Below are 57,671 nucleotides of genomic sequence, written 5' to 3'. Positions count from 1 at the left end.
CACGTCGGCCGGACGGTTCACGGCGAACTCGCGACGCAGGACGGGCACGACCTCGCTGCCGAGGATGTCGAGCTGTTCGAGGACGGTCTTGAGGGGCAGGCCGGCGTGGTCCATCAGGAAGAGCTGGCGCTGGTAGTCGCCGACGTAGTCGCGGAAGCCGAGCGTGCGGTCGATGACCTCCTGCGGGCTGCCGACGGTGAGCGGGGTCTGGCTCGTGAAGTCCTCCATCGACGGGCCGTGGCCGTAGACCGGGGCGTTGTCGAAGTAGGGGCGGAAGGTGCGCTTGGCGTCCTGCGAATTCTTCGCGAGGAAGACCTGACCGCCGAGACCGACGATCGCCTGGTCGGCACGCCCGTGCCCGTGGTGCTCGAAGCGGTTGCGGTAGAGCTCGACCATCTGCTTCGTGTGCGAGGCCGGCCAGAAGATGTGGTTGGCGAAGAAGCCGTCGCCGTAGTACGCGGCCTGCTCGGCGATCTCGGGGCTGCGGATCGAGCCGTGCCAGACGAAGGGCGCGACGCCGTCGAGCGGACGCGGGGTCGCCGTGAAGCCCTGGAGCGGGGTGCGGAAGTGACCCTTCCAGTCGACGACGTCCTCACGCCAGAGGCGGTGCAGCAGGGCGTAGTTCTCGATCGCCAGGTTGATGCCCTGGCGGATGTCCTTGCCGAACCAGGGGTAGACCGGGCCCGTGTTGCCGCGACCGAGCGTGAGGTCGACCCGACCGCCGGCGAGGTGCTGCAGCAGCGCGAAGTCCTCGGCGATCTTGACCGGGTCGTTCGTGGTGATGAGGGTCGTGGCCGTGCTGAGCACGATGCGCTCGGTCTGCGCGGCGATGTAGGCGAGGAGGGTCGTCGGGCTCGAGTTCACGAAGGGCGGGTTGTGGTGCTCGCCCGCGGCGTAGACGTCGAGGCCGACCTCTTCCGCCTTCTTCGCGATGGTGACCATCGCCTTGAGGCGCTCGCCCTCGGTCGGGGTGACGCCGGTGGTGGGGTCGGTCGTGATGTCGCCGACGCTGAAGATTCCGAACTGCATTGCTCCACCTTAGAACATCTGCATGCGTTTGCATGCACTTTGGTGAACCGGAGGGTGGGGCGTGGCATTCCCGGACGTGCGACTGCCGTCGGGAACGTGCCGCTGCCGACGCCGGCCTCGGCCCCGGCCTCGGCCTCGCCTCGCCTCGACCTCGGTGTGCGGCGTTCGCCGTGTCGGCAACTCCGGACTGGTGCTGCACCGCCGAAGCCCAGGCCCGGAAACACGGGACCCACGGCGACCGGTGCTGCACGAGGCAGGAGTTACCGGCCCGTGTCGGCAACTCCGGACGGGTGCTGAACCGCCGATGCCCAGTCTTGGAAACGCGGGACCCACGCCGGCCGGTGCTGCACGAGCCAGGAATTACCCACACGCGTCGGCAACTCCGGACGGTTGCTGCACCGCCGATGCCCGGGCCAAGAAACACGAGGCCCGCGCCGATCGGTGCAACAGGAGCCAGGAGTTGCCCGCACCGCGCCGGGACACTCGGGGCGCGGTGGAGAAGGGAAGGTGCGGTTGCGGATGGATCGGGACGGGTGCGGGCGGGATCGGGACGGGTGCAGTCGAGTCGATTCCCCGCATCACGACCGGCCCGCGTCGGCAACTCCGGACTGGTGCTGCACCGCCGATGCCCGGGCCGGGAAACACGGCGCCCTCGGCGACCGCTGCTGCAGGAGACAGGAGTTGCCGACCACGCGACGGGGTCCGAAGCGGGATGGGCCGGAGGGGCTGGGGTGGGCGGGAGGGGAGGTCGTGTGGGTAGCACGGGTGAGACTGGCGCGGGGCGGGAGGTCATGCGGGAAGTGCGGGCCGGGCGGAGCGGAGGGCGGTCCGGCGGTGCGGGGGTGCGGGGGTCCGACGGCGCGGGGGTCCCACGGTGCGGGGGTGCGGGGGGGGGGCCGGCGGCGCGGGGGTCCGGCGGTGCGGAGGCGCGGGGGTGCGGGGTCCGACGGTGCGGGGGTCCGGGGGCCGGCGGTTCGGGGTGCGGGGTCCGACGGCGCAGGGGTGCGGCGGGGGCGGGGTTCAGGCGAGGGGGGCGAGGCGCAGCCAGCGCTCGGCGACCTGCGCCTGCGAGACGGGTCCGTCGCCGTCGCGGTCGATCTGGGGCGAGTCGAACTCGACCCACCATGTGCGGGCCGAGCCGCCGATCGCCGACACGCCCTGCCAGGCACTGCCGCCGGCCCGGACCACGATGCCGGTCGGGCCGTACGGGAACGGCGTCGCCGGGTCCTCGTCGGAGTCGAGAACGTACACCTGCGCGCCCACCCCCATGCGCGCCGGACCGGAGCGCCCGACGTCGTCGGAGGAGGAGGAGGAATCGCCGCCCCAGGCGTCGGGTTCGGGTTCCGGCCGTCGGGGCCGTCTGGTGAACATGGACGACATCGTGCCATGCGCGACGGGCACCACGCGACGACACGGCCGCGCTCACAGCAGGCCCGTAGGCCGGATCAGCCCCTGCTGGCGGCAGGGCACGACCGAACGCGACGAGTAGGGCGGACGGGACTTGAACCCGTGACCGATCGATTATGAGTCGACTGCTCTAACCGGCTGAGCTACCGCCCCTCGCGTCGGCCCACCGGTGCGAGCCGGGGCCGGCCGGGGTGGTGCCGCGGTCGACCGTCAGTGCGCGCGGTCGGACGCCGCGTCGGTGGAGGGGACCACCGGCTGACCACGATACAGGCTCTCGAACACGCTGAGCGTGCGCTCGATGTCGTGCCCCTCGATCATCTTCAGGCTGGCCCGGCGCATGGCGAGATACTCGTCGTCGGGTGCGGTCAGCACCGTCGTGAGCTTGTCGGCGAGGTCGCGGCTGTCGCCCGGACGGAACAGGTAGCCGTTCTCGCCCTCGTCGACCAGGTGGGGCAGGGCCATCGCGTCGGCCACGACGATCGGCAGGCCCGAGGCCATGGCCTCGAGGCTGGCGATGCTCTGCAGCTCGGCGATCGACGGCATGGCGAACACGGTCGACTCGGTGAGCGTGCGGCGCAACTCGTCGTCGGACAGGTAGCCCGCGAAGGTGACCACGTCGGCGAGCCCCAGGTCGCGACTGGTCGTCTGGAGCTGCTTGAACAGGTCCCCCCCGCCCACGATCGTCAGTGTGGCGCCGAGGGCGGGGTCGAGCAGGGTCATCGCCTTGAGCAGCACGTCGATCTGCTTCTCGGCCGTCACCCGGCCGACGAACACGATGCGGTTCTGCTCGGGACGGGTGTCGAGGGCGGTGTAGTGGGCGGCCTCGATGCCGCACGAGACGGCCAGCACGCCGGTGACCGCGACCGACTTCTCGAGGAACGTCGCCGCTTTCTGCGTGGGAGTCGTGATCGCCGCGGCCTTGTGGAACGTCTTGCTCGCGTCGTTCCACGCCATCTGGGTCGCCTTCGCCCGCAGCCCCTTGGGCAGGCCGGTGTGCTCGAGCAGGTTCTCGGGCATGAAGTGGTTCGTCGCGACGATGCGCACGCCCCGACGCTCGGCGACCTGCGCCACGCCCCGGCCCATCACGATGTGCGACTGGATGTGCACGACATCGGGGTGGATCTCGTCGAAGATCTTCTCGGCGTGCTCTTGCACGCGCCACGGGGTCGCGAAGCGCAGCCAGTCGTGCAGGGGCCAGCGGGTCGAGTAGAGCCGGTGGACGGTGAGCGTCACGCCGCCGTGCTGCTCGAGGAAGGTGCCGTGGTGGCGGCTGGCCGCCGGCACCATGAGGTGGACGTCGTGCCCACGCTGGGCCAGGCCCACGGCGAGCCGCTCGGTGAAGTTGGCGGCGCCGTTGACGTCGGGCGGGAACGTGTCGCCCGCGATCAGGACGGTCAGCCGGTCCGACGACCCCGAGGAGGCGCGGGTCGCGGCGGCAGCCGACGTCGCGTCGTCGGGTCGGCCGGGTTCCGAGGGCGTCGGGGCAGGTGTCACGGGTCGTGGCGTCCTTCTCGTGCTCGGTGAGGTGTGCGTCGTGTCAGGCATCCGCAGGGTCGTGGGACCGACGGACGAGACGACCCCACGGTAGCTCAGGCTCGGGTCTGGGGATGGTATTTGGCGAGTTGGAACACGCCGTACACGGCGATCGCGGCCGCGACGACGAAGAAGACCCCGGCGATCGCGGGGGCGTTCTGCGCCTCGCCCAGCACCACGATGCCGATGCCGACCGCGATGAGCGGGTCGACGACGGTGAGGCCGGCGATGACGAGGTCGGGCGGACCGGACGAGTAGGCGTTCTGCACGAAGTACCCGCCGAGCAGGCCCGCGGCGAGCAGGAAGACGATGCAGACGATCGTCAACCAGTCGAAGTTGCCGGCGAAGACCCGGTTGAGGACGACCTTGGCGAGGGTCGCGACGAAACCGTAGAGCACGCCCGCCGCGATGATGTAGAACAGCGCGCTGCGACGGCGACGCAGCAGCGCGAAGGCGACGCCCAGCACGGCTCCGACGACGGCGAGGATGACGAGCACGGTGACGAGCTGTCGGGTCGTGATCTCGGGTTCGATGGCCGTGAAGGCCGCCACGGTGACGAAGAGCCCGACCCCGCCGACGCAGAAGAGGATCGCCCGCTTGGCGCGACGGTCGAGCCGTCGCCCGGTGGACCGGGAGTTCAGGACCGCCGTGATGACGAGCGCGACCGCTCCGAGCGGCTGCACGACGAGCAACGGGGCGATGCGCAGGCTGGTCAGCTGGAACAGGATCGCGAGGCCGAGCATCAGCGTGCCCAGCACCCACGAGGGGCGGCCGACCAGGGCGAGCACCTGGCGGACGTTCATGCCGCTCTTGGCCGCACCGATCCGCCGCTCGACCTTGGCGACGCCCTGGTGTTGCAGCTGCGCGCCGATCGAGAGGAACACCGCTCCGATCAGGGCGATGGGGATGCCGAGCGCCTGGTAGGGGGTCAGGGATACCTGCTGGGTGAGCTCCCCGATGTCCGTCGTCACGGCGTCCACGCTAGCGCCGTGGCGCTGGATAGTCTGGACGAATGGCCGTTCGACCCATTTCCATCACGGGTGACCCCGTGCTCCACTCCCCCGCCTCCGAGGTGACCGTCGTCGACGACGAGCTGCGCACGCTCGTCGCCGACATGTTCGAGACGATGGACGCCGCCCCGGGCGTCGGCCTCGCGGGCCCGCAGGTGGGCGTCGGCAAGCGCCTGTTCGTCTATTCGTGGACCGACGACGACGGCGAGCTGTGGCGGGGCGTCGCGATCAACCCGACGCTCTGGCAGAGCCCGCTCTCGATCGAGCCGCTCGACGACGACTCCGAGTCCGAGGGCTGCCTGTCGGTGCCGGGCGAGAGGTTCCCGCTGCGCCGCGCCGACGGCGTCGTGCTGCGGGCCACCGACCTCGACGGCGACGAGGTCGAGATCGAGGCCTGGGGCTGGCTCGCCCGCATCTTCCAACACGAGTACGACCACCTCGACGGCATCCTCTACGCGGACCGGCTCGAGCACCCGTTCCACAAGGCGGCCGCCAAGGCCGTCCGCAAGAAGGGCTGGGGCCAGCCGGGCAGCACCTGGCTGCCGGGAGTCGACCACCTCGAGGACTGACCTCGAACCGAGCCGACCCGAGACGAAGGAGGCGCGTCCTGCGAACCGCAGGACGCGCCTCCTTCGCGTTCGGCCCTGGGACGGAACGGGCGAGAGAAAAAGCCTGCGACGGAACGGGCAAGAGAAAAGGCCCAGAGGGTGGAGCCTCTGGGCCTTCGCTCCCCGAGTTGGACTCGAACCAACAACCTGCCGGTTAACAGCCGGCTGCTCTGCCAATTGAGCTATCGAGGAATGGCAACCGCCCCGGATTTTCGTCCGTGACAGCGGAGACAACTCTAGCAAAGATCTGAGGCCCCCACGGACCACGGTGGTGACGCGGCGCGTCGGACGACTGCGGCCCCGGCGTCAGTACCCGTCGTGCGGGTCGACGACCCCGACGAACTCGCCGTCGCCGAGGAACGCCCGCACGTTGTGCCGGATGCGTTCGGCCAGCAACGGGGCCGTCATCTCGGGGGTGTCCGCCTGGTGCGGTGTGACGATGACGCGCGGCTCGCCGAAGAGCGGGTGACCGTCGGGGAGCGGCTCGGGCGTCGTGACGTCGACCCCGGCTCCCCAGAGACGCTCCGAGCGGACCGCGTCGACGAGGGCGTCCGTGTCGACCAGGCTGCCCCGCGCGACGTTCACGAGCACGGCCGTCTGGGGCAGCAGGGCGAGCCGACGGGCGTCGAGGAGGCCCGACGTGCCGGGCGTGGCCGCAGCGGCGAGGACGAGGACGTCGGCGGTGGGCAGCACCTCGTCCAGGCGTTCGACGGGGAGCGTGCGGTCGGCCCCGGGCACGGGTTCGCTCGACCGGCGCACGATCGTCACGCGGACGTCGAACGGGGCCAGGAGGCGCATCAGCTCGATCGCGATGCCGCCGGCGCCGACGATGACGACGTGCCGACCGTAGAGCGAGCGGCCCTGCTGTTCGGTGGCCCAGGACCTCGCGCGCACACGCTGGGGCACGACCCTCAGCAACGACAGCACCAGCATGAGGGCGTGTTCGGCCACGGGCTCGGCGAACGCCCCCTTCGCGCTGGTCCAGAGCGGCAGCGCGCGGTCGGCACGTGCGGCGATGACCTCGGCGAAGGCGTCGACCCCGGCGTAGGGCAGCTGCACCCACTCGACGCCCGGGTTCTCGTCCAGGGCCCGCGCGAGGCCGTCGGGGTCGCGGTAGGAGAGCCAGACCAGGCCGCGGGTGTCCGGGCCGAGCGGGACGACCTCCGCTCCCCCGGCACGCACGGCGTCGACGAAGACCGGGGTCGGACGGGGGGCCACCGAGACGGCCCCCGGGGTCGGGCGGCGCCCCGGCGCGAGGACGGGGCCCGGGGTGACGACCGCGCGGTGGCCGCGCGCGCCTCCTGGGCTCGTTGCGACGGTGTCGTCCGCCGAGGCGAGGGCGGCGTCCGACGCCGGCTCGGTGGTCACGGTGCCTGATCGCCGCGGGGTTCGACGTCGGGGTCGAGCGGACGCCCGGCCTCGCGTTCTTCGGGGCGGATGATGTCGATCGGCGTGGTCTGCGAGAGCACCTTGACGTACGGGTCGATGCCGGTCCGGAGCACGTCGTCGATGTCGCCCAGCCCGACGAGACGACCGCCCCGCATGACGGCGACGCGGTCGGTGATCGCCCGCGCCTCGGCCACCGACGAGGTGACGACGAGCGCCGAGAACTGGCGTCCCTCGTGCAGGTTCTTGATCACGTCGAGGACGGCTTGCCGGACGAGCACGTCGACACCGCGAGCGGGCTCGTCGGCGATCAGCAGGGGCGGTTCGAGGACGAGGCTGCGAGCCAGGGCGACCCGCTGGCGCTGACCCGAGCTGAGCTCCCAGGTCTGCTTGAGCATGGTGCCGAGCGGCAGGTGCACGCCGTCGACGAGCGTGGCGACGATGCGCCCGGCCTCGGTGCGGTCGAACTTCCGGTCGCGCTGGTAGATCGGCTCGGCGATGGCCTCGCCGACGGTCAGGTCGGGGCTCAGCCGCTCGCCGTCGTCCTGCGCCAGGTAGCCGACCATGGCCGAGAGCCGGTCGCGTCGTCGGCCCGAGAGCTTGCCGACGTCCTGGCCGAAGACGCGCGCGGTGCCGCCGACCAGACGGGGTCGACCCTCGTCGACGCGTCCCGTCCCGGTCAGCCCGGCCAAGGCCATCGCGAGCGTCGACTTGCCCGAGCCGCTCTCGCCGAGCACCGCGACGATCTCGCCCGGCGCGACCCGCAGGGTGACCCCGTCGACGGCCCGCACGGCCGGGTGGCCCGCCCGCGCGGGGTAGAGCAGCGACAGGTCGTCGGTGACGACCGGCTGGTCGAGGTCGAGCTCGCGACCCGGCACCGTCAGGCCGCCCCGTCGGTGGCGGTGCCGAGGGCGGCGTCGTCCGCCGCCCGGCGGTCCAGGGCGGCCAACCGCTCACGACGAGACGCCTGCTCGATCGGATCGGGCACCGGCAACGACGCCAGCAGGCGCTGCGTGTAGGGGTGCTCGGGTGCGCCGAGGACCTGGTCGTTCGGACCGCTCTCGATCAGGTCGCCGTGGAACAGCACGCCGATCCGGTCGGCCAGCATGTTGACGACGGCGAGGTCGTGGCTGATGAACAGCGCGGCGAAGCCCAGTTGTGCCTGCAGCTCGGTGAAGAGCTCGAGCACGCGGGCCTGCACCGACACGTCGAGGGCGCTGGTGGGCTCGTCCGCGATCAGCAACGTCGGGTCGAGGGCGAGCGACCGGGCGAGGCTCGCCCGCTGGCGCTGCCCGCCACTCAGCTCGTGGGGGTAACGGTCGGCGAACGACTTCGGCAGCTGGACCGCCTCGAGCAGTTCGTCGACGCGAGGGCGGGCGGCCCGCGCGTCCTTCGCGCGGCCGTGCACGATGAGCGGCTCGGCCACGCACTCGGCGATCGTCAGCAGGGGGTTGAAGCTCGACGCGGGGTCCTGGAAGACGAAGCCGATGTCGGCGCGCTTCGGCTTGAAGTCACGCTCGTGCACCCCGTTCATCTCGACGCCGAGCACCTCGAGCGACCCGCCCGTGACCTTCGTCAGCCCGGCGATGGCCCGCCCGATCGTGGTCTTGCCCGAACCGCTCTCGCCGACCAGGCCGAGCACCTCGCCGCGGGCGATCGTGAAGTCGACGCCCTTGACGGCCCGGAAGCCGCCGCGGCCGAGGCGACCCGGGTACTCGATCTCGAGTCCGCGGGCGCGCACGACGACCTCGCTGTCGGCGGGCTGCTCTTGCTGCGTGTGACCGCGGGCCTCGAGCTTCGGCACCGAGCCGAGGAGGCGCTTGGTGTAGTCGTCCTGCGGGTTCGCGAACAGCTCGACGGCCGGGGCCTGCTCGACGACCTTGCCGAGGTACATGACCGCGACCCGGTCGGCGAGGTCGGCGACGACGCCCATGTTGTGCGTGATCAGGACGATGGCCGTGCCGAACTCGTCGCGGCAGCGGCGCAGCAGGTCGAGGATCTCGGCCTGCACCGTCACGTCGAGGGCCGTGGTCGGCTCGTCGGCGACGATCACCGACGGGTCGAGGACGAGCGCCATCGCGATCACCACGCGCTGCTTCTGCCCGCCCGAGAACTGGTGCGGGTAGTAGTCGACGCGGGTCTCGGGGTCGGGGATGCCCACGCGACGCAGGATGTCGATCGCCTTGACCCGCGCCTCCTTGCGTCCGACCTTGCCGTGGGCCCGCAGGCCCTCGGCGATCTGCCAGCCCACCGTGTAGACGGGGTTGAGCGCGGTCGACGGCTCTTGGAAAACCATGGCGACGTCGGTGCCGCGCAGCTCGCGGACCTTCTTCGGGCCGACCTCGAGGACGTTCTGCCCCGAGAGCAGCACCGCACCGGTGGCGACCGCCGTCTCGGGCAACAGGCCCAGGATCGTCTTGGCGGTCACGGTCTTTCCGCTGCCCGACTCGCCGACGATCGCCAGCACCTCGCCGGCGCGGACGTCGAGCGTCACGCCCTGCACGGCGGCGACGTCACCGCCGTCCGTCGCGAAGGTCACCTCGAGGTCGGTGATGCCGACGGCGACGGGGCGCTCGTCGCGCGGGGCCGCCGGTCGGCCGGTCGTGGTCGTGTCGGCGGTCATGCGGTCACCTCGTCGTTCGTCGTGGTCGGCGCCTGCTCGGCACCGCGGGTGCCCTTCGTCTTGCGCTTCGCGCGACGTCGGGTCCGGAGGCGCGGGTCGGCCAGGTCGTTCAGGCTCTCGCCCATCAGCGTGATGCCGAGCACCATCAGCACGATCGCCGCGCCGGGGAACACGCCGGTCCACCAGATGCCGCTGGCCGTGTCGGACAGGGCGCGGTTCAGGTCGTAGCCCCACTCGGCCGCCGCGGTCGGGCCGATGCCGAAGCCCAGGAAGCCGAGGGCCGCCAGGGTCAGGATCGCCTCGGACGCGTTCAGCGTGAGGATCAGGGGCAGGCTGCGTGTGGCGTTGCGCAGGACGTGCTTGAACATGATGCGGCCCGTGCTGCTGCCGTTCACCTTGGCCGACTCGACGAACGCCTCGGCCTTGAGCCTCGTGGCCTCGGCGCGGACGACCCGGAAGTACTGCGGGACGTAGACCACGGTGATCGAGATGCCCGCCGAGACGATGCCACCCCACAGGCTGGACTGGCCCCCGCTGATGACGATCGAGACGACGATGGCGAGCAGCAGCGACGGGAACGCGTAGACCGCGTCGGCGATGACGACGAGCACCCGGTCGAGCCAGCCGCCCAGGTAGCCCGAGATCAGGCCGAGCGTCACGCCGATCGTGATCGACAGCACGACGGCCACGATGACCACGGCCACGGCGGTGCGGGTGCCCCACATGACGCGGCTGAACACGTCGTAGCCGCCGACCGTGGTGCCCCACAGGTGCTCGGCCGAGGGCGGCGCCTGGCGCGGGAAGGCCTCGGTGGCACCGCGCAGCTGGCCGAAGCCGTAGGGCGCGATGAGCGGGGCGAAGATCGCCAGCAGCACGAACACGGCGACGATGACGACGCCGGTCAGCAGCATGCCGCGCTGCAGTCCCACCGAGCGGCGGATCTGGGCGACGACGGGGAGGCGCTTGTAGAGGGGTTCGCGGCGGTCGGCCGCGACGGCTGCATCGGTCATGGTCAGTACCTCACGCGGGGGTCGATCAGGGCGGCGATCACGTCGACCACGAAGTTGGTCACGGCCACGATGACGGCGAGCACGGCGACGATGCCCTGCACGGCGATGAAGTCGCGGGCCGACAGGTACTGCTGCAGCTGGAAGCCGAGCCCCCGCCAGCCGAAGGTCGTCTCGGTCAGCACCGAGCCGCCGAGCAGCATCGCGATCTGGAGGCCCATGACGGTGATGATCGGGATGAGGGCGGGCTTGAGCGCGTGCGCCCGGACGAGCCGGAACTCGCTGACGCCCCGCGAGCGGGCCGCGTCGACGTACTCGGACCCGAGCGTGCCGATCACGTTGGTGCGCACGAGGCGCAGGAAGATGCCGGCGGTCAGGACGCCGAGCGCCAGGGCGGGCAGCACGGCGTGCGACAGGACGTCGACGATGATCGTCGAGTTGCCGGTGCGCAGGGCGTCGACGATGTAGATGCCCGTGGGGTTGTCGATGCGACCCAGGGCGATCGCGACGCGGGTGCTGGCACGACCGCCGAGGGGCAGCCAGCCGAGCCAGACCGAGAAGGTGAGCTTGAGCAGCAGGCCGGCGAAGAAGACCGGGGTCGCGTAGGCGAGGATCGCGAGCACGCGCAGGATGGCGTCGGGCCAGCGGTCACGGACGTAGGCGGCGAGCATGCCGAGCGGGATGCCCAGCACGAGCGCGACGATCAGCGCGTAGAAGACGAGCTCGATGGTGGCGCTGCCGTACTGGAGCAGGATGCCGCTGATCTCGCGGTTGTCGGTCGCGGTGGTGCCGAAGTCGCCCCGGACGATCTGGCCGAGGTACTCGAGGTACTGGACGATAACGGGGCGGTCGTAGCCGGCGGCGGCGAGACGCTCCTGCAGCTGGGCCTCGGTGAGACGGCCGCCGACGGAGGCGGTGATCGGGTTGCCGACCACGCGCATCAGGAAGAACACGAGCGTGACGAGGATGAACACGGTGGGCACGATCAGGATCGCGCGGATCACGATGTAGCGTCCGAGGCCGCCGCCCCCGGAACTTCGGGACTTCCCGGGGCTGGATGTGGGCGGCGCCGTGAGGGAGCCGTCGGTGATCAGGGTCACGTCGTTGGGCCTTTCGATGGTGTGGTGCCGGTCGCAGGCCGGAGGGGGCGCCCCGCGGTGTCGCGGGTCGCCCCCTCGGCGTACGGCCGTGGTGCGGAGTCCCCCGGCCCCCGAGACCGGCCGGCGGACCGGCGGGACTCAGGAGACGGGGAGGCGCGTCAGCGGCTCAGCGCACCGTAACGGAACTTGAACGACGCGTCGAGCGTGTCGTCCACGCCCTTCACGTCGGACTGCGAGACGACGACCTGCGTGCCCTGCAACAGCGGCAGCGTCGGCAGGTCGGCCGCGACGGCGTCCTGGATCTGACCGATGGTCGCCTCACGGGCCGAGGCGTCCTGCTCGCCGATCTCCTGCGTCAGCAGACCCTGGACGGTCGGGCTGTCGTAGTGGTTGCCGACGAAGTTGTCCGCGCTGAAGAACGGCGTCAGGTAGTTGTCGGCGTCCGAGAAGTCGGGGAACCAACCCAGCTGGTACACGGGGTAGGCGTCCTCGCGGCGCTCGGTGCTGTAGGTGTCCCACAGGGTGGACTGCAGGTTCACGGTGAACAGGCCGCTCGCCTCGAGCTGCGACTTGATCAGCGCGTACTCTTCGTCGCTCGACGCGCCGTAGTGGTCGGGGCTGTACTGCAGGTCGATCGACACCGGGGTGCTGACGCCGGCGGCCGACAGGGCCGCGGCGGCCTTGTCGACGTCCGGGCCGCCCTGGCCGTCGCCGTAGAGGCTCTCGAGGGGCTTGGTCGCACCGGTCAGGCCGTCGGGGACGACAGAGTAGAGCGGCGTGTAGGTGTCGTTGTAGACGTCCTTGGCGAGGGCGGCACGGTCGACCGTGTCGGCCACCGACTGACGCACGGCCAGGGCCTTGGCCGGGTCGGCGTCGGGCTGCGTGGCGCCGTAGGGCATGGTGTTGAAGTTGAAGACCAGGTAGCGGATCTCGCCGCCGGGGCCGTTGTGCACGGTGAGTGCGTCGTCCTTGGCCAGGTCGGCCAGGTCGGTCGGGCTCAGGCTGCGGTTCGCGACGTCGACGTCGCCGTTCTGGACGGCGAGCTTCAGGTCGGTCTCTTCGGTGTAGTACGTCGCCGTGACCGAGTCGGTCTTCGGAGCACCGAGCACGCCGTCGTAGGCGTCGTTCGCCGCGTAGGCGATCGTCTCGTTCTGCGAGTAGTCGGTGATCGTGTACTGGCCCGAGAAGGCGTTGCCCTTGACGATGTCGTCGGCGTCGGTCAACCCGGTGGCCGAGAAGACGTCCTCGTCGACGATCGGGCCGGCGGGGCTCGAGAGCACCTGAGGCCAGGTCTGGTCGGCCGACTTCAGCGTGAAGACGACGGTCGTGTCGTCCGGCGCGTCGGTGCTCGCCAGGTTGCCGAGCAACGACGACGGGCCGTTGGGGTCGGCGATGGCCAGCTGGCGGTCGAAGCTGAACTTGACGTCGCTCGAGGTGAGCGCGTTGCCGTTCGCGAAGGTCAGTCCGTCCTTCAGCTTGACCGTGAACTCGGTCGGGCTGGTGAAGTCGGCGGACTCGGCCAGGTCGGGCTCGACGTCGGGGCTGCCGTACGGGGCGTTCGTCAGGAAGCCGAACACCTGGTTCTGGACGGCGAACGAGCCGTTGTCGTACGAACCGGCCGGGTCGAGCGACGTGATGACGTCGGTCGTGCCGATGCTGAGACCGTCGAGGGCGTCGGTCGCGTCACCACCGGAGGCGCAGCCCGAGAGGACGAGTGCGGTGGCAGCGGCGCCACCGACGACGGCGAGAGCGCGTCGGGCGAGCGTGGAGTCGGATGTCATATCCGGTTACCTCTTTCTCTGTGTGCAAGGGGCCCCGGGCCGTGCTGTGGACGCGGCCGTTTCAGGGAACGTCCATTGGTAACACACCCGTGAGCCTGATACGGACTCATCGCGCAACTGTTTACAGGCCCGCAACGAACCCTTGCCAACTGGTCCGGTCGGGCCGGACGGCTGATGCACGCGATGTATGCGCGTTCAGACACGAGGACCCTCGACACGACCGAGAGCGTCACTCTTGGCGGACGGACCGGCGCTCGGCCTCGACGGCGGCGATGCGCACCTGGATCTCGCGCCAGCGATCGGGCTCGGACTTCATGTCGGTGCGGAACGACTGACCGAGCAGTTCGGATTTCTCACGGATCAGGTCGCGTTCGACGATCGAGACGACTATGCCGCGACAGTAGGTCGTGATCTCGCGTCCCTCGCGTTCGGGGATGGGGGCGACCGCGAGCTCTTTGGCGAGGGCGTCGAACGGCGACGGGGTCTGGCCGAGGACGACGTCGAGCCAGTCCGCCGAGTCGAAGCGGTCGAGGCTCGCCCCGATCGCGTCGCGGACGACCGCCAGGGCACTGTTCTCGATGCGTGCTCGGGCCGCCCGCTGCATGAGCTCGAAGCCGACCGTCGCCGGGTGCTGGAGCATCGCCATGAGCGCGTCGCGCTCGGTCCGGGTGGTCAGGTCTCCCGGCAGCGTCAGCAGGCTCGGGCCGGCCGGCTCGTCGGGTACCGGGGGCAGGCTCGTGATCGACTGCCGGCCGTCGGTCACGCTCTTGGGCTGCGACCGCTCGAGCGCGTTCTGGGCCGAGGAGGCGCGACTCGCGTCGTCGACGGATCGCGCAACGTCGGCCGGGTCGAGCCCCAGCCATCCCGCCAGCGATCGCACGTAGCCCTGCGTCATCGACCGGTCACGGATGCCCGCCACCACCGGAGAGGCCGCCCGGAGCGCCGACACGCGACCCTCGACCGTCTCGAGGTCGTGCCCGTCGATGAGCCGACGGATCATGAACTCGAACATCGGACGTTTCGTCGAGATGAGACGGCGCACGGCGTCGTCGCCACGGTTGAGCCTGAGGTCGCACGGGTCGAGCCCGTCGGGAGCGACGGCGACGAAGGTCTGTGCGGCGAACCGCTGTTCTTCCGCGAACGCTCGGGACGCCGCCTTCTGGCCCGCCTCGTCGGGGTCGAAGGTGAACACGACCTCGCCGCCGGTCGACGTGTCGGCCCCGCTGACATCACCGAGCATGGGACGCAACAGCTTGATGTGGTCGACGCCGAACGACGTGCCGCAGGTCGCCACGGCCGTCGTGACCCCTGCCAGGTGGCACGCCATGACGTCGGTGTAGCCCTCGACGATGACGACCTGCTTGCCCTTCGAGATGTCACGACGGGCCAGGTCGAGCCCGTAGAGCACCTGGGACTTGTGGTAGATCGGCGTCTCGGGGGTGTTGAGGTACTTCGGGCCCTTGTCGTCCTCGAGCAGTCGACGGGCGCCGAACCCGATGGTCGACCCCGTGACGTCGCGGATCGGCCACACGAGCCGCCCCCGGAAGCGGTCGTAGGGGCTGCGGTCGCCCTGGCTCAGCAGCCCCGCGGTGACGAGTTCTTCGTCGCGGTAGCCGAGCCCCTTGAGGTGGGACCGCAGGGCGTCGAACGACTTCGGCGCGAAGCCGACGCCGAACCTCTCGGCCGCGGCCGGGTCGAAACCCCGTTCGCCGAGGAAGCGCCGGGCGGGCTCGGCGTCGGCGGCCGTCAGGTGGTCCACGAAGAACTCTCGGGCGGCCTCGTTCGCCGAGATCAGTCGCGCCCGGTTGCCGTGGTCGCTGGCCTGACCGCCGTCTTCGTAGTGCAGCTCGAAGCCGATGCGGGCCGCCATGCGCTCGACCGCCTCTTGGAAGGTCGTGTGGTCGGTCTTCATCACGAAGCTGAAGACGTCGCCGTCCTCACCGCAGCCGAAGCAGTGGTAGCGACCCACCTGGGGTCGCACGTGGAAGCTCGGGCTGCGCTCGTCGTGGAACGGACAGAGGCCCTTGAGCGACCCCACACCGGCACCCTTGAGCGTGACGTGGTCGCCGACGATGTCGGCGATGTTGGTGCGCGACCGGACCTCGTCGATGTCGTTGCGTTTGATCAGGCCGGGCACGTGTCGATTCTAGATCGCGCCACCGACGGCGCCGACCCGGTGGGCCGACCGCGGGAGGACGAGGAGGCGCGGTGGGGCTGGGGAGGACCCGCGCCTCCTCGGGGGGCTCAGCGGCCGGCGGTCAGCCGGTCGTGCCAGGCCATGGCGCTCTGGTCGGTCAGCGAGGCGACCTGGTCGACGACGACCCGACGCCTCGCGGCGTCGTCGTCGGCCGAGGCCCAGTCGGCCGCGAAGCCCCGGTCGAGTTCGGAAGGGCCCGCCTGCCAGAGGGCGTCGGCGAGGCCGGTGAGCACCTCGCGCTGCCGCAGGTAGACCGGCTGCCGGTCGTCACTCGTCATGACGAAGGCCGCGACGATGCCCTTGAGCACGGCGATCTCGCCGATCACGTCGGGGGCGACGACGACCGAGGCGCCGAAGCGCATCAGGGCGTCACCGGGATACGAGTCGCGGGTCGCCTGCGTGGCCGAGCCGGCGAACCGGCCGATCAGCTGACTCGTGAGGTTCTTGAGGCGGGCCTGCGCGAACCGGCTGCCGTCGTACGACTCGAGCCAGAACGGCAGCGCCTGCAACCGGTCGAAGGCCTCGGTCAGCTCGTCGCGGCTGAGCTCGCCGCCGACCCACGCGTGCATGGCCGTGACGAGCGAGTCGTGGTCGACCCGGGCCCCCAGGGCCGCGACGTCGACGTACCCGTTGACCACGGCGTCCTCGAAGTCGTGGACGGAGTACGCGATGTCGTCGCTGAGGTCCATCACCTGGGCCTCGACGCACCGTCGCCGACGCGGAGCACCCCGGCGCAGCCACTCGAAGGCGGCCGTGTCGTCGTCGTAGAAGCCGAACTTCATCCGACCGCCCGGGTCGGGGATGCCCTGGGCCGCCGGCCAAGGGTACTTGCAACTGGCGTCGAGGCTCGCGCGGGTCAGGTTCAGCCCGAAGCTCCGCCCGGTCGCGTCGATCACCTTCGGTTCGATGCGGGTCAGCAGCCGGAGGGTCTGCGCGTTGCCCTCGAAGCCGCCGATGTCGGACGACCACTCGTTCAGGGCCCGCTCGCCGTTGTGCCCGAACGGTGGGTGGCCGAGATCGTGCGCGAGACAGGCCGTGTCGACGACGTCGGGGTCGAGGCCCAGGCTCGTCGCGAGCTCACGGCCGACCTGCGCGACCTCGAGCGAGTGCGTGAGCCGGTTGCGGGCGAAGTCGAGGCCGGCGGTCGGGCTCAGCACCTGCGTCTTCGCCGCCAGACGACGCAGCGCGCTCGAGTGCAGCAGACGTGCCCGATCGCGGGCGAAGTCGCTGCGCCGGTTGGAGTGCTGCTCGGGCAACCAGCGCTCGGAGTCGGCGGGGTCGTACCCGGGGGCAGCACTCGGCAGGGCTTCGGTGGACACCGGGGCCTCTCGGTCGGGACGGGAAGGGATGTCGCTGACGGGCGTGCCTAGCCGCCGCTGTGGTGCAGTTCGGCGGCGGCGAGCTCGGCCTTGAAGGCCTCGTCGAGGTCGCGGCTCTCGAGCCACCGGTCGGGCAGGGCGGGTCGCTTGGGGCTGCCGGCACGACCCCGCGGCCCCTCGGCCGCCTCGCCGGGGTACTGCTCGTCGGGGTCCATCGTGGCGAGCAGGTCGTCGATCTGCTGCAGCGAGTCGGCCAGGGCGAGAGCCGCCCGTACCTCACCGCCCACGGGGTAGCCCTTGAAGTACCAGGCGACGTGCTTGCGCATGTCTCGGCAGGCCCGCCCCTCGTCGCCCGACCAGAACTCGACCATGAGCTCGGCGTGACGGCGGAAGGCGCGGCCCACCTCGCCGAGGGTCGGCTCGGCCTTGAGGTCTTCACCGCGGAAGGCCGCGGCGAGGTCACCGAACAACCACGGTCGGCCGAGGCAGCCCCGGCCGACGACCACGCCGTCGCAGCCGGTCTCGTCGACCATGCGCAGCGCGTCGGCCGCCGACCAGATGTCGCCGTTGCCGAGGACCGGCACGTCGGTGATCGTCTGTTTCAGGGTCGCGATGGCCGACCAGTCGGCGGTGCCCGAGTAGAAGTCGGCCGCGGTGCGCGCGTGCAACGCGATGCTGGCCACGCCTGCGCCCTGCGCGGCGCGACCGGCCTCGAGGTAGGTGAGGTGGTCGTCGTCGATGCCCTTGCGCATCTTGACGGTCACCGGGATGTCACCCGCGGCCGCGACCGCACCCTCGACGATCTCGCGGAAGAGGCCGATCTTCCAGGGGAGGGCCGAACCGCCACCCTTGCGGGTGACTTTGGGGACCGGGCAGCCGAAGTTGAGGTCGATGTGGTCGGCGCGGTCCTCGGCGACGAGCATGGTGACCGCCTCGGCCACCGTGTTGGGCTCGACGCCGTAGAGCTGGATGCTGCGGGGGGTCTCGGACTCGTGGTGCTGGATGAGGCGCATCGACTCGGGCGTGCGCTCGACCAGAGCCCGACTCGTGATCATCTCGCTGACGTAGAGGCCGGCGCCGTACTCGCGACAGAGGCGACGGTAGGCCGTGTTGGTGATGCCGGCCATGGGGGCGAGCACGACCGGCGAGGCCACGTCGATCGGACCGATCGAGAGACCGCGCGAGGGCAGGGTGGTGGTGGACATCGTTACGATTCTCCCATGAGCGACGGCGGGCTGACGAGTGGTGTGGACGACGCGGACGTCGGGGGCGACCCGGGGCGGGTCGACGGCACGGGGCGGGTGCGCACGGACGCCGCCGCACACGGTCTCGCGGTCGAGATCGTGGCGCGTCCGGCGGCCGACTCGCTCGAGGCCGCCGCCGCGCTGCTCGGACTGCAGCCCTCCGACATCGTGAAGAGCCTGGTGGTCAAACGCCACGACGGGTCGTTCCTGTTCGCGCTCGTCCCGGGCGACCGGCAGATCTCGTGGGCGAAGCTCCGAGCGGTCGTCGGCGTCAACAAGCTGTCCATGCCGAGCGCGGACGTCGCCCTCGAGGTCACCGGGTACGAACGGGGCACGATCACTCCCCTGGGCAGCTCGACCGCGTGGCCGGTGGTCGCGGACTCCCGCATCGTCGGGAGGCGCGTCGCCCTGGGTGCCGGAGCCCACGGCTTCAGCGCCTTCGTCGAGGCCGACGACCTGATCGCCGGGTACGACGCGACCGTGGCCGACATCAGCGACTGACGCCGCGCCTCCCGGGCTCGTCGTCCGTGACCCCGTCGGATGACCCACCGGCGGTGCTCGGCAGGACGACGAGGCAGGAGTCCCCCTCGCAGGCGGCTGCGTCCGGTGCGCCGAGCATGGTGAAGGGCACGGACGGCTTCTCGACCTCGACGGGCTCGGTCATCGGGCCACCTCGGAGGCGACCTGCTCGAGGGCCTGCACGAAGGTCTCGGGAGCTTGTGCGCCCGAGATGCCGTACTTGCCGTCGAGGACGAAGAACGGGACTCCGGTGATGCCGAAGGCCTGCGCCTGGGCCTGGTCGGCCCGCACGTCGTCGAGGTGACGTCCGGTCTCGAGTGCCTCGCGCGCCTCCTGCTCGTCGAGGCCGACCTCGCCGGCCAGCGCGACGAGATCGTCCACGCGGCCCACGTGGCGGCCCTCCTCGAAGTAGGCGTGGAGGAGGCGTTCCTTCATCTCGGTCTGACGACCGTTCGCCTTGGCGAAGTGCAGCAGCTCGTGCGCCTTGACCGTGTTGGTGTGCTGCAGGTGCTCGAAGTCGTAGGCGAGGCCGACCTCGGACGCGATGCCGGCGACGGTGTCGAGCATGCCGCGGACCTGGTCGGCGGGCATGCCCTTGTGCTTCGAGAGGAAGTCGACCTCGTCGCCCTCGAAGTCGACCGGGGTGTCGGGAGACAGCTCGAACGAGTGGTACTCGACCTCGACGGGGCCGCCGAAACGTCGCACGGCCTCCTCGAACTTGCGCTTGCCGATGAAGCACCACGGGCAGGCGATGTCGGACCAGATGTCGACCTTGACGGTCGCGGACGGGGTGGCGGAGTCTGCGGTCACGGCAGGCCCAACTCGCGCCCGGGCCTTCCCATTCCCGGCGCCCCCTCACGCGTCGCCCCATCGCCCCGTCGCCCCGTCGCCCCGTCACCCCATCGCCCCGTCGCCCCATCGCCCCATCGCCCCGTCGCCCCGTCGCGCTTCGCCCCGTCGCTCCGTCGCGCTTCGCCCTCACCCGCCTTCCCCTGTCGGCAACTCCTGCCTCCCGCGTCGGCCCGGTGCGGCGAGCCGCCAATTCCTGCGGCCCCGCGGCCCGAGCACACGCGGCAGGCAGGAGTTGCCGACACGTGACTCCGGTCTCGGGCCGCCCGCCGTGGTGACCAGGGCCTCGATCGCGGTCGAGGTGCGGCCCCACAGGTCACGGACCATGGTCGTCCCCGCCCGGAAGGGCACACGCCCGTCGAGGGCGATGTCTGCGTCCTTGAGACGGTCCCGGTCGAACCGTCTCTCGTGGTGCTCGCGACCGTCGGTCTCGAGACCGACGATCCCGTCGACGAGCATGTCGAGGATCTTGCCCGTGTCTCCGACGGGCACCTGTCTCACGACATGGTGCCCGGCCTGCCGGAGCCGCGTCCCGGCCGCCGACTCGAGGATGCTCTCGGCTCCCCCGTCGCTCCAGGCCACCAGCCCCGCGGCGTCGGCACGTTTCCGGGCCAGGACCTCGGTGGCGTCCTCGTCGTCGGTCACGATGCCGACCCTGCGGGCCCAGTCGACCAGGATGACCGCGTCCTCGAGGGACCGCGTCTCGACCACCGCGCGGGCGAGGGCGTCTCGCGGGTCCACGGCCCAGGTCGAGCCACGGGCCCCCAGCTCGACAGGGTCCCAGACCACCCGGACACCGCGTCGCCGTCGGAGCCGTGACGCGGTCTCGGGCACGGAGACCGTGATCGGCGGACGTCGCCACGACCAGGCCCCGAGCTGGTGCAGGGCGGAGGCCCCGGTGAGTCGGCCTCCCACCGCGACGGCGACGAACCGCGGGTCGTGCCGCGGCCACGTCGAGTACCAGCCGCGTCGGGGTCGACTGACCGAACGGGAGCGGACGGCGGCGGTCAGGTGGCGGTCCGTGGCACCCCACGCGACGAGATCGCGTTTGTGCAGGAGTCCACCCGCGTCGGAGACGAGTTCGGCAATCGTTGTCATGTCCCGCAGCGTGCCGGACGGTGCCCCTCTACCGCGGGCAGCGCGGGCGGCCTGGGGACGACAGCCTCACGCGGGGATCTTGGGGGCGAGCCCTCGTCGCACTGAGCGCCGGTCCGGCGTGGACAACTCCTGCCTCCTGCGTCGTCGCCGGATGACACGCCGCGTGCTCGGCCCCGGGCGCAGCAGGAGGCAGGAGTTGCCGACGGACCGGGCGGGCGGACCGGCTGCGACCTGGTGCGTGGGCACCGGGGGCGGGCGCGCGCGCGGGGGGCGGTCGGGAACTCCTGCCCCGTGCGCTTCGGGCACACGACACGCCGGGTGTTCGAAGCGCGGGGGCGCAGGGGGCAGGAGTTGCCGACGCACGACGGGGCGACGTGGGGCGGGTGCAGGACGACGGACGAAACGACGTGGGGCGGGTGCACGACGCGGGACGGGGCGACGTGCAGCAGGTGCGCGACGCGGGGTGGGCGACGCCGGGCGGGCCCGCGGGGCGGGGCGGGGCGGGTGCACGACGCAGGACGGGCCCTCGACGTGCAGGGGGTGCACGACGAGGGCCCGGCGGGGGCGCCGACCCAGACAGCTACGCGCCGAGCAGCTGCTCGGCCAGGTAGGCCCGCAGCCCGGCCAGCGGGATGCGCTGCTGGGCCATGGTGTCGCGCTCACGCACGGTCACGGCGTCGTCCTCGAGTGAGTCGAAGTCGACGGTGACGCAGAATGGCGTGCCGATCTCGTCCTGGCGGCGGTAGCGGCGGCCGATGGCCCCGGCGTCGTCGAAGTCGATGTTCCAGTACTTGCGGAGGTCCGCGGCGAGCCCCCGGGCCATGGGCGACAGCTGCTCGTTGCGGCTGAGCGGCAGGACGGCGACCTTGATCGGAGCCAGGCGCCGGTCGAGCTTCAGCACGGTGCGCTTGTCGACCCCGCCCTTCGCGTTCGGCGCCTCGTCTTCGGTGTACGCGTCGACGAGGAACGCCATGAGCGAGCGGGTCAGGCCGGCCGCGGGCTCGATGACGAAGGGCGTCCATCGCTCGTTCTTGGCCTGGTCGAAGTAGGTCAGGTCTTTGCCCGAGGCGGCGGCGTGGGTCTTGAGGTCGTAGTCGGTGCGGTTCGCGATGCCCTCGAGCTCGCCGAACTCGCCGCCGGCGAAGCGGAAACGGTACTCGATGTCGACGGTGCGCTTCGAGTAGTGCGAGAGCTTCTCGGCGGCGTGCTCGTAGAGGCGCAGGTTCTCGGGGTCGATGCCGAGGTCGACGTACCACTGGAACCGCTGGTCGATCCAGTACTGGTGCCACTCTTCGTCGGTGCCGGGCTCGACGAAGAACTCCATCTCCATCTGCTCGAACTCGCGCGTGCGGAAGATGAAGTTGCCGGGCGTGATCTCGTTGCGGAAGCTCTTGCCGATCTGGCCGATGCCGAACGGCGGCTTGATGCGTGACGACTGCAGGATGTTGTCGAAGTTGGTGAAGATGCCCTGCGCGGTCTCGGGTCGCAGGTAGGCCATGCCCTGCTCGTTGTCGACCGGGCCGAGGAAGGTCTTGAGCAGGCCCGAGAAGTTCTGCGGTTCGGTCCACGAGCCGGGCTGCCCGGTGTCGGGGTCGCGGACGTCGGCCAGGCCGTTCTCGGGCGGGTGGCCGTGCTTGGCCTCGTACGCCTCGAGCAGGTGGTCCGCGCGGTAACGCTTGTGGGTGTGCAGCGACTCGACCAGCGGGTCGCTGAAGACCTCGACGTGGCCCGAGGCCTCCCACACCTGACGCGGCAGGATGACCGCCGAGTCGAGGCCGACGACGTCGTCGCGGCCCTGCACCATGGTCTGCCACCACTGGCGCTTGATGTTCTCCTTCAGCGCGACGCCGAGGGGCCCGTAGTCCCAGGCCGAGCGCGAACCGCCGTAGATCTCTCCCGACTGGAAGACGAAGCCGCGGCGCTTGGCCAGGGCGATGACGGAATCGAGACGGTTGGGTGCTGCCACGTGTGATGCTCCGATGAGTTGAGGCCCGAGCTGGGTGCCCGGTCGGTCGAGGTACCCGGCAACTCTAGCGGCGGCGCGTCACCGGCCGAGCGCGACGGCGACGGCCTCGACGTCGCTCTCGTCGTTCCAGAGGTGGAACGCCACGCGGACGCGACCGGCGCGCCCCGAGACCACGAGACCGGCGTCGCCGAGGAGGCGCTGGTCGCGTCCGTCGGGATCGGCCCAGGTCACGATCGCGCGGCCCTGCGCCTCGATCCCGAGCCGCGAGCAGAGCGCGTCGCCCGTCCCGGCGGCGTGGGCCCAGGTCTCGTCGGCGTCGAGCCCGGCGAACGTGCGGAGCGCGGGCAGGGCCCCGGCCCAGGCCTGCCAGGCGGGCGAGACGTCGAACGCCCGGGCGTCCGCGGCGAGCCGCATCTCGGGGCCGTAGCACGAGCCCCAGACGTCGTCGCCCGCGTACCAACCGGCCTGCGCCGGCACCATGACGCGCTGCAGCCGCTCCCCCAGGGTGAGGAACGCCACCCCGCGCGGGCAGCACAACCACTTGTAGGCGTGCGTGACGCTGGCGTCGTACCGCGAGGCGTCGACGGGTCGCACGCCGGCGGCCTGGGTCAGGTCGCACAGCGTCAGCGCCCCGTGACGGGCCGCCGCGGCGACGATGGCCGCGTCGTCGGCGACCTCGCCCGTGGCGGACTGGACGGCCGACCAGGCCACGAGGTGCGTGTCGGGCCCGACCGAGCCGGCCACCTCGTCGAGCGGGACGCTCCGCACCCGGACGCCCCGCGCCTCCTGCACCACGAAGGGGTAGACGATCGAGCTGAAGTCGCCCGTGGGCACGAGCACCTCGGCGCCGTCCGGGACCGAGGCCGCGATCACCGCGACCATCGCCGACGTCTGGGACGCGATGGCGACGCGGCCGACGTCGACCCGGGCCAGCCGGGCGAAGGCCGCGCGCGCCTCCTCGACGACGGCGCCGTAGGCGACGGGCCCGGCCCGACCGGACGACCACCGGTCGAGGTCGGTTCGCAGCGCCTCGACCGTCGACCGCATCGGCAGGCCCATGGTGCAGGCCGCGAGGTACCCCGGAGCAGGGGCGAAGAGGTCGGGACGGGACTCGGTCATGCCCTCAGGCTCCTCCCGCCGAGATCGCGGGACAACCGCCAGTGTCTGAGGTCATCCATCACCCCGGCTTATGATTCGAGCATGACCGACGATCTCGATCTCGCGTCGCTGCGCGTCGTCCGCGCCGTCGCGGACACCGGCACGATCACGGCGGCCGCCGCCCTGCTCGGCTACAGCCAACCCGCCGTCAGCCAGCAGCTCCGGCGGGCCGAACGCCAGGTCGGTCAGCCGCTCGTGCTGCGTGCGGGACGCGGCGTCGCCCTCACCGAGGCCGGTCAGAGGCTCGCGGCCCACGCCGTGCACGTGCAGGCGGCCCTCGACGCCGCGCGGCAGGACCTCGACGCCCTGGGCGGCGTCGCCACGGGCCGCGTCACACTGGCCGGCTTCCCCAGCGCGTCGTCCACGATCGTCCCCGACGTGCTGTCACGGCTACGCGACCGCCACCCCGGCCTGACGGTCGACTACGTCGAGGCGGAACCCCCGGAGGCGCTGGCACGACTGCGGGACGGCTCGGCGGACGTCGCGGTCACCTTCCGCCACGGCGGCGACACCGGGGGCGAACGCGACCTCGACGGGCTGCTGCACCGCGCCTCCTTCGTCGACCGCACGGTGCTGGTCCTGCCGACGGCGCACCCGTTCGCAGGCGGCGACGACTTCGCCGGCCTGGCGGACGAGAGGTGGATCGGCGGATGCCCCCGCTGCCGGGGCCACCTGCTCGCCACCTGCGCCGCGTCCGGGTTCGAGCCCGAGATCGTGCTCGAGACGGACAACGCCCTGGCCGTGCTCGGTCTCGTCGCGGCGGGGCTCGGCGTCGCGCTGCTGCCGGGGCTGTCGTTGGTGTCCGCCGCCGTGCCTGCCGGGGTGCGCGTGGTCGGCCTGGACGAGGGCCTCGCCCGGGTGGTGCACGTCGTCCACGGGCGGGGCGGCGACCGCGTGCCGAGCGTGCGCGCGGTCCTGGACGCCTTCGAGCAGGTGGACGGCGACGCGCTGGGCCTCGTGCCGGTCCGACGGGGCGAGCCGTCGGTGGCGCCGGGTTAGGCTGGTCCGACGAACCAGGAGAGGTGCAGGTCGTGCGCAGAAGACTGACCGTCGGCATCGCCGTCTCGGTGCTGGCCCTCGTCGGGCTGACCGGCTGCTTCCCGAGCCTGGACGACCTCACGCCCGTCGGCGCGGACGGGTCGGCGGCGACCTCGGGCCCGGGTGCCAGCGGGGCGCCGCAGCCCCAGGTGACCGGCGCCCCCGGCACCGGCGGCGGCACGGGGTCGCAACCCGACGCCCTCGCCCCCGGCGGCACGCTGCTCGGCCAGGTCAACTACAAGGACCTCACCATCTACGTCTACGGCGTCGGCGAGCTGACGACCTCGGCACCCTCGATCTACGCCCGCCCCGACGGCACCGACCCCTACCCGGCGGGCACCGACGTCGAGGTCACGGCCTACGTCCTGACGAACAACTCGCAGCGTCGGCTCGACCTGACCGACCTGAGCGCCGACTACTCGTCGTACGGCAACGACCTCGCGACGCAGGACGTCTTCGCCGGGCAGGACCTGTTGACCCAGATGGGTTACGAGACCTCGCTCGAGTCGAAGTTCCCGGCCGACAGCGCCAACTGGTACCTGCTGCCCGGCGAGTCCACGGTCTTCGCCAACGCCTGGTTCCACAGGGCGAGCGACGGACCGTTGACCCTGCAGTTCCTGTGGCCGGCCGAGCGGATCTTCCTGGGCGCGAACATCCAGTTCTGACGGACGTCCGGTCAGGCCGGGGTCGGGGTGTCCACCGCTCCCCCGAACCGACGGGTGCGCGAGGCGTAGGTGTCGACGGCCTGCCACAGGTCGGTACGGGTGAAGTCGGGCCACAGCCGATCGAGGAACACCATCTCGGCGTAGGCGGACTGCCAGAGCATGAAGTTGCTCGTGCGCTGCTCGCCCGAGCTGCGCACGAACAGGTCGACGTCGGGCAGTTCGGGAGCGTACAACCGCTTCTGGATCAGCTTCTCGCCCACGGCCGAGGGCTTGATCCGGCCGGCCGCGACGTCGTCGGCGATCGAGCGCACCGCGTCGGCGATCTCGGTCCGCCCGCCGTAGTTGACGCACATCGTCAACGTCAGGACGTCGTTGCCCTTCGTCAGCTCTTCGGCGAACTGCAGTTCTTTGATCACCGACCCCCACAGCCGCGGTTTCCGTCCGGCCCAGCGGACCCGCACCCCCCAGGCGTTCAGCTGGTCGCGGCGGCGGTGCAGCACGTCGCGGTTGAAGCCCATCAGGAAACGCACCTCGTCGGGCGAACGCTTCCAGTTCTCGGTCGAGAACGCGTAGACGCTCAGGTGCTTCACGCCGATCTGGATCGCCCCGGCGACCACGTCGAGCAGCGACATCTCGCCCGCCTTGTGCCCCTCGACGCGCGTGAGGCCGCGCCCGTTGGCCCAGCGCCCGTTGCCGTCCATGACGATCGCGACGTGCTCGGGCACGGCGCTCCTCGGCATCGCCGGCGGGTGGACGCCGGTCCAGTCGAGCGGGCGGAAGTCGGCGGCGTCGCGGTGGGTCTTCTTCACGGTCTCTCTCTTCCGGGCACCCGGTCGACGTGCTGCAGCGATCGCAGTCCCCGTTCGAGGTGCCACTGCGTGTAGGCGGCGACGACGCCGCTCGCCTGGTTGCGGGTCGCGTCGGGCGAGTCCTCGGCGTGGCCCCAGTCCCCCGTGAGCAGCGCGCCCAACAGGGCCAGCGCCTCCTGCGTCAAGCGCGGAGCGCCGGGAGGCGCGTGCGAGTCGGCCACCACGCCACCCAGCTGCACGACGAAGGCCGAGTGCGGCCCGGGTTCACCGGTGACGGCGCAGTCGCCGAAGCTCGGCGACCAGCCCGCGATGCTGAGCGCACGCAGGAGGTACGAGTCGAGCGTGAGCTGGGGAGCGTGCTCGTGACGCGCGAGCGAGCGGAGGGCCCCGACGAGCAGGAGGTACTGCTGCAGACCCGCCTCGGCCTCGGTCAGCTTGTCGGCCGTCTCGACCATCACGCTGCCGGCCGTGTAGCTCTCGTAGTCGGCCGCGATCACGGCACCGTACGAACCGAGCGACTCGGCCTGCTGCACGATGTCGAGCGAACGGCCCTCGTAGAGCTGGAGGTCGGCGACCATCATCGGCTCGAGCCGCGCGCCGAACTTCGAGGCCGTCCGCCGGACGCCCTTGGCCACGGCCCGGATCTTGCCGTGGTTGCGGCTGAGCATCGTGAGGATGCGGTCGGCCTCACCCAGCTTATGGGTGCGCAAGACGACGCATTCATCACGGTAGACGGGCACCGACCAAGCATCGCACGCGTGGTACAAACGACAGGTGCACGCCACAGTCTTCGCCGTACCCCTGTGGGTGGACCTCCTCGCCGTCGGCATCGGCAGCCTGCAGGGGGCGATGTTCGCCTCCGAGTACAAGGACCGGCGTCTCGACCTGCTCGGCATCGCCATCATCGGCATCGCCACCGGTCTCGGCGGCGGCGTGCTGCGCGACGTCCTGCTCGGCGAGGTGCCCCGGGCCATGACGAGCAACTGGTACCTGCTCGTCGCCGTCGCGGCCGCGATCGTCGGCATGGCGCTGCAGCGGGTGTTCACCCGGCTGGCGGGGGTCATCACCGTGCTCGACGCCCTCACGATCGGCCTGCTCGGCGCGATCGGGTCGACCAAGGCGCTCTCGCTCGGACTGCCCGAGATCCCGGCCGTGTTCGTCGGGGTCATCGCGGCCGTCGGCGGCTCGGTGCTGCGCGACCTGCTGATGAACCTCACCATCGCGATGATGCACGTGGGGTCGCTCTACGCCGTGGCGGCGGCCGGCGGCACCGTCGTGCTGGTCGTGGCCGTGTCGCTCGGGGCACCCGTGGCCGTCTCCGCCATCGCGGGCACGTCGATCACGCTGGTCATCCGCATGCTGGCGGTCCGGTTCGGGTGGACCCTGCCCGAACAGCGCGCCCTCAGCCGGCTCCCCCGCTGGCGCCGGCCCCGCTGACCCCGGGCCCCGGGCGTCGGGCCCGCTGACTTCGGGCGCCCGTGAACGGCAGCTGCCCCCGCACCCCGCTGGCCCCGCACCGCGTGTGTCGCCCGTGCCGCACCCGTCGGCAACTCCTGCCCCCTGCGCCAGCACACCCCGACACGCCGCACACCCACACCCGCGCGCGACACCACCCAGGAGTTGCCCGCACCCGTCGGCAACTCCTGCCCCCTGCGCCAGCACACCCCGACACGCCGCACACCCACACCCGTGCGCGACACCAGCCAGGAGTTGCCCGCACCCGTCGGCAACTCCTGCCCCCTGCGCCAGCACACCCCGACACGCCGCACACCCACACCCGCGCGCGACACCAGCCAGGAGTTGCCGACGCCTCCGGCCACGCGACGACACCGGCCGCACCACGACACCTCCGGCACACGACGACGCCGGCGGCACGACGACGCCCCCGGCGCCGAGGGCACCGGGGGCGGGTCGGGACGGGCGGGGCCGGACGGGGCAGGCCGCCTAGACCGAGGCGAGCTCGCGCACGTCGGTCGTCGTGCGGATGGCGCGGTTCACCGCCGAGACGATGGCCTTGAGCGAGGCCGTCGAGATGTCGGCGTCGATGCCGACGCCCCAGAGCCGGGTGCCGTCGACGTCGAGCTCGACGTAGGCAGCGGCCTGCGCGTCGCCCGAGGCGCTGAGGGTGTGCTCGACGTAGTCGTACAGCTTGACCTGGACGCCCTGCTCGGCGAGCACGGCGATGAACGCCGCGATGGGTCCGGTGCCGCGGGCTGAGGTCGACTCGACGGTCTCGCCGACCCGCAGGTCGACGTCGAGCACGGTCTCGCCCGACATGTCGCTCGAGGTGCTCGTCCGGGTCAGCTCGAAGCGACCCCACTTGTCGTCGGCCTCGTCGGCGGGCAGGTACTCGTCCTGGAAGATCGACCAGATGTGGGCGCTCGTCATCTCGCCGCCCTCTTCGTCGGTGCGTGACTGGACGACGCCGCTGAACTCGATCTGCAGTTTGCGCGGCAAGTCGATCGCGTGGTCGGCCTTGAGCAGGTAGGCCACGCCGCCCTTGCCCGACTGCGAGTTGACCCGGATGACCGCCTCGTAGCTGCGTCCCAGGTCTTTGGGGTCGACCGGCAGGTACGGCACCGCCCACTCGAGGGCGTCGACGTCGACGCCGCGCGACGCCGCGGTGGCGGCCATGGCCTCGAAGCCCTTCTTGATGGCGTCCTGGTGCGAACCGGAGAACGCCGTGTAGACGAGGTCGCCGGCCCACGGGCTGCGCTCGTGCACGGGCAGCTGGTTGCAGTGTTCGGCCGTGCGCTTGACCATGTCGAGGTCGCTGAAGTCGATCTGCGGGTCGATGCCCTGGGTGAACAGGTTGATGCCCAGCGCGACGAGGTCGACGTTGCCGGTGCGCTCGCCGTTGCCGAAGAGGCAGCCCTCGATGCGGTCGGCGCCGGCCAGGTAGCCCAGCTCGGCGGCGGCGATGCCGGTGCCCCGGTCGTTGTGCGGGTGCAGCGACAGGATGACGCTGTCGCGACGGGCCAGGTGACGGTGCATCCACTCGATCGAGTCGGCGTAGACGTTGGGGGTCGCCATCTCGACGGTCGCCGGCAGGTTGACGATCACGGGGCGCTCGGGCGTCGCGTCGAAGGCCTCGATCACCTGGTTGCAGATGTCGAGCGCGAAGTCGAGCTCGGTGCCGGTGTAGCTCTCGGGCGAGTACTCGTAGAAGACGGCCGTCTCGGGGATGGTCTTCTCGGCCTCGAGGCACAGCCGGACGCCCTCGAGCGCGATGTCGACGATGCCCTGACGGTCGGTACGGAACACGACGTCGCGCTGCAGCACGCTCGTCGAGTTGTACAGGTGGACGATGGCCTGCTTGGCGCCGGCGATCGACTCGTAGGTGCGGGCGATCAGGTGCTCGCGCGCCTGGGTCAGCACCTGGATCGTCACGTCGTCCGGGATGGCACCCTCGTCGATGAGGCTTCGCACGAAGTCGAAGTCGGTCTGCGAGGCGCTCGGGAAGCCGACCTCGATCTCTTTGTAGCCCATGCCGACCAGCAGGTCGAACATGATGCGCTTGCGCTCGGGGCTCATCGGGTCGATCAGCGCCTGGTTGCCGTCGCGCAGGTCGACGGCGCACCAGCGCGGCGCCTCGGTGATGCGCTTCGAGGGCCAGGTGCGGTCGGGAAGGTCGACGGCGATCTGCTCGTGGAAGGGCCGGTACTTGTGGATCGGCATGGGCGACGGCTGCTGTGCGTTCTTCATGTCCTGTGGTCTCTCTCGCCCTCGAGGGGCTGCTCTTCGCGGGGGTGTCGGCCGACGACGAACTCCGCGACGAGGGGGGCCTGGGTCAGGACTCGCCGCGGCAGCTAAGGAGGAGCAGGCCGGTGAACACGTGACGAGGCTAGCACCGACCGAGGAGGCGCGGGTCGTCGCGGACCGGCACCGCGCCTCCTCGGCTCCCCCGCCCGATCAGACCACCGTGCGGACGAGCCGCACGACGGCCCCGACCGAGAGGTCGGGCAGGTAGGCGCGGCCGAGGGCCGTGCCGATGGCCGGCAGCTGCACGGGATCGGGGAAGGCCATGACGAGCGGCACGAACTCGGGCTGGAACTTCTTCTTGAAGGTCAGCAAGGTCTGGAATCCGTAGGCCGGCTCGAGCACGCGCCCGAGGAAGGTCAGCACGCGCTCGGTCTGCGTCGCCGGGCCGTCCGACGGCGCACTGGTCGCGAGGGGTGCCGCCGAGAGGCTGAGGAACTCGACGCCCTGTTCTTTCATGGCCAGGGCCGACGAGGCGATGACGAACTCCATCACGCCGTTCATGCTGTCCGGTCGACGGCGCATGAAGTCGAGTGTCCAGCCGACGACCTCTCCGTCGCGCCAGGAGGGCAGCCAGCTCGTCACGGCCTGGACCGAGTCGTCCTCGTCCAGGGCGAGCATCAGCGCCACGTCGGGGTCGCGCAACTCGTCCACGCCGCCGAGGGTGAAGCCCATCTCGGGCAGGTTCTTCTCGGCGACCCACTGCTCGCTGATCTCGCCGATCTGGCGGGCGACCGCGGGGCGGAGGTCGGCGTAGCGGGTCCACTCGGCCCGGACCCCGTTCTTCGTCGCGCGGTTGATGCTCGACCGGACGTCCTGCCACTTCTTGCCCGTCATGGCGAAGGTGGCCGGGTGGAGCACGGTCTCCTCGCCGACGGGCAGCGTCGCCCAGCCCATCTCGGCGTACAGGGGCGAGAGCTCACCCCGCACGCTGTAGAAGACCGGGGTGAGGCCTTGGTCGTCGCACCAGCGGGCGAACTCGCGGGTCACCTCGGGGAGCCGGTCGGCCGAGCACAGCGGCTCACCCGTGGTGATGGCGATGCCCGTGACGACGCGATAGGCGACCGCGGCGCGACCGTCGGCCGTGAACCAGTACCGGTTGCCCTCCCAGAGGGCCATGTGCGACAGCGTGCCCGGGGTCCCCCGGTGCACGATCTCGCGCACCTGGGCACGCGCCGCGTCGGGACGGACGTCGCCCGGCCGTGTGGCACCCACCACGAGCCCGACCAGCACGACGAGCCACCAGAGCGGCCCCACCCACTCGAACGCGGCCCGGACGACGCCGCCGTCGGGCACCGGCCCGATGCGGGTGAGCCCGACGAACCCGACCGGCACGAAGCGTTCGGGCACGTCGAGCAGCAGCGTCCACGGTTCGATCGCCGGGACGAAGGAGGCGCGCCCCAGCCATGCGAGGACGGCGAACGTCACGGCCAGCACGAGACCCGACAGCACGACGACGAGCGCGAACCGCGGCCGTCGCGTCCCCTCGGCCCCGACTCCGAAGTGACGACGGAGGAAGAACAGCCCGACGGCGACCGCGGCCGGAACGGCGACCGCCACCACGGCGAGCACCACCCTCTCGACCACGTGACGGGGCTGGTCGACGACCGGGTCGGTCGTGACGGGCAACACCACGTAGTAGAGGCCGGCGAAGACGGCGAGCAGCCCGTTGACCGCGACGGCCACGTCGAGGGCGAGGCGACGACCCCGCCGCAGGTACCAGGCACACACGAGCAGGACGGCCAGCGGCAGCAGGCTGAGCAAGACGGTCGGCACGCCGTCGATGCCGGCGAGGGCCGCGGCCCGCGCGCAGGCCCCGATGGGAGGCGCGTGCCGGTCGGGTGCGCCCTGTCCGGCAGCCGCGCAGGCGGCCGAGAGCGACCGCCCCGGCAGGACGTCGCGGAACAGCATGCCGAGGGGCGAGAGCGCCCCGATCGGGCTGCGGGTGAGCAGGGTCAGGACGGGACCGACCGCCGTCACCGCGACGATGGTCGACGCGAGGCGGCGCACCTCGTGGTGCGAGCTGCGCAGCCACCCGCGCTCGACGGGAGGACCGGCCAGCACCACCCCGAACACGAGCCCGACGAGGGCACCCAGGAGTGCGTAGAGACCCGAGGGATGCCCGTCGTACAGCACGAAGGCGAACACGAACGAGAAGCCGACCAACCGGATGCGGCGGCGCCAGAGCGGCCCGAAGAACGCGCTGGCGGTCATGATCGTGCCGAGGGCGGGCGTGAGCGGGTGGAGGGTGGACTCGGCGGCCACCTCGAGGGCCCAGGTCTCGCCGACCGCCTGCCCCAGGGCCTGCACCGCGACGCCGACGCCGGTCGCCACGACGGCCGTCACGAGGTAGGCCGCGACCGTGTGGCGCCGGCCCATGCGGCGCTCGGCGGCGCCCACGAGCACGAGGACGCCGACCACGGCCAGGACGAGTTGGGCGGGACCGCCGGCGAAGAACACCGAGCCGAAGACGAGCAGCCACGAGGTGCGGTCCTCGAACGGGTCGAGACCCGCTCCGACGAGGTCCCGGAGTCGCTCGCTCGGAGCGTGCGTCAGGCTGCCCGAGGCGACGGCCAGCACGACGAGCAGCAGCGCGAGCGCGAGACTCACGGGACGGACGCGGACGAACGCCACCACACGGGTGCCGATGCCCTCTGCGACCTGTCGCACCCGCCCCGGCTCGTGGGGGTCGGGCGGAGTCGGTGCGTCCGGGCCGGCCACGGTCACGTCGGCGCTCACGGGGTCTGCACCGCCGCGCTCAGGCCGAGGCGCGGGTAGAACTGCCCGATGCCGTGGGCGAAGCCGTTGGTCGCGGTCGTCCAGTCGTGTCCGCTGCCGGGTGACACGTAACGCGTCACCGACATGCCCGCCTTCGCCGCCGCCGCCGAGTTCGCCGTCATGAACTGACCGTACCGAGCGTCGGTGGCACCGACGGCGAAGAACGCCGCGGTGTCCGCGTAGGGCGCGTGCTCCGCCATGATCGCCTGGGGTTGGGCGGCCTCGTACGCGGCTCGGTTCCCGGCGAAGCCCTGGGCGATCGTGGTCTTCTCGTCGCCGATCGACGGGCCGAGCTCACCCGACACGTCGATGAAGGTCGAGAACAGGTCGGGATGCGCCGCGGCGAACTGGATCGAGCAGGTGCCCCCCTGCGAGAACCCGCCGATCGCCCACGCCCTCGGGCCGGAGGCCACGTGGAAGTGGCTCGTCATGTAGTCGACCACGTCGGTGGTGATGTACGTGGCGCTGTTGCCCAGGGCGCCGTCCACGCACATCGGGTTGTGCGCGTCGGCACTCAGCTGGTCGGGCACGACGACGATCGGCGCGAGACCGTGGTTCTTCGCCGCGAAGGCGTCCAGCGTCCGGACGAGGTGGCCGGCCGTGACCACCGAGCTCGGTTCGGCCGGTTGCCCCGACATCATGATCATCACCGGGAGGGCGGGGGCGTTCGCCACGAGGGCCGCCGGAGGCAGGTAGACGACGGCGTCGCGTGCCGGGAAGTGCGAGACCGTCCCGGGGATGGACACGCTGCCGTACCGGCCCGTGGCCGGCAGGTCGGCCGGCGCCTTCCAGGTCGACCAGAGGGTCGGGTCGAACTCCGTCGAGCCAGGAGCGGCGGACGGAGGCGCGGTGGCGGTCGCCGGGAGAGCCGGCACCTCGTCCTGGCCGAGCGCCTGCGGCAGGTTCTGGTACACGCTGCCGTCGCGGTTCAGCGCCAGGCCCCCGGCCAGGGCGAACACCACGACCGCCACCACGGCCACGACCTTCCGCCACCACCGGGTGCGGAACAGGTTGACGACGACGACCCCGAGGCCGGCGACCACCGCGGCGACCCAGAGGCGGTCCACCCAGGTCGGCGACAGGCCCAGCACGTCGCGCACGTCGCCGAGCCACCACGTGACGACGGCGCCCAGGGCGGCTCCGGCGAGGACCGCGAGGACGATCCACCGCCACCACGTCCGGCGGGTCCGCGGACGGACGAGGAGTCCGATCGCGACCAGGGCGGCGACGACGTCGACCACCAGCAGCACCGTCGACGACAGCAACGGGACCGACAGCAACCAGTTCATGCGAGGGCTTCTTTCAGCGGAGTGTCGGGGTGGTGACCACCCAGGTGACACTCTGCCGTCACGAAGCCGGTCGACACGAGCCGTGCCGCTCGATCACAGCAGTCTCATCAGGTGCCGTCAGCGTCCACACGGCACCCGCAGGTCGATCGCACGACGCACCGTCGACGACCGACCGTGCCGCGCCGCCGGCCCGGGCCTACTCGGCGAGCCCGTGTTCGTACGCGTAGACCACGAGCTGCACCCGGTCGCGCAGGGACAGCTTCGACAGCACACGACTGATGTGGGTCTTGACGGTCGCCTCGCTGAGGAACTCCCGCGACGCGATCTCGGAGTTGCTGAGGCCCCGCGCCGCGAGGTCGAAGATGTCGCGTTCTCGGGTGGTGAGGGTGCCGAACGACTCGGGCACGGCCCGGGCGCGCGAGGCGCGTCCGTCGAAGTGCTCGAAGAGCTCACGGGTGGCGGACGCCGCGATCACGGCGTTGCCCGCGTGCACGGTGCGGATGGCGGCGAGGAGGAACTCGGGGTCGGCGTCCTTGAGGACGAAACCGCTCGCGCCTCCTCGGATGGCCCGGGTGGCGGCCTCGTCGAGGTCGAACGTGGTCAGCACGATGATGCGGGGCGGACGGCGGGAGGCCGCCTCGGCCTGCGCCAGGACGGCGGTGGTGGCGGCGATGCCGTCCATGACGGGCATGCGGATGTCCATCAGGACGACGTCGGGCGTGGTGCGCGCGACCATCGCCACGCCCTCGTCGCCGTTGCTGGCCTCGCCCACGAACTCGAGGTCGGGCTGCGAGCCGACCAGCATTTTGATGCCCGCACGGAACAGGGCCTGGTCGTCGACCAGCGCGACGCGGATGGGTGCCGTCGAGCGGCCGGGCATGTCGATCATCGGATGCGTACCTCTTGGGTCAGTGCCAGGGTCGGCACCATGGCGTGGACGACGAAGCGTCCGTCGGCGTTCTGGGTGGTGAGCGAGCCGCCCGCCAGGGTGGCACGCTCCCGCATGCCGTCGAGCCCGTGGCCGCCCCGCCGCTCGTCGCCGGTCGTGTCGACCGGACGTGTCGGCGGCCGCACGACGTTCGAGATCACCAGGTGCAGCGCCTCGTAGCGCCAGTCGAAGTGCAGACCCACGGGCTGGTCGACGGCACCGTGCCGGAGGACGTTGGTCAGGCTCTCCTGCACGATGCGGAACACGGCGAGCTGCCGGTTGGTCCCGAGCACCTGGGGTTCGCCCGTCACGCGCAGGTCGATCGTGAGGCCCGAGCCGCGCATCTGGTCGAGCAGACGGTCGAGGTCACCGAGGGCGGGCTGCGGCGCCTCGCCCTGGCTGTGCCGCAGCTGACCGAGGAGCACGCGGACGTCGCCGAGGGCCTCCCGAGCCGTCGTGGCGATGGTGGTGAGCGCCCCGTCGACCGAGGTCGGGTCGACCCGGGCGGCGTAACGGGCGCCATCGGCCTGGGCGATCACGACGGCCAGCGAGTGGGCGACGACGTCGTGCATGTCGCGGGCGATCCGGTTGCGTTCCTGCTCGACGGCGATGTCCCGCTCGGCTCGGGCGGCCTCACGTTCGGCCCGGGCGGCATCGTTCTCGGCGCGGGCGGTCTCGCGCTCGGCGATGAGCCGCGCCTCACGGCTGAGTCGCTCGGACCAGCGCGCCCGGGCCAACAGTCCCCCGGCCCAGGGCAGGCCGAGCAGGGCGAGGAAGCCGAGGAGGCTGATCCCCAGTTGCAGGAGGATGCGGACGACGTCGGTCACCGCGTAGATGTCGTAGTCGACGCCGAACAGGCTCTGCTGCACGAACGAGAGGTAGAACGTGCCCAGGAGGGCACCCACGCCCACGGAGACCAGGCCCGACCACTTGACCCGGTCGGTGCCGTACGCGGCCGTGGAGTACAGCACCGCGCAGATCGCGAGGTTCGTGACACCGGGCGTGCTGCCCGTGATCATCTGGGACGCGGCGACCAGCCAGGCGAGGGTCAGGGCGAGCCCGGGCGACAGTCGCCGCAGGGCGAACGTGACCGTCATGCCCAGCACGACGAACGGGGTCGTCGCGACGCCGTCGGACAACACCAGGCCGACCACGCCGAGCAAGAACGCCGCCGACAGGTCGACGGCGACCTGGTAGGGCGCGAGGCGTCGGAAGATCACCCGACCACCGTACGACCTGCGGCGGCCCGCACGGGCTTCGCGCCGTGCGCGAACGACCTCGGGACCATCACGATCATCCGCAGGGACGAGGCCGACCCGCCCGAGGGGAACGAGGCCGGGCGACCGGCAGAACGGGTCAGAACCCCAGCCGACCGAGCTGCTTCGGGTCGCGCTGCCAGTCCTTGGCGACCTTCACGCGGATCGACAGGAACACCTGCTTGCCGACGAGCGGCTCGATCTGCGCCCGGGCACGCTCGCCCACCTCGCGCAGGCGCTGACCGCCCTTGCCGATGACGATGGCCTTCTGGCTGTCCCGCTCGACGAACAGGTTCGCGTAGATCTCGAGGAGGTCCTTGTCGTCACGCTCGACCATGTCGTCGATCGTCACGGCGAGCGAGTGCGGCAGCTCGTCCTGCACGCCCTCGAGCGCGGCCTCGCGGACGTACTCGGCCACCCGGTCGGTCAGGCCCTCTTCGGTCACCGCGTCGGACGGGTAGAGCGGCTGCGACAACGGCATGAGCTTGATGAGCTCGGCGGTCAGGACGTCGAGCTGCACGTCGCTGACGGCCGACAACGGGATGATGGCCTCCCAGTCGCGCAGTCGACTGACCGCGAGCAACTGCTCGGCGACCGCGGGCCGCGACGTCGCGTCGGTCTTGGTGACGATCGCGACCTTCTTGGCCCTCGGGTACTGGTCGAGCTGCTCGTTGATGAACCGGTCGCCCGGGCCCAGCTTCTCGTCGGCCGGCACGCAGAACCCGATCACGTCGACGTCGCCGAGCGTGGTCTGGACGATGTCGTTGAGCCGCTCGCCGAGCAGCGTCCGCGGACGGTGCATGCCCGGGGTGTCGACCAGGACCAGCTGACCGGACGCCTGGTGCACGATGCCGCGGATGGCCCGGCGGGTCGTCTGCGGCTTCGACGAGGTGATGGCCACCTTCTGGCCCACGAGGGCGTTGGTCAGCGTCGACTTGCCGACGTTGGGCCGCCCGACGAACGAGACGAACCCGGCTCGGTAGGTCGACCCCCGAGGAGGCGCGGCCGAGGGGGTGAAGTCGTCTCCGGTGGTCGACATGGGGGCCTTTCGTGAACGTGGTGGAACGGGTGGGAGGTGGGGGGTCGCGACGACCCGGCGCCTAGTCGTCGCGAGCGGCGTCGGCGAACGCGGCCTGGGCGTCCGCGAGGTCGGCATCGCGCTCGACCAGCACGGTCTGCAGATCGTGCCGACGACCCTCGGTGCGATCGGCCGTGAGGACGAGGCCCGACACGCGGACGACCGACCCCTGCTCGGGCAGTCGCCCCAGGACCTTGGTGAGCAGACCACCCACCGAGTCCACGTCGTCGTCGTCGAGCTCGAGGCCGAAGAGGTCGCCGAGCTCGTCGACGGGGAGACGGGCACTCACCCGGAAGACCCCCGCGGAGACCTCGCGCTGCGGGGCGACCTCGCGGTCGTACTCGTCGCTGATGTCGCCGACGAGTTCTTCGATGAGGTCCTCGAGCGTGACGAGGCCGGCGATGCCGCCGTACTCGTCGACGACCATCGCGAGGTGGTTCTTGTCGAGCTGCATCTGTCGCAGCGCGTCGTCGGCCTTCTTGGACTCGGGCACGAAGACCGCCGGGCGGGCGAGGGTCGTGACGGGAGCCGAGTCGTCGCCGCTGTGCTCGTGCAACCGTCGGGCGAGGTCGCGCAGGTACACGATGCCGACGACGTCGTCGGAATCGCGGCCGACGACGGGCACCCGGGACACGCCCCGGCCGAGGAAGAGGCTCATCGCCGATCCGACCGAGGCGGTGGCGTCGAGCGTGACCATGTCGGTGCGGGGCACCATGACCTCGCGGACCACGGTGTCACTGAACTCGAAGATGGAGTGGATGAGCTCGCGGTCGTCCTCTTCGAGGACGTCGAGCTCGGTCGCCTCGTCGACCATGCTGAGCAACTGCTCTTCGGACGAGAACGACGCGCTGCGCGGACGGCCGGGGGTCACCCGGTTGCCGACGGCCACGAGGGCGTCGGCCAGGGGCCCGAGGACGACCCGGACGAACCGCACCAGCCCCGAGGTGAGCCGCACGAGACCACGGGCGTGGGCGCGACCGACGCTGCGCGGGCTGGAGCCGACGAGGACGAAGGACACGACCGTCATGATGAGCGCCGAGAGCAGCAGGGCCAGCCACCAGGGCTCGACCGAGAACGCGAACGACAACGACACGAGGACGGCCGCCGACGTCTCGGCCAGGATGCGCACGAAGTTGACGGCGTTGACGTGTGCCCCGACGTCGGCCGCGATGGCGGTGAGCGCCGTCGCGTGACGCGGATCGTCGTCGGCCTCGTCGAGGAGGTCCTGGCGGCTGAGCACGCCGAGGGCCGAGTCGGCCGCGGCCAGCAGGCCGCCGAAGACCACCAGGAAGACCGCCACGACGACGAAGACCGTGACCATCACGGCGTCACCTGCTCGTGTCGGCCGCGGCGAAGGCCGCGAGGATCTCGCGCTGCAGGCCGAACATCTCGCGCTCGTCGTCGGGCTCGGCGTGGTCGAACCCGAGGAGGTGCAGGATGCCGTGACAGGTGAGCAGCAGCATCTCGTCGAGAGGGGTGTGCCCCGCCGTGGCGGCCTGGGCGACGGCCACCTGCGGACACACGACGATGTCGCCGAGCAGGCCGGCCGGCGTCGGCTCGTCCTCGGTGCCGGGACGCAGCTCGTCCATGGGGAAGCTCAGCACGTCGGTCGGGCCGGGTTCGTCCATCCACTGGACGTGGAGTTGCTCCATCGCGGCCTCGTCGACGAAGACGATCGCGAGCTCGGCCTCGGGGTGCACGTGCATCTGGTCGAGAGCGAAGGTGGCCAGACGTTGGACCGTGGCCTCGTCGACCTCGACGGCGGATTCGTTGGCGACCTCGATGCTCACCGGGTTCCTCTCTTGGGCAGGCGGTCGCGGGCGTCGGCCCGCGACTCGGCGCGGTTGCCCGACTCGGCCTGGTCGTGGGCCGCCTCGTGACGGCGGTGCTGCTGGGCCTGACGCTCGGCGTCGTAGGTCGTGTACGCGTCGACGATGCGGCCGACGAGCGTGTGTCGCACGACGTCGTCGCTGGTGAGACGGGCGAAGTGGATGTCGTCGATGCCGTCGAGCACCGTCGTGACGAGCTGGAGGCCGCTGGCCCCGGTGGGCAGGTCGACCTGGGTGACGTCGCCCGTCACGACCATGCGCGAGCCGAAGCCGAGACGGGTGAGGAACATCTTCATCTGCTCGGGCGTCGTGTTCTGCGCCTCGTCGAGGACGACGAACGCGTCGTTGAGGGTGCGACCGCGCATGTAGGCGAGAGGGGCCACCTCGACGGTGCCGGCCGCGAGCAGCTTGGGCACGATCTCGGGGTCCATCATCTCGTTGAGCGCGTCGTAGAGCGGGCGGAGATACGGGTCGATCTTGTCGGTGAGCGTGCCCGGCAGGAACCCCAACCGCTCGCCGGCCTCGACCGCGGGACGCGTCAGGATGATCCGCTGGACCTCGCGGCGCTGCAGCGCCTGGACGGCCTTGGCCATGGCCAGGTAGGTCTTGCCCGTACCGGCCGGGCCGACGCCGAACGTGATGGTGTGCTGGTCGATCGCGTCGACGTACTCTTTCTGACCCGGGGTCTTCGCCCGGACGCCCTTGCCGCGGCTGGTGACGATGGGCTGACCGAAGACCTCGGACGGGCTGCCCTGCCCCGAGTCGAGCAGACGGGCCGACGTCGCGACCTCGGCCGGGCCGAGGTCGTGGCCGCCCCGGACCATCGAGACGAGCTCGTCTACGAGCCCTTCGGCCCGGCCGACGGCGGACGAGGGCCCCTCGAGGGTGACCTCGTTGCCGCGCACGAGCACGCGGACCTCGGGGTACTGCTTCTCGACCGCACGGAGCAGGCGGTCTTGCGGGCCCAGCAGCTGGACCATGGCGACGCCGTCGACGGTGACGTCGACGCGCCGGACGTCGTCGCCCGTCGTCGGTGTCGAGGGGCCGGTGGCGTTCGTGTCGCTAGTGGGCAAGGGTGCCTTCCTCCAGGGGTCCGCCGAGCACATGGGCGTGCACGTGGAACACGGTCTGCCCGGCGGATGCGCCGGTGTTGAAGATCAAACGGAACTCGGACCCGGAGTGTTCCCCGAACGCCGCCGGGTCGGCCGCGAGCCGGGAGGCGGTCGCCACCAGCTCGGCGAGCAGCGCCGGGTCGCCCGCGGCGAGTTCGACGACGTCGCGGTACGCCTGGGTCTTGGGCACCACGAGCAGGTGGACGGGTGCCTGGGGCGCGATGTCGCGGAACGCGATGACGGTGTCGCTCTCGAACACGATGTCGGCGGGGATCTCGCGCGCGACGATGCGGCTGAAGACGGTGGGCTCGTCGGAGGTCTCGGACATGCTGCCCATCGTAGCGACGACCGCCGACACGGCCCACGGGGGCGTCGAGGTCACCAGCGGCCGAGACGCGCGCTCAGGACGGAGAGCGCGGCGGGACCGGCCGTGGAGGTGCGCAGGACGGCGTCCCCGAGGCGCACGGCGCGGGCACCCGCCTCGGCGAGCTGCTGCAGCTCGGCGGGCGACACCCCGCCCTCGGGACCGACGACCACGACGACACGGTCGGGCACCGCGCCTCCTGCCGTCAGGTCGACCGCCGTGAGAGCCTGCTCGGCCGACGGCTCGAGCACGAGCACGAGATCGCGGGAGGCGCGCTCGGCCAGCTGCCGCGTCGTCGCGAGCCCGGACACCTCGGGCGCCCAGGGACGGATGGACTGCTTGGTCGCCTCGCGCACGATCGTCGACCAGCGGGTGAGCCCCTTGGCGACCTTGGGGCCCTCCCACCGGGAGATGCTGCGGGCCGCGGCCCACGGCACGATCTCGTCGACGCCGAGCTCGGTCGCGGCCTGCACCGCGAGCTCGTCGCGGTCGCCCTTGGCGAGGGCCTGGGCGAGGACCAGCCGCGTCGTCGGCGGCTCGTGCCGCGCCACCCGCGTCGCGAGCAGCACCAGCTGCTCGGGCGCCGCCTCGGTCACCTCGCCCTGGACCACCAAGCCCCGACCGTTGCCGAGGGTGAGCGCCTCGCCCACCCGGACACGGCTGACCGTGACCGCGTGCCGAGCCTCGGAACCGGTCAGCTCGACGGTCGAGCCGACCTCGGCGGCGACCAGGTCGTCGACCAGGTAGAAGTGCGCCACGATCAGAAGTTCAGGAAGCGGTCGCGCAACTTGCCGAAGAGGCCCTGCTGGAAGTGCGACAGCTCGGGAGCCGGGGAGCGACGACCGGACGCGAACTTCTCGATCAGCTCACGCTCCTTGTGGCTGAGCTTGGTCGGGGTGACCACCTGGACGCCGATCTTGAGGTCGCCGCGACCCGTTCCGCGCAGACGCGTGATTCCGCGGTCCTTCACGGTGATGATGTCGGCGCTCTGGGTGCCGGGCCTGATCTCGACCTCGATCTCGCCGTCGAGCCCGGTGAGCGTCGTCGACGTGCCGAGGATGGCGTCGGCCATCTGTACCTCGAGCGTCGCCAGCAGGTCGTCGCCGTTGCGGCTGTACGTGTCGTGGTGCCGCACCTTGACCTCGAGGTAGAGGTCGCCGTTCGGGCCGCCGGCCTGGCCGACCTCGCCCTGACCGGGCAGTTGGAGCCTGAGGCCCGTGTCGACGCCCGCGGGGATGTCGATGGGGATCGAGCGACGGGCCCGCACGCGGCCCTGCCCCTGGCAGGTCGGGCAGGGGTTCGGGATGACGGTGCCGTAGCCCCGGCAGGTGCCGCACGGGCTCGACGTCATGACGTTGCCGAGCAGGGAGCGCACGGTGCGCTGGATCTGGCCGGAGCCACCGCAGATGTCGCAGGTCTGCGGCGAGGTGCCGGGTGCGCAGCACGAGCCGCTGCACGTGTCGCAGAGGACGGCCGTGTCGACCTCGATGTCGCGCTGGGTGCCGAAGACGATGTCCTCGAGGTCGACCTCGAGGCGCAGCAGGGCGTCCTGCCCACGCTCGCGTCGCGACCGCGGGCCCTGGCGCTGACCCTGGCCGCCGCCGCCGCCGAAGAACGCGTCGAAGATGTCGCCGAAGCCGGCGGCCCCGCCTCCCCCGCCGCCGCCGAAACCGGGCTGCGGGCCGAGGTCGTAGCGTTCACGCTGCTGCGGGTCGCTGAGCACGTCGTAGGCGTGCGTGACGTCCTTGAAGCGTTCGGACGCCTCGGGGCTGGGGTTGACGTCGGGGTGCAGCTCGCGGGCGAGCTTGCGGTACGCCTTCTTGATCTCTTCCGGGGTCGCCTGACGGTCGACTCCGAGGACGTCGTAATGATCTGCCACTGGTTCTCGTCTGCCTCTGGTGTGGTGTGGTGGTCTTCCCGGCGGGGCCGGGCCCGGCGGACCGGGACGGGGATGGGGGTCGTGGGACGGCCGGGGCCGTCGGCGTCGGCTACCGCTCGGCGAGCAGCGACGACAGGTAGCGGGCGACGGCACGCACCGCCGCCATGTTGGTCGAGTAGTCCATGCGCATGGGCCCGAGGACGCCGAGTCTCGCGATCTCGCTGCCCTGGGTCGAGTACCCGCTGGCCAGCACCGACGCCTGCGACAACCCGAACGAGGCGTTCTCGCGCCCGATGCTCGCGGCCACGTCGACGGCGTCGAGTTGCATCTCGCCGAACAACCGCAGCAGGGCGACCTGCTCTTCGATCGCCTCGAGCACCGGGAAGAGGTCGCCGCTGAAGTCGTCGCCCGTGCGCACCAGGTTCGCCGCACCGGCCATGACGAGGCGGTCCTGGCGTCCGGCGGCGATCTGCTCGGTGAGGCTCGCGACGACGACGCCGACGACCGCGGCGAGGTCGGGGCGGAAGCGCGTCGGCAGGTCGGTGAGGGCCGTGGAGGCCTCGCCCAGGGGTCGTCCGCCGACCGCGGCGTTGATGGCGGCCCGCAACTCGGACAGGAAGGACTCGTCGACGGCGGTGCGGATGTCGACGACCCGCTGTTCGACCTGGCCGCTGTCGGTGATGAGCACCGTCATGACGCGGCCGTCGCCCAGGCTGACCAGCTCGACGTGACGCACGCGGGCCCGGGAGAAAGTGGGGTACTGCACCAGCGCCACCTGGTTGGTGAGCTGCGACAACAGTCGGACCGTCCGCCCCAGCACCTCGTCGAGGTCGGTGGAGTCGCCGAGGAAGGTCTCGATGGCCTGACGCTGGGCGGCGCTGAGCGGTCGCAGGTCGGCGAGCTGGTTGACGAAGAGCCGGTAGCCCTTGTCGGTCGGCACGCGACCCGACGAGGTGTGCGGGGCCGCGATGAGCTCTTCTTCTTCGAGCAGCGCCATGTCGTTGCGGATCGTCGCCGCCGAGACGCCGAACTGGTGTCGCTCGACGATGGACTTCGACCCCACCGGCTCGCGGGACGCGACGTAGTCGTGCACGATGACGCGCAGCACTTCGAGACCGCGTTCGGAGACCATGACGCACCTCTCTTCGCTCGACGCCCCCCGGGTCGTCCGCACGCCGGGCGACCGGGCCTGGCACTCGACGTGCCGGACTGCCAATCGTACGACACCTCCGTCGCGAGGCCTACTCGCGCCGCGCCCGGCTGCCCTAGGGTGGCGGGGACATCCGCAGGACACTCACGAACAGGTGCAGCCATGACCGAGACCCCTCCCGCCCAGCCGAACGGCCCGCAGAACGGTCGACCCGGCCAGAACGGGCAGCCCGGCCAGCCCTACGGGCAGGGCCAGCAGCCCGGCGCCGGCTACGGCCAGCAGCCCGGCTACCAGCCGCAGCCCGTCCAGCCGATGCGCCCCGAGGACGAGAAGCTCTGGGCCACGCTCATCCACCTCGGCGGCATCATCTTCGCGTTCGTCCCGGCCCTTGTCGGCTACCTCGTGCTGAAGGACCGCGGCCCGTTCATCCGGGAGCACACCAAGACCGCGCTGAACTTCCAGATCACCATGGCCATCGTCTACGTGATCTCGGCGATCCTGACGGTCATCGTCATCGGAGGCGTGCTCGCACTCGTCGCCGGCATCCTCGTCGTCATCTTCTCGATCATCGCCGCCGTCGCCGCCAACAAGGGCCAGTGGTACAAGTACCCGCTGACCATCGAGTTCATCAAGTAGACGGTCGACCGGCCCGCACGGGCACGACGCGAGGCGCGACTCCCCCGGGAGCCGCGCCTCCTGCGTTCCCGGCCCGCGCCTCCTCGGTCCGCCGTGCGCGAAGCGCAGGAGGAGGGCGCGCGGTCAGTCGGGCAGCAGGCGCCGCACGACGGCGTCGGCCATCAGGCGACCCTCGCGAGTGAGCACCACGCGGCCCTGCAGGGCCGGGCGCCCCTCGACCCAGCCGTCGGCGATGAGGCCGGCGACCGCCTGGCGCCCGTCGTCGTCGAGCTCGGAGGTCGGCAGCCCCTCGCGGATGCGCACCCCGAGCAGGACGCGCTCGACCCGTCGTGTCTCGTCGTCGAGGGTCTCGCGTCCGGCGGCCGGCGACTCACCCGCGGCCATGCGCTGCTGGTAGGCGGCCGGGTGTTTGACGTTCCACCAGCGGACGCCGCCGACGTGGCTGTGCGCGCCCGGGCCGACGCCCCACCAGTCGTGGCCCTGCCAGTAGGCCAGGTTGTGTCGGGAGCGGTGCTCGACGCCACGGGACCAGTTGCTGACCTCGTACCAGTCGTACCCCGCCGCGGCGAGCCGGTCGTCCGCGATCTCGTACATGTCGGCCGCGGTGTCGTCGTCGGGCATCGGGACCTCGCCACGCTTGATCTGACGGGCGAGCTTCGTGCCGTCCTCGACGATCAGCGAGTAGGCCGAGAGGTGGTCGGGCTGCTGCTCGAGGGCGACGTCGAGCGAACGCCTCCAGTCGTCGAGGGTCTCGCCGGGCGTGCCGTAGATGAGGTCGAGGCTGACGTCGAGCCCGGCGTCGCGCGCCCAGCGCACCACGAACGGGATGCGCTCGGGATCGTGCGTGCGCTCGAGGGTGGCGAGCACGCTCGGCACGGCCGACTGCATGCCGAAGCTGACGCGCGTGAACCCGGCGTCGGCGAGCTGCTGCAGGTACGCGGCGTCGACCGAGTCGGGGTTCGCCTCGGTCGTCACCTCGGCGCCGGGCTCGAGACCCCAGGTGTCGACCATCGCGTGCAGCATCGACGTGAGGTCGCCCGAGGGCAGCATCGTCGGGGTGCCCCCGCCGAAGAACACCGAGGAGGCGCGGCGCGGCGGCAGACCCGCCTCGCGCAGCACCCGGCCCCCGAGCTCGATCTCGGCGACGGCCTGCCCGGCGTAGTCGTCCCGGCGTGCGCCCCGCAGTTCGTCGCCCGTGTACGTGTTGAAGTCGCAGTACCCGCAGCGCACACGGCAGAACGGGACGTGCAGGTAGACCCCGAAGTTGCGGTCGTCCGCGCCGACCGCGACGGTCTCGGGCAGGTGTCCGTCGACGGGGGCGGGATCGCCGAGGGGAAGGGCTCCGGGCACCGTCAGGCGCCGGTTCCCGAGGCGTCGCCGCGCGGGCCGGTCGGGGGCCGGTCGTCACCGCGGGGATCGCCGACCCCGGCCTCGGTGTCTTCCACGACGACGACCTCGTCGGTCTGCTCGCCCTTGTCGTTGAGGCTCAGGGCCCGCAGGTACCGCTTCGTGTACTGCGCCTGCGTGCGCCGCAGGAAGGGGGCCACGAGGCGCCACTTCGCGCTCGACGGCTTCGAGAACGACCGGATGGAGAGCCAGACCGAACCGTCGTCGGTCTGGTCGACGATCCAGGACTCCTCGCCGCTCTCGGGGTGGCCGTCGAGGGTTCCGTACGCGAAGCCCTTGCGCTTCGGTTCGTCGATGACGTAGACGACGCGGACCGGCGCCTCGACCGTGCGCCCGTAGGCCTCGATGCTGAGCGTGGCCGTCGTGCCCGCCGTGAGGAGGGGCGTGCCGTCGGGCGAGTACCGCGACTCGTCGCGAGCGGTCGCCCACTCGGCCGCGTCGACCGGTTGCCCGTGCTCGTCGAACTGGACGGGCGTGTACTCGCTCTCGTCGGCCGGCGGCACGCTGTCGACCCGGACGCGGATGCCGCTGCGCTCCTGGATCTGCCACGTCATCGTGGCGATCCAGGCCGCGGCGAAACGGGCGTCGCCGTGGCCGACGCGGGCCCGGTACTCGGCCGGCTTGAAGCCCTTCGGCGGGTACTGCATGAGGTCGGGGGCCTGCGTCGCCCCGACCTCGCCGTAGGTCGTGCGGGTCTCGGTGTGGGTGGCTCGACGCATGCGCCCTACTTCTTGTCTTTCTTCTCGACGTCGCCGCTGAGGGCGGCGATGAAGGCCTCTTGGGGCACGTCGACCCGACCGATGGTCTTCATGCGCTTCTTGCCCTCTTTCTGCTTCTCGAGCAGCTTGCGCTTGCGCGAGATGTCACCGCCGTAGCACTTGGCCAGGACGTCCTTGCGCATGGCGCGGATGCTCTCGCGGGCGATGATCCGGGCACCGATGGCGGCCTGGATGGGCACCTCGAACTGTTGCCTCGGGATGAGCTCGCGCAGCCGGCCCGTCATGAGCACCCCGTAGGCGTAGGCCTTGTCGCGGTGCACGATCGCGCTGAACGCGTCGACCTGTTCGCCCTGCAGCAGGATGTCGACCTTGACCAGGTCGGCCTCTTGGTCGCCGATGGGTTCGTAGTCGAGGCTGGCATAGCCCGCGGTCTTCGACTTGAGGCTGTCGAAGAAGTCGAACACGATCTCGCCGAGGGGCATCGCGTAGCGGATCTCGACCCTGTCCTCGCCGAGGTACTCCATGCCGAGCAGGGTGCCGCGGCGCTGCTGGCAGAGCTCCATGATCACGCCGACGTAGTCCTTGGGCGCGAGGATGCCCGCCTTGACCATGGGCTCGCTGACGCTGGTGATCTTGCCGCCCGGGAACTCGCTGGGGTTGGTGACCGTGACGGTCTGCTTGTCTTCGGTGGTCACCTCGTAGATGACGCTCGGCGCCGTCGTGATGAGGTCGAGGCCGAACTCACGCTCGAGGCGCTCGGTGACGATCTCGAGGTGCAGCAGGCCGAGGAACCCGCAGCGGAAGCCGAACCCCAGGGCCACCGAGGTCTCGGGCTCGTACACCAGCGCGGCGTCCGACAGCTTGAGCTTGTCGAGGGCCTCGCGCAGGATGGGGTAGTCGCTGCCGTCGATCGGGTAGAGCCCCGAGAAGACCATGGGCAGCGGCTCGGTGTAGCCGCTGAGCGCCTCGGTCGCGGGCTTGGCCGACGTCGTGACGGTGTCGCCCACCTTCGACAGGCGGACGTCCTTCACGCCGGTGATGAGGTAGCCGACCTCGCCGACGGACAGACCCTGGCTGGGGACGGGCTCGGGCGACGAGACGCCGATCTCGAGGATGTCGTGCGTCGACTTCGTCGACATCATCTGCACCTTCTCGCGCGGGTGCAGGGTGCCGTCGATCATGCGGATGTAGGTCACGACGCCGCGGTAGCTGTCGTAGACCGAGTCGAAGATCATCGCGCGGGGCGGTGCGTCCTTGACGCCGACGGGCGAGGGGATGCGGTCGACCACGCGGTCGAGGAGCTCTTCGACGCCCATGCCGGTCTTGCCGCTCACGCGCAGGACGTCGGCGGGGTCGCCGCCGATCAGGCCCGCCAGTTCGGCGGCGTACTTGTCGGGGTCGGCCGCCGGGAGGTCGATCTTGTTGAGCACCGGGATGATCTCGAGGTCGTTCTCGAGCGCCAGGTAGAGGTTCGCCAGGGTCTGCGCCTCGATGCCCTGGGCCGCGTCGACCAACAGGATCGCGCCCTCGCAGGCGGCCAGCGAGCGGGAGACCTCGTAGCTGAAGTCGACGTGGCCGGGGGTGTCGATCATGTTGAGCGCGAAGGTCTCGCCGTTGCGCTCCCACGGCATGCGCACGGCCTGGCTCTTGATCGTGATGCCGCGCTCGCGCTCGATGTCCATGCGGTCGAGGTACTGGGCACGCATCGCGCGCGACTCGACCACGCCGGTGATGCCGAGCATGCGGTCGGCCAGGGTCGACTTGCCGTGGTCGATGTGCGCGATGATGCAGAAGTTGCGGAGGGACTCGGGCTCGGTCGACGCCGGCTCGAGTGCGCGGGTTGCTTGGGGACTCACACGATCCTCTGGGGGTGGTGGGCGGGGGTACCGCACGATTCTCCCACGCCCGGGCGACGGATCGGGCGTCGGGCCGCGCGGGGCCCGCCCGTCGGCAACTGCTGCCCGGTGCCGCGGACGGCACCGCGCCTCCCCGGTCCGCCGCTCGTGCCGCGACAGCAGGCAGGAGTTGCCGACACCCGGCCCGGGACGGATGCCGTGCGCTCGGGGCACCACCGGACGGCGTGAGGGTCGGTGCGGGCAATTCCTGGCTGGTGCCGCGGGGCGGGCCGGGCTTCGCGGCACTCACAGCGCACGTGTGACGGCAGCCAGGAGTTGCCGACGCGGGAGGCGGGGGTCGGGGGTCGGGCCGCGGGACGGGGGACGGGGGACGGGGCCGGCGGGTCAGGACGGAGCCGGGGCCGCGGGTCAGGCGGAGGTGCCGGGGCCGCGGGTCAGGCGGCGGTGCCGGGGAGGAGCGCGATGACGCCCGCGCCGCCGACGACGGCCAGGCCGATGAACAGGGCGATCAGCGTACCCACGAGCATGACGGCGGACGAGATGATGCCGACGAGCGCCATGGTGCGACCCTCGGGCTCACGGCGGCGGGACAGGATGCCGAGGACGAGGCCGGCGATCGGGACGACGAAGGTGAAGCCGAAGCCGATCGAGGCGAGGCCGAGGACGAGGCTCCAGACGGCGAGGGGCGAGCGGACGCCGCTGGTGGGGGCGGAGACGGTGGTGTGTACGGGTTGGTTCGTCATGTTCCGAGCCTAGGAAGCCCCTCGGAGCGACCCCAGGGGGCTGACCCCCGGATCTCAGCGGGGGTCGCCCGGCGCGGGCAGTTTGCCGAGACCGCGGGTGATCACCTCGGGCGACGACGCGAGGCACACACGGATCCACCCCTCGCCGCTGCGGCCGAACGCGCTGCCCGGAGCGACCGCGACGCGCTCCGACAGCAGGAACCGCTCGGCCCATCCCGCGACGTCGCCCTGCGAGGCGTGGCTCACGTCGATCCAGAGGTAGAAGGCGCCGCTGGGCTCGAGGTACCGGATGCCCCGCTCGGCGAGCAGCGCCGTGGCGAGGTCGAGGTTGCTCCGGTAGTGCTCGCGGGCGTCGGCCACGGGCTGGTGATCCCCCGTGACGGCGGCGAGGGCGGCGTGCTGGTCGGGCTCGGCGACGCAGCTGATGGCCGCTTCCTGGACCGTGCGCATCGTCTCGGCGAGGCCCTTCGGCGTCACGAGGTAGCCGACCCGAACGCCCGTCATGGCGTAGGTCTTGCTCATCGAGAAGACGCTGAACACGCGGTCGTCGGTGTCGAGCGAGGCGAGGCTGACGTGCTTCGGCCCGTAGGTGAAGTACTCGTAGACCTCGTCGCTGATCACCCAGAGGTCGTGTCGGCGGGCGAAGTCCAGCAGGCGCTGCAGCGTCTCTTCGGGGTAGACGACGCCGAGCGGGTTCGACGGGCTGTTGACGATCAGGGCGCGGGTGCGGTCCCCCACGAGGTTCTCGAGCTCGTCGAGGTCGGGGTGGAAGTCGAGGTCGGGCGCCAGCGTGTACGGCACGGGCACGGCGTCGAGCATGTGGGCGTTCATCGTGAAGGTCGTGTAGCCGGGGTCCGGCACGAGGACCTCGTCACCCGCCGCGAGCAGCAGTCCCATCGTCTGGTGCAGGGCCTGCGTCCCGCCGACGGTGACCCAGACCTGCTCGAGGTCCACGTGCACGTCGTTCTCGCGGGCGAGCTTGGCCACGAGCGCCTCGCGCAGGGCGGGGATGCCACCGTTCGGCGTGTAGTCGGTGCGGTCGTCGGCCCAGGCGCGGCGCGCGGCGTCGGCGATGTGGCGGGCGACGGGCACGTCGGGCTCGCCCACCACGAGCATGTCGACGCCGTCCAGCTGGGCCGCCAGCTCGAACACCCGACGGATTCCGGACGCGGGCACGGTGGTCATGTGGGGCGCGAGCTGGGGCATGATGGCACGGTACTACGCACGACACGGCACGCCGTCGGGCCGACGCTCGTTGAGAGTCGGGCCTGCTGCTGGTAACGTTGCCTGTTGGCTTGCGCGTTACGTCTGCAGTGGCGGAACGCGATCGCAGCCGAGAGCCGCTCCGGTGGCCATCACCGGCGGCAGCACCGGGTCCACCGATTCACGTCGGTCGGACGCTCGGCTGGCGCACACCCGTCCGAGACACAGAATCCAGAAAGTAGTTCACGTGGCAAACATCAAGTCGCAGATCAAGCGCATCGGCACCAACAAGAAGGCCCAGGACCGCAACCGCGCCGTCAAGAGCGAGCTCAAGACCGCCGTCCGCGCCACCCGCGAGGCCATCGCTGCCGGCGACAAGGACAAGGCCACCTCGGCTCTGCTCCTCGCGTCGAAGAAGCTCGACAAGGCCGCCAGCAAGGGCGTCATCCACCAGAACCAGGCCGCGAACCGCAAATCGTCCATCGCGAAGCAGGTCGGCGCCCTCTAGGCTCCCCTCCCCCGAGCCCCCGGGTTCGACGACGAAGGCTCCGTCTCGATCGAGACGGGGCCTTCGTCGTACCCGGACGCCGGCGCGGCCGGCCGCCCTGACGGTCAGGAGGCGCGGTTCACGACAGCAGCGCACCGCGCGTCGAGATCATGGTCACCATCCGCTCGAGTGCGTACACGGGATCGCGTTCGGCGCCCTTGACGGCCGCGTCGGTCTCGGCGAGCAGTTCGATGCATCGGCCCAGCCCGTCCTCGGACCAGCCACGGAGGTCGCGTTGCGCCCGCTCGACCTGCCACGGGGCGAGCCCGAAGCGTGAGGCGAGTTGCCCCGAGCCACCGTACGAACCTTGCAGCTTGGCCATCGTGCGGATCTTCATCGCGAACGCCGCCACCACGGGCACGGGGTCGGCCCCGGTCGACAACGCGTGGCGCAGCAGCACGAGGGCCTCGCCCTGGTGGCCGGCGATGGCCGCGTCGGCCACCTTGAAGGCGTTCGTCTCGACCCGGCCCGAGTAGTACTTCTCGACGGTGGCCTCGGTGATCTCGGCCGCGGCGTCGCTGATCAACTGCTGGCAGGCGCTGGCGAGCTCGGCCAGGTCGTCGTTGAAGGCCGTGACGAGCGCCCGCAGGGCCCCTTGCGAGATGCGTCGTCGCTCGGCCGCGAACTCGGCGGCCGCGAACGCGAGCTTCTCGGTGTCTTTCTTGAGCTCGGCGCAGACGACCTCGAGGCCGCCGCCGGTGCCGCCCCGGACGGCGTCGAGCAGCTTCTTGCCGCGGACCCCGCCCCCGTGGCGCAGCACCAGGGTCGTGTCGTCGGCGGGCGTCTCGAGGTAGCGCAGCGTCTCGGTGAGGAACGCGTCGGTGCACTTCTCGACGTTCGAGACGCGGATGAGACGCGGCTCGGCGAAGAGCGACGGGCTCGCCAGGGTCACGAGTTCGCCGGGCTGGTAGTGGTCGGCCTCGAGGTCGTGCACCTCGAGGCTGGGGTCTTCGAAGGCGAGCTGGTCGCGCAGCTGGCGTGAGGCCCGATCGGCGAGGAACTGCTCGGGCCCGCTCACCAGCACGACGGCCGCGGGCCGGATTCTGTCCCACCCCACCTGGTCGATCGCGACCGAGGCCTTCTTCGCCGTCTTGCCACTCGCTCGCGCTGCCATGCTGCCTCTCGGACGTCGTCCCACGGACGCGGGGCCCGCCGCGCCACCTCCGATGCTAGAGGACGCCACCGACGTGCCCGACGTGTCGTCACGGTCCCGGGGCCCCGCGTGCTCCCGCCAGATCCGCAGGCCGACGTCGCCGTCCCCACGGTCGACGGGCGTCACCGCGGCCTGTCCGGCCTCGTCGCTGCGGACCACGACTCCCCCGCCGCGCCGGACCAGGTCGAGCGCGACGTCGGTCGGGTGCCCGTACGAGTTGTCGGCCCCGACGCCGATCAGCCCGACACGGGCCGCCACCCGCTCGTACAGCTCGGCGTGCTGGTCCGCCGACCCGTGGTGCGAGACCTTCACCACGTCGACGCGCCCGAGCCCCTCCTCACCGTCGGGCGACGAGGCCAGGCGGCGTTGCGCCGTCTCGCCGAGATCGCCCAGGGCCAGCAGCGAGAGGCATCCGATCCGGCAGGCCGCGCCGGGGTCGACGCGCAGCACGAGGCTGGCGTCGTTGCCCGCGGCGATGTCGGCAGGCGGCCAGAGCAGCCGCCACGTGATGTCGCCGAGGCGTCCCCGGGTGCCGACCCGCGCCTCCTGGACCTCGGCACCACCGTCGCGCAGCGCCGCCACGACCTCGGCGTCGTCGGAGCGCCCCACGGGCCCGACGAGAGTTGTGCCGACCCGACCGACCACGGAGTCGATCGCCCCGACGTGATCACGGTCGAAATGGGTGAGCACGAGCAGGTCGACGTGCCGGACGCCGAACGTCGAGAGGCATCGGTCGAGGGCGGCCCCGTCGTCGCCCACGTCGATCAAGGCGACGACGGGGCCGCTGCGCACGAGCACGGCATCGCCCTGTCCCACGTCGCACTGGGCGACGACCCAGTCGTCGGGTACGGAGGCGCGGGTCACCACGGTGTGCCCGCCCACCACGCCGACGGCCGCCACGAGCACGCTCACCAGCAGCGTCGCCGCCACGGCTCGCGTGCGCCCCCGGGCCCGGGCCACCACGGCCACGACGACGAGTGCCGTGACGCCGACCAGGGAGGCGACGCCGAGCGCCGAGGCGTCCCACCCGAGTCGCGTGCCCGGCCAGCTCGCCGCCGACCGGGCGACGGCCGCGACCCAGGACGACGGCAGCCACGAGGCCCAGGCGACGGCCGTGGCCGCCCCGGGCACCCAGGGCGCGAGCACGCAGACGACGAGTCCGCCCACGGTCGCCACCGGAGCCGCCGGGCCGGCGAGCACGTTCGCGACGACGCCGTGCAGGGCGATGCTCGGTTCGAGGGCGAGCAGCACGGGCTGGCAGGCGAGCTGCGCGGCCGCGGGCACGGCGAGGGCGGCCGCCACCGGCTCGGGCACGAGGCGCGCCAGCAGGGCGGTCAGCGGTCCGCCGAGCACGACCAGCCCCGACGTCGCGAGGACCGACAGGACGAAGGCGAGGTCGCGGGCCAACCACGGGTCGGTGAACAGCAGCCCGGCGACCGCCAGCGCGACGACGGGCACGCCGGCGATCGGTCGGGCGACGGCGAGGTGCACGAGGACGAGCACCGCCATGACGGTGGCCCGGACGATGCTCGGCTCGGGCGTGACGAGCACGACGAACGCGACGAGCACGACGACTGCCACCGCGAGCCGCAGCAACCGCGGCACCTTCAGCAGCGACCCGACGAGCATCACGAGGGCGACGAGCACCGCGCAGTTCGAGCCCGACACGGCCGTCAGGTGGCTGAGCGACGCCTGCCTCATGTCGTCGTCGAGATCGTCGGGCACACCCGACGTGTCGCCGATGGCGAGCCCGGGCAGCAGCGCCCCGCCGTCGCCCGGCAGGCCGGCGGCCACGGCGCGGAAGGCCGACCGGAGCCCGTTCGACCAGGCCGACGCCCGTCCGGGCTCGGCGCGGACGCCGAGCGGCTCGACCGCACGCCCCTCGAAGGCGACCGACTCGCCGTACCGCACCGGGGCCAGGACGAGCCGGGCGGAGACCCGCGCGCCGATCTCGACCGAGCCGCCACCGTCGACTCGAGCGCCGAACACCCGCACCGGCACTCGGTCGCCGAGCCCCACGGTCCCCGCGCCGACGTCGAGGCGGTCGACCGACATGGTCAGGACGTCGGCCCGCCCCTCGACCCGGTCGAGCAGTCGCCCCTCGACGGTGACCGCGTGCCCGACCGACGTCGTGAGCCCCGACGGGTGTCGGCGGTCGTCTCGCACCGCCGCCTGGCCGGTGAGTCCGGCGCACGCCCCGGCACTCAAGGCGACCACCAGCAGGACCTGCCCGGCGGCCAGGACGCCCACCCGCGCCACGACCACGAGTCCTATCGCGACGACGCAGACGACGAGGGCGACCGCCGTCACGACGGGCAGCAGCCCGGGCCGGGTCGAGCCGACCGCGAGCCCCACCCACGCCACGGCCACGGGCACCCCCAGCCGCAGGTCGAGCACGCGACCGGGCATCACACCCGCACCCGGTCTCGCAGCGACTCGAGCGTCTTCGGACCGATGCCCGGCACGCCGAGCAGGTCGTCGACGCTGCGGAAGCGCCCGTTCTCGTCGCGCCAGGACAGGATCGCGGCCGCGGTCGCCGGGCCCACACCGGGCAGCGTCTGCAACGCCGCGTCGTCCGCGAGGTTGAGGTCGACCGCTCCGCCACCGGCCGCCGCACCTCCCCCGGTCACCGGACCGCCCGCCGCCGGTCCACCCGCCGCCGCGTCACCACCGCCCGCCACCCCGTCGTCCGCGGTCTCACCCACGGCCGGCACCCGGAGCTGCTCGCCGTCGACGAGCACCCGCGCGAGGTTGACGGCCGCCTGGTCGGCCTCGGCAGTGAACCCGCCGGCCGCGGCGACCACGTCGACCACGCGGGCGCCGTGCGGCAGCTCGTACAGGCCGGGCGCCGCCACCCGGCCGTGCACGTGCACGAAGACGACCGAGGCACCCCCGGGAGGCGCGGTGCCGGACCCTGCGCCGGCCTCGGCCCCGGTGCTCGACTCGACGGTCACGAGCTCGTCCGCCGCGCCTCCTCGGGTGGCGAACGCCGACACGGCGACGCTCACCGCCAGCACGACGAAGAGCAGGACGACGACCGCACCGAGCCCCACGCGCCACCGCGGACCACCCGGCTCGGACGGATCGGCGGCGGTGCGGAAGCTGACGGTCATGACCCGTCACGGTACGAGCGGGCGTCCGCCCGCACGGACGACGACGGCCGCCCTGGGGAACCAGGACGGCCGTCGACGGGTGGGGACGAGACGCGTCCCGGGCGGCTACTTCACCGCGATGTTCACCAGGCGCGGCGCCCGCACGATGACGTTGACGATCTGCTTGTCACCGATCGCGCGCTGCACGGCCGCGGACTCGCGGGCCAGGGCCTCGAGCTCGTCGGAGCCGATCTTGGGCGAGACCTCGAGCCGGTCGCGCACCTTGCCGTTGACCTGGACGACCGCGGTGACGCTCGTCTCGACGAGCAGCGTCGGGTCGGCCTTGCGCCAGCCGTACGTGGCGAGGGCACCGCCGTCGTAGCCGAGCTTCTCCCACATCTCGGAGGCGGTGTAGGGAGCGAACAGCGACAGCCCCAGCGCGACGGTCTCGGTCGCCTCGCGCACGGCCGGGTCGGACGCGCCGGGACCCGAGTCGATCGCCTTGCGGACGGCGTTGGTGAGCTCCATCAGGCGGGCGACGACGACGTTGTACTTGAACGCCTCGCTGAGCCCAGGGGCCTCGGCGAGGAACCGGTGCGTCACGCGGCGCAGGGCCTGGTCGCCGTCGGCCCACACCACGTCGCGCGAGCTGTCGACGTCGCTCGCGAGACGGAACGCCCGGGCCAGGAACTTGGCCGAGCCCGCGGGCGAGACGTCGGCCCAGTCGATGTCGTCCTCGGGCGGGCCGGCGAAGGCCATGGTCAGGCGGATGGCGTCGACGCCGTGCTTGTCGATCTCGTCGGAGAGGCTGACGACGTTGCCCTTGCTCTTGCTCATCTTCGCGCCGTCCTGCAGCACCATGCCCTGGTTCAGCAGCGCACTGAAGGGCTCGGTGAAGTCGACGTGACCCAGGTCGAAGAGCACCTTGGTGATGAAGCGCGCGTAGAGCAGGTGCAGGATGGCGTGCTCGACGCCTCCGACGTACTGGTCGACCGGGGCCCACTTGCTGGCCTGGGCCGGGTCGAAGGCGCGGTCGGCGTCGGTCGGGTCGAGGAACCGCAGGAAGTACCACGAACTGTCGACGAAGGTGTCCATCGTGTCGGCGTCGCGGCGCGCCGGCGACCCGTCGCGCGGGTCGGGCACGTTCACCCAGTCCTCGGCCGCACCGAGCGGCGAGCTGCCCTTGGGCTTGAGGTCGAGCCCCTCGGTCGACGGCAGCCGGACCGGCAGCTCGTCGTAGGGCACCGGCACCTCGACGCCGTCGGCGCCGTGCACGATCGGGATGGGCGTGCCCCAGAAACGCTGGCGCGAGATCAGCCAGTCGCGCAGGCGGTACGTCTTGGCCGCCTTGCCGTCGCCGGAGGCCTCGAGCAGCTCGACGACGCGCTTGATCGCGTTCGACTTGCTGAGGCCGGTCAGGGCGCCCGAGTTCATCAGTCGACCGTCGCCGGTGAGGGCCACGCCGGTCTCTCGGGGGTTCAGGTCGGGCAGGTCGTCGGGCAGGATCGCCTGGCCGTCCTCGTCGAGCTCGAGCTTGGGGATCACGCCCGTGACGGGCGCGTTCGTGTCGACCACGACGCGCACCGGCAGGTCGTACTTGCGGGCGAAGTCGAGGTCGCGCTGGTCGTGAGCGGGCACGGCCATGACCGCGCCGTGGCCGTAGTCGGCCAGCACGTAGTCGGCGGCCCAGACCGGCATCGGGTCACCCGTGAGCGGGTTGACCGCGACCCGGCCGAGCGGCACGCCGGTCTTGGGGCGCTCGCTCGACTGGCGCTCGATCTCGGTCGCCTTCTGCACCTCGACGAGGTACTCGGCGAAGGTCGCCTTGACGTCTTCCGTCGCGTCGGCCACGAGCTCGGCGGCGAGGTCGGAGTCGGGGGCGACGACCATGAAGGTCGCGCCGTACAGGGTGTCGGGACGCGTGGTGAAGACCGTGACCTTCTCGTCACGGCCCTCGATCGTGAAGTGCACGTCGGCACCGATCGAGCGGCCGATCCAGTTGCGCTGCATGTTGAGCACCTTGGTCGGCCAGCGGCCCTCGAGCTGGTTGAGGTCGTCGAGCAGGCGGTCGGCGTAGTCGGTGATCTTGAAGTACCACTGCGTCAGCTTCTTCTTGACCACGACGGCACCCGACCGGTCGCTCGTGCCGTCGGGCAGCACCTGCTCGTTGGCGAGCACGGTCTGGTCGACCGGGTCCCAGTTGACCCAGCTGTCTTTCCGGTAAGCCAGGCCTTTCTTGTACATCTCGAGGAACAGCCACTGGTTCCACTTGTAGTACTCGGGGTCGCTCGTGTGCAGCACCCGGCTCCAGTCGAACGACGGGGCGTAGAGCTTCATGCTCTGCTTCTGCTGCGCGATGTTGGCGTAGGTCCACTCGCGGGGGTCGACGCCGCGCTTGATGGCCGCGTTCTCGGCGGGCAGCCCGAAGCTGTCCCAGCCGATCGGGTGCAGCACGTTGAAGCCCTGCTGGCGCCAGTACCGCGTCACCATGTCGCCGAGCGCGTACTGCTCGGCGTGACCCATGTGCAGGTCGCCCGAGGGGTACGG

At 71.5% G+C, this 57,671-nt stretch carries 48 protein-coding genes, 2 tRNA genes and 1 pseudogene (2 of these 51 cut by a window edge); 7 read left to right on the top strand and 44 right to left on the bottom strand.

What is annotated here, in order from left to right:
- From ASG28_RS04445 to ASG28_RS04425, 5 genes are all read right to left on the bottom strand, one after another.
- Window positions 1-1,029, bottom strand: the 5' portion of a protein-coding gene (locus ASG28_RS04445; protein ID WP_055972458.1) for an LLM class flavin-dependent oxidoreductase. Its footprint begins 108 nt before the window's first position; 1,029 of the gene's 1,137 nt are visible here — the first part of the coding sequence; its start codon is at window positions 1,027-1,029; the stop codon falls past the left edge of the window.
- A gap of 1,020 nt (window positions 1,030-2,049) precedes the next feature.
- Window positions 2,050-2,400, bottom strand: a complete 351-nt coding sequence (locus ASG28_RS04440; RefSeq protein ID WP_157485642.1) for a hypothetical protein — start codon at window positions 2,398-2,400, stop codon at window positions 2,050-2,052.
- A 115-nt stretch (window positions 2,401-2,515) separates the two neighbouring features.
- Window positions 2,516-2,589 (bottom strand) — tRNA-Ile (locus ASG28_RS04435).
- Window positions 2,590-2,646: 57 nt separating this feature from the next.
- The gene (locus ASG28_RS04430) at window positions 2,647-3,930 is read right to left on the bottom strand and encodes a glycosyltransferase (RefSeq protein ID WP_326937856.1); all 1,284 of its coding nucleotides are present in this window, start codon (window positions 3,928-3,930) and stop codon (window positions 2,647-2,649) included.
- Between the two features lie 95 nt (window positions 3,931-4,025).
- The gene (locus tag ASG28_RS04425) at window positions 4,026-4,940 is read right to left on the bottom strand and encodes a DMT family transporter (protein WP_055976893.1); all 915 of its coding nucleotides are present in this window, start codon (window positions 4,938-4,940) and stop codon (window positions 4,026-4,028) included.
- Between the two features lie 41 nt (window positions 4,941-4,981).
- Between ASG28_RS04425 and def the strand changes: the two genes are divergently transcribed.
- Complete coding sequence (gene def / locus ASG28_RS04420; protein WP_043592595.1) at window positions 4,982-5,548, top strand: peptide deformylase; 567 nt, start codon at window positions 4,982-4,984, stop codon at window positions 5,546-5,548.
- Between the two features lie 158 nt (window positions 5,549-5,706).
- On the opposite strand, the gene ASG28_RS04415 is transcribed toward def, so the two are convergent.
- From ASG28_RS04415 to dusB, 10 genes are all read right to left on the bottom strand, one after another.
- Window positions 5,707-5,779, bottom strand: a tRNA-Asn gene (locus tag ASG28_RS04415).
- A 114-nt stretch (window positions 5,780-5,893) separates the two neighbouring features.
- Window positions 5,894-6,955 (bottom strand): NAD(P)-dependent oxidoreductase, encoded by a 1,062-nt coding sequence (locus ASG28_RS04410; protein ID WP_082454365.1) that lies wholly within the window; start codon window positions 6,953-6,955, stop codon window positions 5,894-5,896.
- Window positions 6,952-7,851, bottom strand: coding sequence for an ATP-binding cassette domain-containing protein (locus ASG28_RS04405; RefSeq protein ID WP_235477555.1), 900 nt, complete (start codon window positions 7,849-7,851; stop codon window positions 6,952-6,954). The genes ASG28_RS04410 and ASG28_RS04405 overlap by 4 nt, the downstream gene beginning before the upstream one ends.
- 2 nt (window positions 7,852-7,853) lie before the next feature.
- The gene (locus ASG28_RS04400; RefSeq protein ID WP_082454363.1) at window positions 7,854-9,596 is read right to left on the bottom strand and encodes a dipeptide ABC transporter ATP-binding protein; all 1,743 of its coding nucleotides are present in this window, start codon (window positions 9,594-9,596) and stop codon (window positions 7,854-7,856) included.
- On the bottom strand, window positions 9,593-10,606 hold the full coding sequence (locus ASG28_RS04395; RefSeq protein ID WP_055972448.1) for an ABC transporter permease: 1,014 nt from the start codon (window positions 10,604-10,606) through the stop codon (window positions 9,593-9,595). Before ASG28_RS04395 ends, ASG28_RS04400 begins: the two co-directional genes overlap by 4 nt.
- A gap of 2 nt (window positions 10,607-10,608) precedes the next feature.
- Window positions 10,609-11,703 (bottom strand): ABC transporter permease, encoded by a 1,095-nt coding sequence (locus tag ASG28_RS04390; protein ID WP_055972446.1) that lies wholly within the window; start codon window positions 11,701-11,703, stop codon window positions 10,609-10,611.
- 158 nt (window positions 11,704-11,861) lie between these two features.
- Window positions 11,862-13,484: an ABC transporter substrate-binding protein gene (locus ASG28_RS04385; RefSeq protein WP_055972443.1), complete on the bottom strand. Its 1,623-nt coding sequence runs from the start codon at window positions 13,482-13,484 to the stop codon at window positions 11,862-11,864.
- A gap of 229 nt (window positions 13,485-13,713) precedes the next feature.
- On the bottom strand, window positions 13,714-15,621 hold the full coding sequence (dnaG, locus tag ASG28_RS04380; protein ID WP_055972440.1) for a DNA primase: 1,908 nt from the start codon (window positions 15,619-15,621) through the stop codon (window positions 13,714-13,716).
- Between the two features lie 107 nt (window positions 15,622-15,728).
- Entirely contained in the window at window positions 15,729-17,000 is a 1,272-nt protein-coding gene (locus ASG28_RS04375) for a deoxyguanosinetriphosphate triphosphohydrolase (protein WP_235477550.1), read from the bottom strand.
- 47 nt (window positions 17,001-17,047) lie between these two features.
- Complete coding sequence (gene dusB / locus ASG28_RS04370) at window positions 17,048-18,205, bottom strand: tRNA dihydrouridine synthase DusB (protein ID WP_055972437.1); 1,158 nt, start codon at window positions 18,203-18,205, stop codon at window positions 17,048-17,050.
- Between the two features lie 15 nt (window positions 18,206-18,220).
- Here dusB and ASG28_RS04365 point away from each other — a divergent pair, with 15 nt between their 5' ends.
- Window positions 18,221-18,745: an aminoacyl-tRNA deacylase gene (locus tag ASG28_RS04365; protein ID WP_082454361.1), complete on the top strand. Its 525-nt coding sequence runs from the start codon at window positions 18,221-18,223 to the stop codon at window positions 18,743-18,745.
- On the opposite strand, the gene ASG28_RS16350 is transcribed toward ASG28_RS04365, so the two are convergent.
- The 5 genes from ASG28_RS16350 to ASG28_RS04345 all read right to left on the bottom strand — a co-directional run bounded on the left by ASG28_RS16350 (window position 18,735) and on the right by ASG28_RS04345 (window position 23,795).
- Entirely contained in the window at window positions 18,735-18,908 is a 174-nt protein-coding gene (locus ASG28_RS16350; protein ID WP_157485641.1) for a hypothetical protein, read from the bottom strand. The genes ASG28_RS04365 and ASG28_RS16350 overlap by 11 nt on opposite strands.
- Window positions 18,905-19,573, bottom strand: a complete 669-nt coding sequence (locus ASG28_RS04360) for a DsbA family oxidoreductase (protein WP_055972433.1) — start codon at window positions 19,571-19,573, stop codon at window positions 18,905-18,907. Before ASG28_RS04360 ends, ASG28_RS16350 begins: the two co-directional genes overlap by 4 nt.
- A 168-nt stretch (window positions 19,574-19,741) precedes the next feature.
- The gene (locus ASG28_RS04355) at window positions 19,742-20,710 is read right to left on the bottom strand and encodes a hypothetical protein (protein ID WP_055972431.1); all 969 of its coding nucleotides are present in this window, start codon (window positions 20,708-20,710) and stop codon (window positions 19,742-19,744) included.
- Window positions 20,711-21,290: 580 nt separating this feature from the next.
- Window positions 21,291-22,676, bottom strand: coding sequence for a glycine--tRNA ligase (locus ASG28_RS04350; RefSeq protein WP_055972428.1), 1,386 nt, complete (start codon window positions 22,674-22,676; stop codon window positions 21,291-21,293).
- 78 nt (window positions 22,677-22,754) lie between these two features.
- Window positions 22,755-23,795, bottom strand: coding sequence for an aminotransferase class V-fold PLP-dependent enzyme (locus ASG28_RS04345; RefSeq protein ID WP_055972425.1), 1,041 nt, complete (start codon window positions 23,793-23,795; stop codon window positions 22,755-22,757).
- Between the two features lie 81 nt (window positions 23,796-23,876).
- Between ASG28_RS04345 and ASG28_RS04340 the strand changes: the two genes are divergently transcribed.
- Together ASG28_RS04340 and ASG28_RS04335 are read left to right on the top strand one after the other, a co-directional pair.
- Complete coding sequence (locus tag ASG28_RS04340; protein ID WP_055972423.1) at window positions 23,877-24,833, top strand: LysR family transcriptional regulator; 957 nt, start codon at window positions 23,877-23,879, stop codon at window positions 24,831-24,833.
- A 32-nt stretch (window positions 24,834-24,865) separates the two neighbouring features.
- A complete protein-coding gene (locus tag ASG28_RS04335; protein ID WP_157485640.1) occupies window positions 24,866-25,537 on the top strand; it encodes a hypothetical protein in 672 nt (223 codons plus the stop codon).
- 11 nt (window positions 25,538-25,548) lie between these two features.
- On the opposite strand, the gene ASG28_RS04330 is transcribed toward ASG28_RS04335, so the two are convergent.
- Window positions 25,549-26,346 (bottom strand): isoprenyl transferase, encoded by a 798-nt coding sequence (locus ASG28_RS04330; RefSeq protein WP_055972416.1) that lies wholly within the window; start codon window positions 26,344-26,346, stop codon window positions 25,549-25,551.
- Window positions 26,343-27,086, bottom strand: a complete 744-nt coding sequence (gene recO / locus ASG28_RS04325; protein ID WP_055972413.1) for a DNA repair protein RecO — start codon at window positions 27,084-27,086, stop codon at window positions 26,343-26,345. The genes ASG28_RS04330 and recO overlap by 4 nt, the downstream gene beginning before the upstream one ends.
- 34 nt (window positions 27,087-27,120) lie before the next feature.
- On the opposite strand from recO, the gene ASG28_RS04320 reads away from it, so the two are divergent.
- Entirely contained in the window at window positions 27,121-27,783 is a 663-nt protein-coding gene (locus ASG28_RS04320; protein WP_055972410.1) for a trimeric intracellular cation channel family protein, read from the top strand.
- Window positions 27,784-28,290: 507 nt separating this feature from the next.
- Here ASG28_RS04320 and leuA read toward each other — a convergent pair.
- The 13 genes from leuA to hrcA form a co-directional block, all read right to left on the bottom strand.
- Window positions 28,291-30,051, bottom strand: coding sequence for a 2-isopropylmalate synthase (gene leuA, locus ASG28_RS04315; RefSeq protein ID WP_055972407.1), 1,761 nt, complete (start codon window positions 30,049-30,051; stop codon window positions 28,291-28,293).
- A gap of 207 nt (window positions 30,052-30,258) precedes the next feature.
- A complete protein-coding gene (locus ASG28_RS04310; RefSeq protein ID WP_055972405.1) occupies window positions 30,259-32,844 on the bottom strand; it encodes a DUF2156 domain-containing protein in 2,586 nt (861 codons plus the stop codon).
- On the bottom strand, window positions 32,841-34,172 hold the full coding sequence (locus tag ASG28_RS04305; RefSeq protein WP_055972402.1) for an alpha/beta hydrolase: 1,332 nt from the start codon (window positions 34,170-34,172) through the stop codon (window positions 32,841-32,843). Before ASG28_RS04305 ends, ASG28_RS04310 begins: the two co-directional genes overlap by 4 nt.
- Window positions 34,173-34,368: 196 nt before the next feature.
- Window positions 34,369-35,061 carry a response regulator gene (locus ASG28_RS04300; protein WP_369813612.1) on the bottom strand — a complete coding sequence of 231 codons (693 nt, stop codon included), beginning with the start codon at window positions 35,059-35,061 and terminating at the stop codon, window positions 34,369-34,371.
- On the bottom strand, window positions 35,058-36,320 hold the full coding sequence (locus tag ASG28_RS04295; protein ID WP_055972399.1) for a sensor histidine kinase: 1,263 nt from the start codon (window positions 36,318-36,320) through the stop codon (window positions 35,058-35,060). The genes ASG28_RS04300 and ASG28_RS04295 overlap by 4 nt, the downstream gene beginning before the upstream one ends.
- A 136-nt stretch (window positions 36,321-36,456) precedes the next feature.
- Window positions 36,457-37,395 (bottom strand): GTPase Era, encoded by a 939-nt coding sequence (gene era / locus ASG28_RS04290; protein WP_055972396.1) that lies wholly within the window; start codon window positions 37,393-37,395, stop codon window positions 36,457-36,459.
- Between the two features lie 61 nt (window positions 37,396-37,456).
- A complete protein-coding gene (locus ASG28_RS04285) occupies window positions 37,457-38,755 on the bottom strand; it encodes a hemolysin family protein (protein WP_055972391.1) in 1,299 nt (432 codons plus the stop codon).
- Window positions 38,756-38,762: 7 nt separating this feature from the next.
- A complete protein-coding gene (gene ybeY, locus ASG28_RS04280; protein ID WP_054146222.1) occupies window positions 38,763-39,224 on the bottom strand; it encodes an rRNA maturation RNase YbeY in 462 nt (153 codons plus the stop codon).
- Window positions 39,221-40,336 (bottom strand): PhoH family protein, encoded by a 1,116-nt coding sequence (locus ASG28_RS04275; RefSeq protein ID WP_055972388.1) that lies wholly within the window; start codon window positions 40,334-40,336, stop codon window positions 39,221-39,223. The genes ybeY and ASG28_RS04275 overlap by 4 nt, the downstream gene beginning before the upstream one ends.
- Window positions 40,326-40,703 (bottom strand): histidine triad nucleotide-binding protein, encoded by a 378-nt coding sequence (locus ASG28_RS04270; RefSeq protein ID WP_055976874.1) that lies wholly within the window; start codon window positions 40,701-40,703, stop codon window positions 40,326-40,328. The genes ASG28_RS04275 and ASG28_RS04270 overlap by 11 nt, the downstream gene beginning before the upstream one ends.
- A gap of 50 nt (window positions 40,704-40,753) precedes the next feature.
- Window positions 40,754-41,497, bottom strand: a complete 744-nt coding sequence (locus ASG28_RS04265) for a 16S rRNA (uracil(1498)-N(3))-methyltransferase (RefSeq protein WP_055972385.1) — start codon at window positions 41,495-41,497, stop codon at window positions 40,754-40,756.
- A 2-nt stretch (window positions 41,498-41,499) separates the two neighbouring features.
- Window positions 41,500-42,618 (bottom strand): molecular chaperone DnaJ, encoded by a 1,119-nt coding sequence (gene dnaJ, locus ASG28_RS04260; RefSeq protein ID WP_054146219.1) that lies wholly within the window; start codon window positions 42,616-42,618, stop codon window positions 41,500-41,502.
- Between the two features lie 109 nt (window positions 42,619-42,727).
- On the bottom strand, window positions 42,728-43,750 hold the full coding sequence (hrcA, locus tag ASG28_RS04255) for a heat-inducible transcriptional repressor HrcA (RefSeq protein ID WP_043592554.1): 1,023 nt from the start codon (window positions 43,748-43,750) through the stop codon (window positions 42,728-42,730).
- A 180-nt stretch (window positions 43,751-43,930) separates the two neighbouring features.
- On the opposite strand from hrcA, the gene ASG28_RS04250 reads away from it, so the two are divergent.
- A complete protein-coding gene (locus ASG28_RS04250) occupies window positions 43,931-44,404 on the top strand; it encodes a DUF4870 domain-containing protein (RefSeq protein ID WP_235477544.1) in 474 nt (157 codons plus the stop codon).
- 123 nt (window positions 44,405-44,527) lie between these two features.
- Here the strand turns inward: ASG28_RS04250 and hemW are convergent, their stop codons facing one another.
- From hemW to ASG28_RS04225, 5 genes are all read right to left on the bottom strand, one after another.
- The gene (gene hemW, locus ASG28_RS04245; RefSeq protein ID WP_055972383.1) at window positions 44,528-45,754 is read right to left on the bottom strand and encodes a radical SAM family heme chaperone HemW; all 1,227 of its coding nucleotides are present in this window, start codon (window positions 45,752-45,754) and stop codon (window positions 44,528-44,530) included.
- A gap of 2 nt (window positions 45,755-45,756) precedes the next feature.
- Window positions 45,757-46,530, bottom strand: coding sequence for a DUF1990 family protein (locus ASG28_RS04240; RefSeq protein WP_082454357.1), 774 nt, complete (start codon window positions 46,528-46,530; stop codon window positions 45,757-45,759).
- A 5-nt stretch (window positions 46,531-46,535) separates the two neighbouring features.
- Window positions 46,536-48,386: a translation elongation factor 4 gene (gene lepA, locus ASG28_RS04235; RefSeq protein ID WP_055972380.1), complete on the bottom strand. Its 1,851-nt coding sequence runs from the start codon at window positions 48,384-48,386 to the stop codon at window positions 46,536-46,538.
- A gap of 434 nt (window positions 48,387-48,820) precedes the next feature.
- Window positions 48,821-49,129, bottom strand: a complete 309-nt coding sequence (locus ASG28_RS04230) for a DUF4190 domain-containing protein (RefSeq protein WP_055972376.1) — start codon at window positions 49,127-49,129, stop codon at window positions 48,821-48,823.
- 54 nt (window positions 49,130-49,183) lie between these two features.
- Window positions 49,184-50,335 carry a pyridoxal phosphate-dependent aminotransferase gene (locus tag ASG28_RS04225; RefSeq protein ID WP_055972373.1) on the bottom strand — a complete coding sequence of 384 codons (1,152 nt, stop codon included), beginning with the start codon at window positions 50,333-50,335 and terminating at the stop codon, window positions 49,184-49,186.
- 244 nt (window positions 50,336-50,579) lie between these two features.
- Between ASG28_RS04225 and rpsT the strand changes: the two genes are divergently transcribed.
- Entirely contained in the window at window positions 50,580-50,840 is a 261-nt protein-coding gene (gene rpsT / locus ASG28_RS04220; protein ID WP_043596189.1) for a 30S ribosomal protein S20, read from the top strand.
- A 118-nt stretch (window positions 50,841-50,958) separates the two neighbouring features.
- On the opposite strand, the gene holA is transcribed toward rpsT, so the two are convergent.
- The 4 genes and pseudogenes from holA to leuS form a co-directional block, all read right to left on the bottom strand.
- Window positions 50,959-51,993 (bottom strand): DNA polymerase III subunit delta, encoded by a 1,035-nt coding sequence (holA, locus tag ASG28_RS16870; protein WP_055976871.1) that lies wholly within the window; start codon window positions 51,991-51,993, stop codon window positions 50,959-50,961.
- A 1,014-nt stretch (window positions 51,994-53,007) separates the two neighbouring features.
- Window positions 53,008-54,087 (bottom strand): annotated as a pseudogene (locus ASG28_RS16995) (ComEC/Rec2 family competence protein); the annotation flags it as partial.
- Window positions 54,088-54,440: 353 nt separating this feature from the next.
- Window positions 54,441-55,145: a ComEA family DNA-binding protein gene (locus ASG28_RS04210; RefSeq protein ID WP_055972370.1), complete on the bottom strand. Its 705-nt coding sequence runs from the start codon at window positions 55,143-55,145 to the stop codon at window positions 54,441-54,443.
- A gap of 105 nt (window positions 55,146-55,250) precedes the next feature.
- On the bottom strand, window positions 55,251-57,671 hold the 3' portion of the coding sequence (leuS, locus tag ASG28_RS04205) for a leucine--tRNA ligase (protein ID WP_235477859.1). 126 nt of this gene lie beyond the right edge of the window; only the last 2,421 of its 2,547 coding nucleotides appear in the window; the start codon falls outside the window, past its right edge; the stop codon is at window positions 55,251-55,253.

It is taken from the genome of Frigoribacterium sp. Leaf415 (assembly GCF_001424645.1).
Classification (GTDB): Bacteria; Actinomycetota; Actinomycetes; order Actinomycetales; family Microbacteriaceae; genus Frigoribacterium.
This window is presented reverse-complemented; position numbering and strand designations above follow the sequence as displayed.

Excerpts from the sequence above, each read along its gene's own strand:
- ASG28_RS04440 (WP_157485642.1), bottom strand. The coding sequence starts at position 2,400 with ATGTTCACCAGACGGCCCCGACGGCCGGAACCCGAACCCGACGCCTGG.
- def (WP_043592595.1), top strand. The coding sequence starts at position 4,982 with ATGGCCGTTCGACCCATTTCCATCACGGGTGACCCCGTGCTCCACTCC.
- ASG28_RS04400 (WP_082454363.1), bottom strand. The coding sequence starts at position 9,596 with ATGACCGCCGACACGACCACGACCGGCCGACCGGCGGCCCCGCGCGAC.
- ASG28_RS04395 (WP_055972448.1), bottom strand. The coding sequence starts at position 10,606 with ATGACCGATGCAGCCGTCGCGGCCGACCGCCGCGAACCCCTCTACAAG.
- ASG28_RS04385 (WP_055972443.1), bottom strand. The coding sequence starts at position 13,484 with ATGACATCCGACTCCACGCTCGCCCGACGCGCTCTCGCCGTCGTCGGT.
- dusB (WP_055972437.1), bottom strand. The coding sequence starts at position 18,205 with ATGTCCACCACCACCCTGCCCTCGCGCGGTCTCTCGATCGGTCCGATC.
- ASG28_RS04365 (WP_082454361.1), top strand. The coding sequence starts at position 18,221 with ATGAGCGACGGCGGGCTGACGAGTGGTGTGGACGACGCGGACGTCGGG.
- ASG28_RS16350 (WP_157485641.1), bottom strand. The coding sequence starts at position 18,908 with ATGACCGAGCCCGTCGAGGTCGAGAAGCCGTCCGTGCCCTTCACCATG.
- ASG28_RS04355 (WP_055972431.1), bottom strand. The coding sequence starts at position 20,710 with ATGACAACGATTGCCGAACTCGTCTCCGACGCGGGTGGACTCCTGCAC.
- ASG28_RS04345 (WP_055972425.1), bottom strand. The coding sequence starts at position 23,795 with ATGACCGAGTCCCGTCCCGACCTCTTCGCCCCTGCTCCGGGGTACCTC.
- ASG28_RS04340 (WP_055972423.1), top strand. The coding sequence starts at position 23,877 with ATGACCGACGATCTCGATCTCGCGTCGCTGCGCGTCGTCCGCGCCGTC.
- leuA (WP_055972407.1), bottom strand. The coding sequence starts at position 30,051 with ATGAAGAACGCACAGCAGCCGTCGCCCATGCCGATCCACAAGTACCGG.
- ASG28_RS04305 (WP_055972402.1), bottom strand. The coding sequence starts at position 34,172 with ATGAACTGGTTGCTGTCGGTCCCGTTGCTGTCGTCGACGGTGCTGCTG.
- ASG28_RS04300 (WP_369813612.1), bottom strand. The coding sequence starts at position 35,061 with ATGATCGACATGCCCGGCCGCTCGACGGCACCCATCCGCGTCGCGCTG.
- era (WP_055972396.1), bottom strand. The coding sequence starts at position 37,395 with ATGTCGACCACCGGAGACGACTTCACCCCCTCGGCCGCGCCTCCTCGG.
- ASG28_RS04285 (WP_055972391.1), bottom strand. The coding sequence starts at position 38,755 with ATGGTCACGGTCTTCGTCGTCGTGGCGGTCTTCCTGGTGGTCTTCGGC.
- ASG28_RS04270 (WP_055976874.1), bottom strand. The coding sequence starts at position 40,703 with ATGTCCGAGACCTCCGACGAGCCCACCGTCTTCAGCCGCATCGTCGCG.
- hrcA (WP_043592554.1), bottom strand. The coding sequence starts at position 43,750 with ATGGTCTCCGAACGCGGTCTCGAAGTGCTGCGCGTCATCGTGCACGAC.
- ASG28_RS04250 (WP_235477544.1), top strand. The coding sequence starts at position 43,931 with ATGACCGAGACCCCTCCCGCCCAGCCGAACGGCCCGCAGAACGGTCGA.
- ASG28_RS04240 (WP_082454357.1), bottom strand. The coding sequence starts at position 46,530 with ATGCGTCGAGCCACCCACACCGAGACCCGCACGACCTACGGCGAGGTC.
- ASG28_RS04230 (WP_055972376.1), bottom strand. The coding sequence starts at position 49,129 with ATGACGAACCAACCCGTACACACCACCGTCTCCGCCCCCACCAGCGGC.
- ASG28_RS04225 (WP_055972373.1), bottom strand. The coding sequence starts at position 50,335 with ATGCCCCAGCTCGCGCCCCACATGACCACCGTGCCCGCGTCCGGAATC.
- holA (WP_055976871.1), bottom strand. The coding sequence starts at position 51,993 with ATGGCAGCGCGAGCGAGTGGCAAGACGGCGAAGAAGGCCTCGGTCGCG.
- ASG28_RS04210 (WP_055972370.1), bottom strand. The coding sequence starts at position 55,145 with ATGACCGTCAGCTTCCGCACCGCCGCCGATCCGTCCGAGCCGGGTGGT.